The organism is Streptomyces sp. NPDC093225, from assembly GCF_044753805.1.
Lineage (GTDB): Bacteria > Actinomycetota > Actinomycetes > Streptomycetales > Streptomycetaceae > Streptomyces.
Window position 1 is genome coordinate 55,009 of the sequence record NZ_JBIVNX010000030.1, and the last position, 45,154, is coordinate 100,162.

The following is a 45,154-nucleotide window of genomic DNA, read 5'->3' on the forward strand; positions in this document are numbered from 1 at the left end:
GTTCGACGACGGCCTCGGCGGTCTCGCGCGGGGTCAGCCGGCCGTTGTCGACGGCGTGGGCGTCGGCGCGCAGCCAGCCGTCCAGGGCCTCCCGGTACGCGGGGATGCGGTCGTACGCCCACTGGCGGACCCGTGTCTCGGCATCGGGGACGTCCGGCTCCTCGCGGTGGGCGATGCGCTCCCGCAGGATCGTTTCATCAGGGGTGAGCACGATGTGGCGCACCGGGATCCGGCGGGCGGCCAGGCCGCCGAAGATCTCGTCGCGGTACTCCTGGCGCAGCAGGGTCATCGGCACGACCAGGGTGCCGCCGAGCTCGGCCAGCATCGCTGCGGCCCCGTCGACGACCAGCCGCCGCCAGATCGCCAGGTCCTGGTAGTCCGTCACCTGCGCCACGTACTTGGGCGGGAGGAGGTGCTTGAGGACGCCGCCGACCACCTCGGGGTCGAACAGGGCGCTGTCCGGGATCAGGCCGGTCAGCTCGCGTGCGGTGCTGGTCTTCCCGGCGCTGAACGTGCCGTTGATCCAGACGATCACTTGTCCCCCTCCTGACGGAGGCCTCGGCCGAGGCCCCCTGTGGCTTGCCCGCAACACCCGGAGGCGGAAACCCCGTTACCGGCCATTCGCTCCGCGTCGGGGCACCCGATGCCACCCCCGGGCACACGGTGACCGACGCGCCGGGCCTACCCTGTAGTTCCAGGCCTGTTCCCGGCCCGGTCCCGGCCGGTCCGCGGCTGGGTCCCGGCTCGTCCCCAGCCCGTTCCCGGCTCGTCCCCGGCCCGTCCGTCCCGAAAGGCACCCGACCTTGACCGTCTCCTCCGGTTCCGCCCGCTACGGCCTGCGCCCGACGATGAAGGACGTGGCGGCCCGGGCCGGGGTGGGGCTGAAGACGGTCTCGCGCGTGGTCAACGGCGAGCCGGGCGTCACCCCCGAGACCGAGCGGCGGGTCCAGGAGGCCATCACCGACCTCGGATTCCGCCGCAACGACAGCGCACGCGTGCTGCGCAAGGGGCGTACGGCCACTGTCGGGCTGATCCTGGAGGACCTGGCGGACCCCTTCTACGGGCCGTTGAACCGGGCCGTGGAAGAAGTCGCGCGAGCACACGGCGCGCTCCTCATCAACGGGTCGAGCGCCGAGGATCCGGGCCGGGAGCGCGAGCTGGCCCTGGCCCTGTGCGCGCGGCGGGTGGACGGGCTCGTCGTGATCCCGGCCGGGGACGACCACCGCTACCTGGAGCCGGAGATGCGGGCCGGCGTGGCGACGGTGTTCGTGGACCGCCCGGCGGGCCGGATCGCGGCGGACGTGGTGCTCTCCGACAGCTTCGGCGGGGCCCGGGAGGGCGTCGCGCACCTGGTCGCCCACGGTCACCGGCGGATCGGCTTCATCGGCGACCAGCCGCGCATCCACACCGCCCAGGAGCGGGTACGGGGCTACCGCGCGGCGATGTCGGACGCGGGCCTGCCGGTGGTGCCGGAGTGGGTGGCACTGGGGGCCACCGACCCGGCCACCGTGACCCGGGCGGCGCGGCGGATGCTCACCGGCGACGCGCCCGTCACCGCGCTGTTCGCGGGGAACAACCGCGTGACCGTGACCCTCGTCCGGGTGCTCGCGGAGCTCGGCCGGCCGGTGGCGCTGGTCGGCTTCGACGACTTCGAACTGGCGGACCTCCTCAGGCCTGGCGTCACGGTCGTGGCCCAGGACCCCGCCGCCCTGGGCCGGGTCGCGACGGAGCGCCTGTTCGCGCGGCTGTCGGGGGCGCGGCTCGCGCCGGAGCGGGTCGAGCTGCCCACGCGGCTCATCGCACGGGGGTCGGGCGAGCTGCCGCCGGTCTGAGGGGGTGCTCGGGGTGGGGTCGCCCGGGCCGGTGTCGGGGTGGGCTCGCTTCGCGGGGTCACCCCGTGGTGTGTGGGTCCCCTCGGCGCTTGACGGGGTGTGGCCTGCAGGCCCTGCGGCAGGCCCACCCCTGGGGCTTCGGGGCCTTCGGCCACCCCAGGCCCGGGCCTGCCTCCGGACCAGCCTGCCACACCCCGTCAGGCGCCTCCCCCACACACCACGGGGTGACCTGACGGGGCTTCGTGGTGGTTCCCCGCACCACACGACCTGGCGCTGTCGGTCAGCGGAGTCGCGCGTGGCTTGCGGGGCCCCGGTCGTGAACGTGCGGGGTACGGCCCGCGATCCGGCCGGCCGGGCCACGGTCGGGGCTGCGGCGTACGACCACGTACCAGGCTGCGGCCGCGAGCAGGAACACCGCCTCGGAGGCGACGGACAGGACGCCGTGCGGCGGTTCCCAGCCGGTCTCGTGGTAGTCCGGCAGCCCGACGGTGCGGGAGAGCGCGAAGCCGAGCAGCATGCCGGCGTTCAGCAGCGCTCCGCCCACCCACGCCGGGCGGGGGTCGGTGAGTGCGAGGCCCGCGGCGACCACCAGCAGGCCGGTGCCGCCGATGAGGAAGAGGATGCCCATGTAGGGCATCTCCTCCAGGTGTTCGGGGGCGAGGTAGAGGTGGTCCACCGCGCTCAGGAGCGCGCAGGCCGCTGCGACCGCGCGCAGCGAGAGGTCGGCCGTTCGGGGGTGCATGAGGCCCTCCTGGTGTCGCAGGATCGGGCGTGCACGGCTCAGTAGCCGTTGCCCGACATGTCGTTCGTGCTGTTCGGGGTGCCGGTGCCGTTTCCGGTCGAGCCGGAGCCGGCGGCTCCGACGTGCAGGTCCGTCTCCATGCCCAGGGCGCGGTGGCCGTCGACCGGGCAGTACATCTCGTACGAGCCGGCCTTCAGCGTCACCGTGAGGTCCGCGGACTGCCCGGGTTGGAGCGTCGGGGTGCGGTGCTCGCCGCCCGGGCCCTCGATCTCCAGGGCGTGCGGGTGGTGGCCGTCGTTGGCGGCGCGGAACGTGTACCGGCCTGCGGTGAGGTCCGTCTTCGAGAGCTTGAGGTGGAAGTCGGTCATCGAGACGTCCACCACGGTCACGGCCTTCGCGGGACTGCCCGGAGTCTGCTCCTGGGTGCTCGACGTGCCGGCGGCCGGGCTCTGGGCCCCTGCGCCGGACCCGCCGCCCCCGCAGGCGACGAGGGCGCCGGCCAGCGCGCCGGCGGCCAGGCCCCGTAGCAGGATGCGGTGCAGGGGTGTGGGGTGCGGTCTCATGTCGGGCCTCCTTCGGCGGGTGCCCTTCCGTGCCGGGTGGGCGTCCGTCCGCGCTGGGCGGGTGCCTCTCCGTGCCGGGCGGGTGCCCTTCCGTGGCGGGCAGGTGCCCCGCCGTGCCGGGCGGGTGCCTTTCCGTGTTGGGCGGGTGCCCTGCCGTGCCGGTCGCAGTCGGGATACGGACGTGGCGTCGGGAGGGATTGCGCCCCGGCGGCGGACGGTCGCGACGCGCGGCGCGCGACGCGGCGGAGAATGGGAGCGTGAGGTTCCGCCATCGCCGGGCAATCCCCTGGGCGCGCCGGAACGTACCTACCGGCATGCAGGGGCTGCAGCTCCCGGTCGGCCGCCTCCCGGACGAGGCGCTGCTGGCCGGGCTGGCCACCGGTGACCCGGAGCTCGCCATGACGTTCGTACGGCGGTTCCAGCACCGGGTCTTCGGCGTGGCCGTCGCCGTCACGCGGGACGCCGCGCTGGCCGAGGACGTCGCGCAGCAGACCTTCGAGCGGGCCTGGCGGCACGCGCAGGTCTACGACGCGCGCCGTGGTTCGGTCAGCGCCTGGCTGACCACGATCGCGCACAACCTGGCCGTGGACGCCGTCCGGGCCCGGCGGCCCGAGCCGGTGGCCCCCGAGGACCTCGACGCGCTGCTCGGCGCGGTGACGGAGACCCCCGAGCGGCGGGCCCTGGCCGACGAGGCGGCGGCCGGGCTGCGCACGGCGCTGGCCGGACTGCCCCGGGAGCAGGCCCGGGCGCTGGCGATGGCCGGGGTCTACGGGATGACCGCGCGGCAGGTGGCCGAGCTGGAGGGCATCCCCCTGGGTACGGCCAAGACGCGGATCAGGACGGCCATGGCCCGGCTGCGGGCGGCACTGGTGGCCGGGACGCCGGATCCGCCGCGTGCGGAGGGAGGCGGCGATGACTGAGGACACCGGCTGCGCGCGGCTGCGGGAGCGGGCCGGGGAGCTGGCGCTGGGCGTGCTCTCGGGGCGGGAGCGGGCCGAGGCCCTGGCGCACCTGGACCGGTGCGCCGACTGCCGGGAGTACGTCGACCAGCTCGCGCTCGTCGGGGACGGCCTGCTCGCCCTGCTGCCGGAGCGCGAGCCGCCCAGGGGCTTCGAGGAGCGGGTGGCGCGGCGGCTGAGCCTGCGGCCCGTGGCCGCGCCGGCGGGCGCGGCGGGGCGCCGGGAGGCCGCCCGCGGCCGGGCGGTCCGGATCCGGGTGGCGGCGGTGGCCGGGGCCTGCGCGGTGGCGCTGGGCTTCGGGGGCTGGGCGCTGGGCACGTACGTGACCGAGGGCCCGGCCCCGGCCACGCGCTCCGGCACGACGGCGGCGGGCCTGCTGCGGGCCGATCTGGTGCTCGCGCCGGGGGCGGCCCGGGTGGCGGCCGGGGCCGGACCCGCGGACCACGCGTCGACCGGGCCGGCCGTCGGCCGGTCGGTCGGCGAGATCAACGCGCACCCGGCCGTGCCGGGCCCCGCCGACGCGGACGGCTGGGTGTACATGTCCGTGGACATGGACGACGCCGGGGTCCCGTACGACGGGCCGGTGTCCTGCCTGCTGGTGCGGTCGGACGGCAGCACCGTGCGGCTCGGCTCGTTCAGGCTGCACGAGGGGTACGGCTACTGGGGATCGCCGGCCGCGGTGAACGCGGGGTCGCTGGCCGGTGCGCGGCTGACGACGCCGGACGGCACGGTGCTGGCCACGGCCCGGTTCTGACGGTGCCCGTGCTCGTGGGTCCGTACGCGTGCGATGCGAGCATGTGCGTCAGCGAGCTGGCGCCGCGCGCTCGGGTCCGTACCGGCGCGGCGGGCCGGTACCCCGCTCGGGGGTACCGGCCCCGGGTCGCGGGGAGGCCGTTACGCCGTCGCCGTCAGGGTGGCGGAGCGGCGCGGGATCGCGAAGGCGTCCAGCTCGGCGCGGGTCAGGCCGGTGCGGGCGGTGACCTCGTCGGTGCCGACGGCGCCGCAGTCGAGGCCGCGGACCAGGTAGCCGGCGAGGGCCTTGGCGGTGGCGGGCTCGTCCATGACGTCGCCCTCGATCTTCGCGACGTACGCCTTCAGGCGGGCGGCCGCGGCGTCCAGGCCCTCGCGGTAGAAGGAGAAGACGGCGGCGTAGCGGGTCGGGAGGTGGCCCGGGTGCATGTCCCAGCCCTGGTAGTAGGCGCGGGCCAGGGCGCGGCGGGTGAGGCCGTAGTGGAGCTTCCAGGCCTCGTGGACCTGCTCGGTGGTGCCGACGGGCTTGACGTTGGTCGAGCCGTCGGAGACGCGTACGCCGGTGCCGGCGGCCGCGACCTGCATGATCGCCTTGGCGTGGTCGGCGGCCGGGTGGTCGCTGGACTGGTAGGCGGCGGACACGCCGACGCAGGCGCTGTAGTCGAAGGTGCCGTAGTGCAGGCCGGTGGCGCGGCCCTTGGCGGCGTCGATCATGCGGGCGACCGTGGCGGTGCCGTCGGAGGCCAGGATGGACTGGCTGGTCTCGATCTGGATCTCGAAGCCGATGCGGCCGGGGCGCAGGCCGCGGGCCGACTCGAAGGCCTCCAGCAGCTCCACGAACGCGCTGACCTGCTCGGCGTAGGTGACCTTGGGGAGGGTCAGGACGAGGCCCTCGGGCAGGCCGCCGTGCTCGAGCAGTCCGGAGAGGAAGACGTCCGTGGTGCGCAGGCCCCGGTCGCGGACGTTGGACTCCATGCACTTCATGCGGATGCCCATGTACGGGGCGTTCGTGCCGTTGGCGAAGGCCTCCGAGACGAGGCGGGCGGCGCGGGCGGCGGCCTGGTCCTCCTCCTCGTCGGAGCGGACGCCGAAGCCGTCCTCGAAGTCGACGCGGAGGTCCTCGACCGGCTCGGTGGCGAGCTTCGCGCGGACGCGCTCGTACACGGGTCCGGCCAGTTCGTCCGCGATGCCGAGGACGCGGGCGAAGGTCCCGGCGTCGGGGGCGTGCTCGTCGAGGGCGGCGAGGGCCTGGTCGCCCCAGGAGCGGATGGTGCCGGCGTCGAAGACGTCACCGGGCACGTACACGGTGTGGATCGGCTGCCGGGTGCCAGGGTCTCCGGGGTAGCGGCGCGCGAGCTCCGCGTCCACCGGCGCGAGCGAGGCGCTGATGCGCTCGCTGACCGCGCCCTGGAGGCTCGTTGCCACCTTCTCCTGCTGACCCATCGTGCACTCTCCTATTTTCCGCTGCACGGAATCTCAAATCCGTATAGCAAAATCTAGTGACACCGGAACCCCCTCGTCAATGTTCTCCGGATGCTCCGGACGATTCACCCGGGGCGCGACGGAAAACGGCCCGGGGCCGCGCGGTGAGTCTCACCACGCGGCCCCGGGCCGTGCGTCTGCGCAGGTCAGACGGCGAGGGCGGATCAGCCCTTGCGCGCCTTGATCTCGTCGGTCAGCTGCGGGACGACCTGGAACAGGTCGCCGACCACGCCGTAGTCGACCAGGTCGAAGATCGGGGCCTCGGAGTCCTTGTTGATGGCCACGATGGTCTTCGAGGTCTGCATACCGGCACGGTGCTGGATCGCACCGGAGATGCCGGAGGCGATGTACAGCTGCGGCGAGACCGACTTGCCGGTCTGGCCGACCTGGTTGGAGTGCGGGTACCAGCCGGCGTCGACGGCGGCGCGGGAGGCGCCGACGGCGGCACCGAGGGAGTCGGCCAGCGCCTCGATGATCGAGAAGTTCTCGGCGCCGTTGACGCCGCGGCCGCCGGAGACCACGATCGCGGCCTCGGTCAGCTCCGGGCGGCCGGTCGACTCGCGCGGGGTGCGCGAGGTGACCTTGGTGCCGGTGGCCAGGGCCGAGAAGGTGACGGCCAGCGCCTCGACGGCGCCGGCGGCCGGGGCGGCCTCGACCGGAGCCGAGTTCGGCTTGACGGTGATGACCGGGGTGCCCTTGGAGACACGGGACTTGGTGGTGAAGGAGGCGGCGAACGCGGACTGCGTCGCGACCGGGCCCTCGTCGCCGGCCTCGAGGTCGACGGCGTCGGTGATGATGCCCGAGCCGATGCGGACGGCGAGGCGGGCGGCGATCTCCTTGCCCTCGGCGGAGGACGGGACGAGCACGGCGGCCGGGGAGACGGCCTCGTACGCGGCCTGCAGGGCGTCCACCTTCGGGACGACCAGGTAGTCGGCGAACTCGGCGGCGTCGGCGGTCAGGACCTTGACGGCACCGTGCTCGGCCAGGACCGCGGCGGTGGCCTCGGCGCCGGCGCCGAGGGCGACGGCGACGGGCTCGCCGACGCGGCGGGCCAGGGTCAGCAGCTCCAGGGTGGGCTTGCGGACGGCACCGTCCACGTGGTCGACGTAGACGAGAACTTCAGCCATGGGGCTTCTCCAGCTTTTGCGAAGTAGAGGGGGCGATCGAAGGGATGACCGAAGCTCAGATGAACTTCTGGCCGGCCAGGAACTCGGCCAGCTGCTTGCCGCCCTCGCCCTCGTCCTTGACGATCGTGCCGGCGGTGCGGGCCGGACGCGGGGACGCGGAGTCGACCGCGGTCCAGGCGTTCTCGAGGCCGACCTCGTCGGAGTCGACGTCCAGGTCGGACAGGTCCCAGGACTCCACCGGCTTCTTCTTCGCGGCCATGATGCCCTTGAAGGACGGGTAACGGGCCTCGCCCGACTGGTCCGTGACGGACACGACGGCCGGCAGGGACGCCTCGAGCTGCTCGCTGGCGGCGTCGCCGTCGCGGCGGCCGGTCACCTTGCCGTCCTCGACGTTCACCTCGGAGAGCAGGGTGACCTGCGGGACGCCCAGGCGCTCGGCCAGGATCGCCGGGAGGACGCCCATGGTGCCGTCGGTGGAGGCCATACCGGTGATGACCAGGTCGTAGCCGGCCTTCTCGATCGCCTTGGCGAGCACCAGCGAGGTGCCCATGACGTCGGTGCCGTGCAGGTCGTCGTCCTCGACGTGGACGGCCTTGTCGGCGCCCATCGAGAGCGCCTTGCGCAGCGCGTCCTTCGCGTCCTCCGGGCCCACCGTCAGGACGGTGATCTCCACGTCGTCGTCCGACTCCTCGGAGATCTGCAGCGCCTGCTCGACGGCGTACTCGTCGAGCTCCGACAGCAGGCCGTCGACGTCGTCGCGGTCGACGGTCAGGTCATCGGCGAAGTGCCGGTCGCCGGTGGCGTCGGGCACGTACTTCACACAGACAACGATCCTCAGGCTCACGCCGGCTCTCCTACTGCATCGTCTTTTCTGGTGCTGCCTCGTGCAGGCAGCATAGGCGCCTTTTGGGGCGGATCCCGGTCGGGGCGGGTTGCGCTCCGAACCAAATGTTACTCGCCAGTACAGCGTGCGTTCCACCAGGAAGCAAGCTCACCGAACTGTGACCTTGCCAACGCTCGGAGGCCCGGGAAAGTGCCCCCCAGCAGGCACTACTCAGTCACGCAGGGCGTTGAAGCGCCCCTGGTGGTAGAGCAGCGGCCGCCCCCCGCCCGCCGGGTCCCCCTCGGGGTCTCCCGCGAGCACCTCGGCGATCACGACCACATGGGCGCCGGCCGGCACCCGGGCCACGACCCGGCACACCATCCAGGCCAGTACGCCGTCCAGCAGCGGCACGCCCTCGGGACCGGCGCGCCAGGCGGTGTCCGGCCCGAACCGGTCGGCGCCGCTGCGCGCGAACAGGCCCGCCAGCCCGCTCTGGTGCTCGCCGAGTATGTGCACGCCCAGATGGCCGGTCTCCTCGATCACGGGCCAGCTGGACGAGCCCGTACCGACGGAGAAGGACAGCAGGGGCGGCTCCGCCGCGACCGAGCTCAGCGACGTGGCGGTGAAGCCGACCGGGGAACCCTCGCGGGCCGCGGTGATCACCGCGACGCCGGCGGCGTGCCGACGGAACACCGAACGCAACAGCTCGGGCGAGCCCGGCAGGGCCGGGATGAGGGCGGGCGGGGCCGGCGGGGCCGTCATGGGCGTGTCCTTCACATGGGGGCTGGCCGAAGCCTGTCGATCGTTGCCATGTGCAGTCAAGCGGCTTCCCTCAGATGCGAGGCGTCTCACGGAGCGCGAGGTCCCGGCGGCGGCGTGAAAGGGGCTCAGAGGACGGCGCCCAGCGCGGCGATGACGTCCGCCTTGCGCGGCATGCCGGCCGCCCGGCGCACCTCGGCGCCGGCCGCGTCCAGGACGAGGACGGTGGGGGTCTTCGCGATCCCGAGGGCGCGGACCAGCTCCAGGCGGGCCTCCGCGTCGATCTCGACGTGGGCCACGCCCGGCACCAGGTCCGCGACCTCGCCGAGGATGCGGCGGGTGGCCCGGCAGGGCTGGCAGAAGGCGCTGGAGAACTGGACGAGGGTGGCCCGCTCGCCGCGCCGGGCGCCGAGTTCGGCCTCGCCGAGGCGCACGCGCCCCTCCCCCTCGGGGTGCACCTTTCCCGCCCCGCGCTCGCCCACGCTTAGCCTCTCCCTACGAATGGATCCGTACCTTCGGGGGCAGCACACCCGTAGCGCCGGGTATTCCCGGCGTGACGAGGATCTCCCCGGCCGGAGCCCCGCGGACTGGCCCTCGACGCGCGCATCGGGCACCATCCCCTTGCCGGTACCTACGCTGGCGTAACTTACGTGCTTTCCGCGGGAGAACCTCTTCAGACCTCCCCAGCAGAGAAACGAGGAGTCTCCCCACGATGGCAGAGCTGGTCTACCCCCCTGTGATCGGTGTCGCGCACGGGCTGTTCAAGGCGCTCGACATCCGCATCGACCTGAAGGGCACGGAGAACATCCCGCGCAAGGGCGGCGCCGTGCTGGTGTCGAACCACATCGGGTACCTGGACTTCATCTTCACGGGTCTGACCGCACGTCCGTCTAAGCGCCTGGTGCGGTTCATGGCGAAGGACTCGGTGTTCCGGCACAAGGTCTCCGGGCCGCTGATGCGGGCGATGAAGCACATCCCGGTCGACCGCGAGCAGGGTGAGGCGGCGTACCAGCAGGCGCTGGCCGCGCTGCGCTCGGGCGAGATCATCGGGGTCTTCCCCGAGGCGACGATCTCGCAGTCCTTCACGCTCAAGAGCTTCAAGTCCGGCGCGGTGCGGATGGCCCAGGAGGCCGGCGTGCCGCTGATCCCGGTGGCCCTGTGGGGCACGCAGCGGCTGTGGACCAAGGGCAGGCCGAAGGACCTGCGGCGCAGCCACATCCCGGTGACGATGCGGGTGGGCGAGCCGATGGAGGCGCCGGCCGACCAGTTCGCGGGCGCGCTGACCCGACGGCTGCGGGAGCGCGTGCAGGAGCTGCTGGACGCGGCCCAGCGGGCGTACCCGGCGAAGCCGAAGGGCACCGAGGACTCCTGGTGGTTGCCGGCGCACCTGGGCGGTACGGCGCCCACGGCGGCCGAGGTCCGCGAGGCGGAGCTCCGCAAGGCCTGAGGTCCCCCGGACACGGTCCGAACAGTGGTGTGAGCGCGGCTCACCGCCCGGCGCGCCGCCGGCTGCGGTGGGCCGCGACGCGTTCCCGGGACGCACAGGCGGCCGAGCAGTAGCGGCGGGCGCTGCCGGGACCGGTGCCCAGGAAGTAGGCGCCGCAGCGGGCGGCCGCGCAGGCGCCCCAGGTGACGCGCCCGTACTCGGTCAGGACGGCGGCGAGCGCGAGGGCCCCGGAGGCCAGGAACCACTCGCCCCAGCCGGCGCCCTCGCGGTCGACGTGCAGGTGCCAGGCGTGGCCGTCGTGCCGGGTCAGGCGGGGGCGGGCGCCGCAGGCGTCGAACAGCGCGTTGAGGGCCTCGGCCGCGCGGTCGGCGTCGGGCTCGGCCAGGACGCCGCCCATCCGGCGGGCGGCGGCGCGCAGTTCGGCCGCATCGGCCTCGGAGAAGGCCTCGGGGGCCAGGTCGCGCTCGCTCTCGCCGTGCCGGGCGAGCAGGGCGGCGAGGGCCTCGCGGGAGGCGTCGGGTGCCGTACGTACCTCGTTGGCGAGGTCGATCAGCCGTTGGGCGGGGTCGAATCCCTTCACGCCGCCAAGTGTAATGTCTTGCCCGGGTAAGCCGTTACGGAGTGGGGGGCTCGGATGCGCGCGGCGGGAACGGCCCCGGGGAGTCGGGGACAGCGGGGACTCAGGGGGTACTTGGCGACGGCCGTGGCGGCCCGGTTCGCCGGCGAGGGGGTGGGGCTGGCCCTGGTGCTGGTCGCGGTGGAGCGTACGGGCGGGGCGGCGCACGGCGCCTTCGTGCTGACCGCGTGGACCGCGCCGCACGCCCTCGCCGCTCCGCTGGCCGGGGCCGTGGCCGCCCGGGCGCGCCGGCCCCGGTTCCTCTACGCGGGGGCGCTGGCCGGCTTCGGCGCGGCCCTGGCGGCGCTGGCGCTGCTCGTCGGGCGGGTGCCGGCCTGGGCGGTGGCTGCGGTGGCGGTGGCGGGCGGGACGTGCGGGCCGGTGGTCACGGGCGGCCTTTCGAGCCTGGTGGCCCGGCTGGTGCCGGCCGGTCCGGGGCGTGACCGGGCGTACGCCTGGGACGCGGCGACGTACAACGCGGCCTCGGTGTCCGCGCCGGCCGTCGTCGGCACGCTGGCCGCCACCTGGTCCGGGGGCGCCGCCCTCGGCGCGCTCGCCGGCGCCGCCGCCCTGGCCGCCACGTGCGCAGCCCTCCTGCCGTACGGCGGCCCCGCCGGCCCTGCGGTCCCGGCGGGGGCGGACGGGGCGGACGGGGCGGGCGGGGCGGACGGGGCGGACGGTCCTGCCGACGCGACCGGGCCCGGGACGGCGGCCGGACGGGCCGGCGGGGGCGTCTCGGGAGGCGCGGGGATGTCGAGCGGGCTGGTGGCGCTGTGGCGGGTGCGGGAGCTGCGGGCCATCACGTCGGCCACCAGCCTGGCGTTCCTCGGGCTGGGGGCGCTGACCACCACGGCCGTGCTGCTGGCGGGGCTGCTGGGCGGCAACGGGCGCGGCGGTGTTCTGATGACCGCGTTCGCGGTCGGGGCGCTGGCCGGTTCGCTGGGGCTCTCGCGCCTGTCGCTGCCGTCGGGCCGGCTGGCCGAGGGCGCCATGGCGGGCACGGGTCTGACGCTGCTCGGGGCTGCCTGGGCGCCGTCGATGCCGGTGGCCGCGGGCCTCTTCGCGGTGGCGGGGCTGTGCGACGGGCCGCTGCTGGCGGCGACGCTGCGGATCAGGGCGGACCACGCGCCCGAGGGGACGCGGGAGCAGGTGTTCACGCTGGGGGCGGGCCTGAAGATGACGGCCGCCTCGGCGGGGGCGGCGGCCGCGGGCTTCGGCATCGGGGCGGGCGTGCCCGCACGGTGGCTGCTGGTCGGGATCGGGGTGGTGCAGGTGGCGGCGGCCCTGCTGCACCGGGCCGTGCAGCGGGGCGGCACTCCCCCGCCCGGCCCCGTCCCGGCGTCGGTGGCCGTGGCCCCGGACGCCGCCGCCGGACCGGAGCCGCGCGGCACCGCACCCGCGGCGCCGCCCCGGCGCCCGCGTCCCGGTCGCCGGCGGGGCTGAACGGCCTCGCCGGGTCGCCCGGGCCGTCCGGGGGACGGTCCCGGACACCCGGACGCGCGAGGAAGGACGGGTCTCACAACGGCGGGCCGCTCTGGGAGGGCGGGGGAGCCACCCCGCGCCGCGCCGGGCGCACCCTGGCTAGGGCAGCGACGTGGGGAGGGTGCGCCAGAGGGCGGCGCGGTCCTCGGCCTGCTGGAGGGCGGCGAGGACCGGGGCGGGGACCGTGGCGTGCAGGTCGGGGTAGTCGATCTCGCCGAGGTGCGGGCGGACGGGGAAGGCCAGCCGCTCGCGGTCGAGGGAGAAGCGGGCGTCGACGCCCGGCTTGTTGCCGCGCGGGTCCTGGCGGCGCCAGGTGTCGTCGCCGGGGAGGCGGACGGCGACCAGGCCGTGGACGACCTGGTCCGAGCCGTCGTCCTCCCCCAGGAGTTGGTAGCACAGGGCGGTGGGGATGCCGCGGTGGCGCAGCAGGGCGGCCAGGGCGATGGACTTGGCGTAGCAGATGCCGGTCCGCGTGGCGAGGACGTCGGAGGCGCGCCAGGTGACCCGCGGGTCCCCCGAGTCGGCGGAGTGCGGGATGGCGTCCCGGACGTACTCGAAGGCGGCTCGGGCGTATGAGTATGCGTCGCCGGTGTCCGCCCAGAGGGCGGCGGAGGTGTCCCGCACCCGTGGGTGGGTGTGGTTGATGGCCTCGCTGGCGGCCAGGTAGGCGTCGAGCCCGGGTTCCTTCTGGATCAGCTCCATGATCGAGAGCATAAATATACCCCCGACCGCAATGCAATGCATTTGCGGTCGGGGGTACGAGCATTCAGCCGCCGGCGTTACCGGGACATCTCTTCCTTGAGGGCCTGGAGGAAGCCGTCGACGTCGTCCTCCGTGGTGTCGAAGCCGCACATCCACCGGACGTGTCCGGCCGCCTCGTCCCAGAAGTAGAAGCGGTAACGCTGCTGCAGGCGCACCGTCACCTCGTGCGGCAGCTTCGCGAACACCGCGTTGGCCTGCACCGGGTAGAGGATCTCCACCCCGTCGACGTGCCGGACGCCGGCCTCGAGCCGCCGCGCCATCGCGTTGGCGTGCCGCGCGTTGCGCAGCCACAGGTCCTTGGCGAGCAAGGCCTCCAGCTGCACCGACACGAACCGCATCTTCGACGCGAGCTGCATCGACATCTTGCGCACGTGCTTCATCTGCCGGACGGCGTCCGGGTTGACGACCACGACGGCCTCGCCGAAGAGCATGCCGTTCTTCGTGCCGCCGTACGACAGCACGTCGACGCCCGCCGCGTTCGTGAACGTGCGCATCGGCACGTCCAGCGAAGCCGCGGCGTTGGCTATCCGGGCCCCGTCGAGGTGGACCTTCATGCCGAGCCCGTGGGCGTGCTCGCAGATGGCCCGGATCTCGTCCGGGGTGTAGACCGTGCCCAGCTCGGTGTTCTGGGTGATCGAGACCACCTGCGGCATCGCCCGGTGCTCGTCCTCGAAGCCCCAGGCCTCCTGGTCGATCAGCTCGGGCGTCAGCTTGCCGTCCGGGGTGGGGACGGCGAGCAGCTTGATGCCCGCCATCCGCTCCGGAGCACCGCCCTCGTCGACGTTGATGTGGGCGGTCTTCGCGCAGATCACCGCGCCCCAGCGGTCGGTCATCGCCTGGAGGGCGGTGACGTTCGCGCCGGTGCCGTTGAAGACCGGGAAGGCTTCCGCGTACGGGCCGAAGTGGCTGCGGATGACCTTCTGGAGGTGCTCGGTGTACTCGTCCTCGCCGTAGGCGACCTGGTGGCCGCCGTTGGCGAGGGCGATCGCCTCCAGGATCTCCGGGTGTGCTCCCGCGTAGTTGTCGGAGGCGAAGCCGCGTACCGCCGGGTCGTGGTGCCGGCGGGCGTCGGTCCTCAGGGTTGCGGGGTGAGCCACAGACGCTGTCCGTTCACTTCAGAGGCGGGCTGCTCCCAGACGCCGATGATGGCCTCGGCCAGCTCCTTGACGTCGGTGAAGCCCGCGAACTTCGCATTGGGACGCTCGGCGCGCATCGCGTCGTGCACCAGTGCCTTGATGACCAAGATCGTAGCCGCGGCGGCGGGACCCTCGTCGCCGCCGGCCTTGCGGAACGAGTCGGCCATGGCCAGCGTCCAGGCCTCGGCCGCCGCCTTGCCCGCGTTGTACGCGGCGTTGTTCGCCACCGGCTTGTGCGCGCCGACCTGGCTGACCAGGACGTAGCGGCCGTTGCCGGAGCGCTGCAGGGCGTCGTGGAAGGCCATCGAGGTGTTCTGGACCGTACGGATCAGGAGCTTCTCGAGCAGCTCCCAGTCCTCCGGCCGGGACTCGGTGAACGAGTCCGCGCCGCGCCAGCCGCCCACCAGGTGGACCAGCCCGTCGACCCGGCCGAACTCCTTCTCGGTCCGGGCGACCCACTCCTTGGTGGCGGCCAGGTCGAGCAGGTCGACGGTGTCACCGATCACGGTGGCGCCGCCGTGCGCGTAGCGGGCGGCGTCCACGGCCTCCGCGAGGCGGGCCGGGTCGGCGTCGCAGGCGACGACCGTGGCACCCGCCTCGGCCAGTCGCAGTACGGCCGCGCTGCCGGCGGGGCCGCCGGCCCCGGCGACGGCGACCACCGCGCCGCTGAGCGGACCGTTGTTGCCGTTCGTGCTTGCGTTCACGTTCGCGTTCCCGTCCCCGTTGTCGTTGGCGCTCGTGGGGGCCTCCGCGGCGTCTGCCGCCCCGGAGGCCTCGTCCGCGTGGTCCGTCACGCGGCCACTCGCTCGGCGTCCTCCGCCGTGATGCCCTTGGTCGAGGCGATCACGCCCTTGAGCTTCTTGGCGAGGGCCTCAAAGAACATGCTGAGCGGAAACTCGTCGGGAAGCACGTCGTCGACGAGCTTGCGCGGCGGCTGCGTCAGGTCGAGGGCGTCTGCGCCCTTGGCCCACTTGGAGCCCGGGTGCGGGGCCAGGTAGGTGGAGACCAGCTCGTACGCCTTGAACCAGTGGACCAGCTTCGGACGGTCGATGCCGTCGCGGTAGAGCTTCTCGATCTCGCCGCAGAGCTGGTTGGTGACCTCCGGGGCGCGGTCCCAGTCGATCTTCAGCTTGTTGTCGGTCCAGCGGATCACGTCGTGCTTGTGCAGGTACGCGAAGAGCAGCTGGCCGCCGAGACCGTCGTAGTTCCGGTTGCGGTCACCGGTCAGCGGGAAGCGGAACATGCGGTCGAAGAGGACGGCGTACTGCACGTCACGGCCGTGCTCGTTGCCCTCGGCGTCGAGCTTCACGGCCTCCTTGAAGGCGGTGAGGTCGCAGCGCAGCTCCTCCAGGCCGTACATCCAGAACGGCTGGCGCTGCTTGATCATGAAGGGGTCGAACGGCAGGTCGCCGTGGCTGTGGGTGCGGTCGTGGACCATGTCCCACAGGACGAACGCCTTCTCGCAGCGGTCCTGGTCGCCGAGCATCTCGCGGATGTCCTCCGGCAGCTCCAGGCCCAGGGTCTCGACGGCGGCCTCGGTCACCACGCGGAAGCGGGCGGCCTCGCGGTCGCAGAAAATGCCGCCCCAGCTGAAGCGCTCGGGGGCCTCGCGGACGGCGATGGTCTCCGGGAAGAGCACGGCGGAGTTGGTGTCGTAGCCCGCGGTGAAGTCCTGGAAGGTGATGCCCAGGAAGAGCGGGTTGTCGTAGCGGGTGCGCTCCAGCTCGGCGAGCCACTCGGGCCACACCATCTTCAGCGCGACGGCCTCGAAGTTGCGGTCGAGGTTTCCGTTCTGCGTGTACATCGGGAAGACCACGAGGTGCTGCAGACCGTCGGCGCGCTCGGCGGCCGGCTGGAAGGCCAGCAGCGAGTCGAGGAAGTCCGGCACCTGGAAGCCGTCCGTGACCCACTTGCGCAGGTCGGAGACGAGGGCCTCGTGGTAGGCCTTGGCGTGCGGCAGCAGGGGGGAGAGCTCCTGCACCGCGCCGACCATGCGCTCGACGACGGCGGCGACCGTCGCCGGCTCGGGAGCGCCCTCGGCGTCGAAGTCGATCGAGCCGTCCTTGGACTGCCAAGGCCGGATCTCTTCCACGGCGGCCTTGAGCACGGGCCATGCCGGGTGGTCCACCACCCGCTGACCGGCGGTTATCACGCCACCGTCGGCGCCCGGCACAAGAGTTTCCGTCATGTCACTTCCTCCACAGGAGAACCTCACGTCAACACAGCGTATGCATGTGAGGCTCTCCCGCTCAAGAGGGGGATCAATAAATTATTCTGCGGCACCCCCCGCCAGACCGTAAGTCTTCCCGTCACTCACCGTCGCGGCGACGGCTTCGCCGATCCCGGCGAGGGCCTGGTCCGCCTGCCCGAGCAGGCCCGCGAGGGCGAGGAAGCCGTGGAACATCCCGGGGTACGCGTCCTCCCGCGCCGGGACGCCGGCCGCGCGCAGGGCCCGGACGTAGGCCGCCCCGTCGTCGCGCAGCGGATCACACTCCGCAGTCACCACGTGGGCGGGCGGCAGGCGGTGCATTTCGGCCAGCAGGGGGGAGGCGAGTGGGTCGGCGGGGGTGGCGGTGCCGGCGCTGGTGGGGGTGGGGGTGGGGGCGCCGGTGCCGAGGTACTGCTCCCAGAACCAGCGCACGTGCGCGGTGGTCAGGAAGCAGCCCTCGGCGTTCTCCTCGTGCGACGCGCCCGCGCGGGTCGCGTCGAGCGCCGGATACACGAGCACCTGGAGGGCCACCCGGGGGCCGCCCCGGGCACGGGCGAGCAGCAGGGCGGCGGCCGCGAGGTTGCCGCCGGCGCTGTCCCCGGCCGCGACGAGCGCGTCCGGCGCGCCGCCGAGTACGTCCAGGTGGGCGCCGGCCCAGGTCAGGGCCGCGTACGCGTCGAGCACGGCCGCGGGGAAGGGGTGCTCGGGGGCGCGCCGGTAGTCCACGGAGACCACGACGGCTCCGGAGCGTCGGCACAGGTGGCGGGCGGTGGTGTCGTGGGTGTCGAGGTCGCACAGCACCCAGCCGCCGCCGTGGCAGAAGACGACGGTGGGGCGCGGGCCCGGCCACCGCTCCGGGTCGGGCCGGTAGATCCGTACGGGCACCGGCGGCGCGCCCGCCGGGCCGGGGACCGTGCGGTCCTCGACGGAGCCGACGGGTGGCGGGGGGTGGGGGGAGGTGGGGACGGCGGCGAGGATCCGGCGGGCTTCGGCGGCGTCGGTGACCGCCCCGCCGAGGTCGGGGAAGGCGGCGGCCATGGCGTCGACGAACGGGCGGGCGCGGGGGTCGAGCCGCTCGGCGCCCGTCACGCGGCGCTCCGGAAGTGCGGGATGACCTTCTCGCCCCACTGGCGCAGCGTCTCCAGGCAGGCCTCCTGCGGGACCGTGCCCATCTGGATCAGGCACATGATCTCGTCGGCGCCGGCCTCCTTGAGCCGTTCGACGTACGCGATGGCGTCGTCGGCGCTCCCGTAGGCGTGGTCCGCGTTGAAGGTGGCCGTGGACGTCGGGCGCACCGGTATGTCCTGCTCGCTGAGCCGGGCCACCACCTGTTCGGCCGCCCGGCGCATCTCGGCGGCCTCGTCGGCCCCGTCGACCACGGCCTCGTCGGGGATGCCCGCACCCCCGTACCAGTGGCCGATGGACTGGGCGAAGAAGCGCTGGCCGCGGATGCCCACGCGGCGGGCCCGTTCGGGGTCGTCGAGGACGACGGTCGGGCACAGCACGGAGAAGTGGTCGTTGACGGCGGTGGAGACGAAGCGGCTGCCGTCGCGGGCGGCGACGGCGCCGTCGTACGCGGCCCGCATCGCGGCGATCGACGCGGGGCCCGCGAAGCCCATCACCAGGGCTCCGATGCCGAGTTCGGCGGCCTGCACCAGAGTCTCGGTCCGGCTGCAGGCCAGGAAGAGCGGAGGGTGCGGGAGTTGGGAGGGGCGCGGCAGGATCGGGTGCGGCGGGATGTCGATGAGCTCGCCGTGGTACTCGAGTTCGTCCCGCTGCCAGGCCCGGCCGATGATCCGCAGCGCCTCCTCCACCTCCTGCGCGGTGCGGTCGCGGTCCACCCCGCACAGCGAGGTCTCCTGCTCGGTGCCGCCGCGTCCGGCGCCGAGGTCGAGCCGGCCGCCGGACAGCAGGTCGAGCATGGCGGCCCGCTCGGCCACCCGGACCGGGTGGTTGAAGGCGAACGGCATGCAGACCACGCCGTGCCCGATGCGGATGGTGCTGGTCCTGGCCGCCACCCAGGTCAGGAACACCTCGGGGGCGGACATGTGGGCGTACCACTTGAGGGAGTGGTGCTCGACGGCCCAGATCCGGTCGAAGCCCATCTCCTCGGCGAGGACGGCCTGTTCGACGCAGTCGCGGATGACCTGGTGCTCGCGCTCGACGGTGGGGTCGGCCAGCTGCGCCTCGAAGATCACGGAAAACTTCACGGTGCCTCCAGGGGGTTGCGTCCCGTGTCCGGTGTTACTTCAATTCGTCATATGACTAGTAGTCAGATGCGAAAGAAACAAGTGGCACCGACGCAGGAACTCCCGCAGACCGCCTGGGCCGTGCTGGGCCTGCTGTCCTTCCCGGGCGAGCGCACCGGCTACGAACTGAAGAAGTGGGCGGACGCGTCGCTGCGCTTCTTCTACTGGTCCCCCGCGATCAGCCAGATCTACGCCGAACTGCGCCGCCTGGAGGCCCTGGGGTACGCCCGCTCCGAGCGCTCGGGCCCCGAGGAGCCCCGGACCAAGCGCCGGTACGCCATCACCGACGGGGGCCGGGCCGCACTGGCGCAGTGGGCCGCCGCCGAGGCCGTGGAGAGCGGTCCGCCGGTGCTGAAGCACGGCGTGCTGCTGCGGGTCTGGCTCGGGCACCTGGCCGCGCCCGACCGGCTGCGCGCCCTGGTGGCGGAGCACATCGAGGGCACCCGGGACCGGTTGCGCGAGGTCCGCGAGGCGCGCGGCCAGGCCTCGGGCGTGGGCGAGTGGGTGTTCCCCGAGCTCGCGCTGCGGTGGAGCGAGCGCCAGCATCTGGCCGAACTGGAGCTCGCCGAGGCACTGCTGGCGGACCTCGACGAGCTGACCGTACGGGCGCCCGGCGACGGCAGCTGAGGCGCGGCCGGGCGCGAGCCCGGGGTGCCCGGACGGCCGCGGGCCGGACCGGTGGGCGGCGGTCCGGCGGGGTCACCTGCGGCGCACCGCGGCGGGCGCCGGTGGACGCCGGCGGGACCGGCGCGCGCGCCGCGTCAAGACCCGGAGGACGCGCCCACGCCCGGGTGACGCGCAACGGGCCCGGGTGGCCCTGCCCGGCGCCGGAGGCCAGTCCCCTCCTGGCCAAGGACGCCGCGACAGTGCGTGCACGGACGGTCTCAATCCGCGCACGGCCCACTACGCTGCCTGCTTACCGCGCGGCCGGTCAGGGCCGCCGCGCGGTGAGCCGCCGTCGACGGAAGCGAGAGAACCTTGACTTTCCTCACCATCGGTCATCGCGGGGTCATGGGCGTCGAACCCGAGAACACCCTCCGCTCGTTCGTCCGCGCGGAACGCTCCGGCATGGACGTCATCGCGCTGGACCTCCAGCTGAGCAAGGACGGCGTCCTCGTCGCCGTGCACGACGCCGAGGTGGACCGCACCACCGACGGCGCCGGTGCCGTCGCCGATCTGACCCTCGCCGAACTGCGCGAGCTCGACGCCGGGCAGGGCGAGCGGATCCCGGTGTTCGAGGAGGTGCTCGACGCGGTCCGGGCCCCGCTGCTGGCGGAGGTCCGGGACCTCGCCGCCGCCACCGCCCTGGCCGAGGTCATGCTCAGCCGCGACCTGACCGCGCGCGTGGACGTCTCCTCCTTCCACGACGCGGCCCTCGCCGAGATCGCCCGCCTCGTGCCGGGCGTGCGCACCACCCTGACCGCGAGCCGGTACGGCGAGGACGTCGTCGACCGGGCACTGGCGGCGGGCGCCGAGACGCTGGCCCTCAACCTGCGCCGGCTCACGCTGGAGACCGTGGAGTCCGCGCACGCGGCCGGGCTGCGGGTGACCGGCTGGACGGTCAACACGCTGGAGCAGCTGCGGCTGGCGCGGGCCCTCGAACTCGACGGGGCGGCGACCGACTTCCCCGAGATCCGGCGGACCGGTCGGTTCACCGCCTGAGGGGGCGGCGGCGGGGCGTGCGGGTCGGTTGAGGGGTGAGGGCCGGGTCGGTTGAGCGCCGAGGGTCGGCTGCGGTCGGTTCAGAGGGCCTTGACGAGGAGCTCGAACTCCAGGTCCGGACGGCGCGGGAGGCCGAACCGCTCGTCCCCGTACGGGAAGGGGCTGGTCTTGCCGGTGCGCCGGTAGCCGCGGCGCTCGTACCAGGCGATCAGTTCCTCGCGCACGGAGATGACGGTCATCTGCATCTCGCGCGCGCCCCAGTCCGCCCGGACCCGACGCTCGGCCTCGGCGATGATCACCTTGCCGAGGCCCGCGCCCTGGAGCGCGGGACGTACGGCGAACATGCCGAAGTACGCGCACGCGCCCCGGTGTTCGAGCTGGCAGCAGGCCACGAGCGCGCCGTCCTGCTCGACCACGAGCAGGGTGCTCGCCGGATCCTCGATCACGGCGCGCACCCCGTCGGGGTCGGTGCGCTGGCCGTCGAGGATGTCCGCCTCGGTGGTCCAGCCGCCCCGGCTGGAGTCGCCGCGGTAGGCCGACTCCACCAGTGCCACGAGTGCCGGCACGTCCTCGAGGACGGCGGGCCGGAAGGACGGCGCTGCCTCGGTACGGACGGTGCTCGGTTCCATGGACGGTCTCCGTTTCTCGGTACGGGCGGTGCCGGGCGTGGTGCGCGCCCGGGGCCGCGCGGGCGGGCCGGAGCACGCGGCGCGGGGTCCGACGAGCCTATCCCGGGCGCGCTCAGCGGCGCGTAAAGGGGGCGGGGTGCGTGCGGCCCCGCCCCACTGCACCTCTGCGCCCGCGTGCGCCCCCGCCGGGGCGGGCATCCCTCCCCCGAGGGAGGGGAGGTCCTCGTGCACGAGGCGACGGCTGCGCCGGGCTGGCTGCTCGTGGCGCTGTGCGTGCTGAGCGGCGCGTACTGCCTGCGGCGGCTGCGCGCGGAGTCCGCGCAGGACCGGGTCGGGGCGGGGGGCGAGGCGCTGATGGGCTTCGGCATGGCCGCGATGGCGGCACTGCCGGCCGCCGGGCGGTGGGCGGACAGCGGGGGCCGGCTGCTGGGCACGGTGTTCGTGGGCGCGGCGGTGCACGCGCTGTGGGCGGCGCGGCGGGGCGGACAGCACCACGTGCACCACCTGGTGGGCTCCCTGGCGATGGTCTACATGGCGGCGGGGATGGTGCCGGGCGGCGGACACCGCGGGCACGACGGGGCGGGCGGAGTGCCGGTGGTGACCGGGCTGCTGCTCCTCTATTACACGGTGTACGTCCTGCACGGCGGCACGCGTCTGGTCCCGGCGGCGCTCTCCCCCGAGGCCGGCCTCCCGGCGACCCCCGGACGGGCCGCGGTCGGCGGGGCCTGGGCCGCGCGGCGCGAGGTGACCGAGGCGTGCCGGCTGGCCATGGGGTTCGGGATGCTGGCGATGCTGCTCGGGATGTGATGCGGGGGCGGGGGCGGGGACGGGTCGCTCCGTGCGCGTTGTCTGGTCGGTCCCGTGGGGGGCCGGTGTCAGTCCCGTGGGTGGACGCTGGTCAATCCCGTGGGTAGATGGTGGGTGGACGGCTCTGCGGGTGTGGGGCTTTGAGTGTGAGGTCCGGGGGGCTGCCGTGGGCGGCTGCTGCGGCGCCTGCTGTGGGTGGCTGCCGCGGGTCTCTTCTGCAGGTGGGTGGCGGGGAGTTCCGGTCGAGGTGTGGGACGTGGTCTCCGTCACTTGGGGTGCGGGGGCATACCCGGGGGTAGGGGCGCGCTCGTAGGGTGACGCCATGATGGTCCCCGCCGTACTCCTCGTGCTCGGCGTCCTGACCGCTCTCGTCGCTCCGAGCCTGCTGGCCCGTGCCGACTGGACCGACCGCGAACCCGTGGTGGCGCTGTGGGTGTGGCAGTGCGTGGTCGCCGCCGTCCTGCTCTGCTTCGGCCTGTCCATGGTGCTGAGCGCCTCGGCCGCCTGGTCGGCGGTGCGGGGACGGGTGTTCGCCGGAGCGCCGCACGGGGTGGCCGACGCGTACGCGCTGGGCGAGGGCGGCACGTGGGCGGCCGGTACGGCCCTGGTGCTGGCCCTCGGTGGGCTGTGGACCGCGGCGATGTTGACCGGCGAGGTGCTGCGGGCGCGGGCCGGACGCAGGCACCGGCGGGCCGAACTCCGTGAACGGGCACCGCTGCTGCCGGGTGAGCGGCCCGCCGCGGGGGACCTGGTGATCCTGGAGGCCCCGCGGCCCGACGCGTGGTGGCTGGCGGGCACGGACCCGCGGCTGGTGGTCTCGACGGGCGCGCTGCGCCGGCTCAAGGGCCGTCAGTTGGATGCCGTGCTCGCGCACGAGCAGGGACACGCCACGGCCCGACACGACTGGCTGCTGCACTGCGCGGGGGCGCTGGCGGGCGGGTTCCCGCAGGTGCCGGTGTTCGCTGCGTTCCGGGCGGAGATGCACCGGCTGGTGGAGCTGGCCGCCGACGACGTGGCCTCGCGCCGCTTCGGTCGACTGACGGTGGCCCTGGCGCTCGTCGAACTCAACGAGGACAAGGGCGTGTTCGGGCCCGGCGCGGCCCCGCAGTCCCATGTCCCGGAGCGGGTGCGGAGGTTGCTGGCGGCCCAGCCCCGCCTGACCGCGTTCCGGCGGCTGCGGCTGACGGCGGCGGCGGCGCTGGTGCCGGCCGTGCCGCTGCTGGTGGCGTTCGCGCCGGGGCTCAGCGCGTTGGGGTGAGGGGGCGGGGGTAGGCGGGTGTGGGGCGGGGCGGGGTCGGGGCGGGGTCGCTTCGGGAGGCCGCCCTGGGGTGTGTGGGCCGGTGGTGGGGTGGGGTGGTGCGGGCCGCCCCGTGGTGCGTGGGTCCCCTCGGCGCTTGACCCGGCAGGGCCTGCAGGCCCTGCGGCAGGCCCACCCCTGGGGCTTCGGGGCTTCGCCCTGGCCTTCGGCCACCCCAGGCCCGGGCCTGCCTCCGGACCAGCCTGCCCTACCGGCTCAAGCGCCTCCCCCACACACCACGGGGCGGCACTCTCGTGAAGGGGTGGGCCCGGGGCTTCGCCGACGGGTGGGCGGCACTCTCGTGAAGGGTGGACCCGGGGGCTTCGCCAACGGGTGGGCGGCACTCTCGTGAAGGGTGGACCCGGGGGCTTCGCCAACGGGTGGGCGGCACTCTCGTGAAGGGTGGACCCGGGGGCTTCGCCGACGGGTGGGGCCGGGGTGCGAGGAGGTGCCGGCGACGCAAGGCCATTGGGTTGCGCGGGGCGGCCGAGCGGAGATGACGGTGCCGGAGCTGGGACGATCCCCCGCGTCGCCCCAGCGCCGGCAGCCGGACCGTCGCCGGAACACGATCGCGAGCACGTCGGAACGGCCCCGGGACGGAGTGCGCTGAGTATATTGGCTGGGAGCCAGTCAACGCAGGAGTTAAGCATGTCCCCGCGCAGCCCGTCGGTCAATGAAGAGTTGCGCAGACGTTCTCGGGAGCGCCTGCTGCAGGCGACGGTCGAGCTCGTGGCCGAACGGGGCTACGAGGCGACGACCCTCGCGGACATCGCGGACCGGGCCGGAGCGGCCCGTGGTCTGGTGTCGTACTACTTTCCCGGCAAGCGGCAGCTGCTGCAGTCCGCCGTGCACCGGCTGATGCACCGGACCCTCGCCGCGGCCCTCGAACGCGAACCGCGCACCGACGACGGTCGGGAGCTGCTGGCCCGGGCGATCGACGCGATCCTGGGCCTGGCTCGGGAGCAGCCCCTGCTGATGCGCACCCACATGGCGGGGATCCTCTCGGCGGAGGGGTTCGTGCAGTGCCCCGAGCAGCAGCGGCTGGCCGAGCTGTTGCGGGGCGCGGTGGCGGCGTACGGGTCGGAGTCGGTGGACACGGACTACCCGATGCTGCGGGCGCTGCTGATGGGAGCGGTGTTCGCGGCGCTGCTGCCGGGGGCGCCGATGCCGGCGGCACGGCTGCGGGCGGAGCTGTTCCAGCGGTACGGGCTGGACTGGGAGCTGGGGGTTCCGCCGGACGGGGAGCCGCCCGGCGGAACCCTGCCGCACGGTACGCGCGCGGCCTGACGGCGTCCGTCAGTACCGGTAGTCGGGCTGGGACTGGACGTTGAGCCGGTCCATCCAGACGTCCTCGGCCGGGTCGGTGAGCGGGTCGCGGACCGTCAGGACGTCGAAGCCCTTGGCGATGTCGCTCGAGTAGATGTGGCCGTTGTAGTAGTACGCGGACCACGAGCCGCCGATGAGCGCCTCGGTCGTGGACAGCGGGCCGCGCTCGAAGTAGCCGATCTCGCGCGGGTGGGCGGAGTCGGTGAAGTCCCAGACGGAGACCCCGCCCTGGTACCAGGCCTGCACCATGATGTCGCGGCCGGCGACCGGGATGAGCGAGCCGTTGTGGGCCACGCAGTTCTCCGTGTCGGCCTGGTGGCGGTCGATCTTGTAGTAGCTGCGGAAGACCAGCTTGCGCTGGTCACCGGTGCCGGTGATGTCGTAGATGCCGTCGGCGCCGCGGTTCGGGCCGGTGGCCGCGTTGCAGGTGGCTCCCCCGCCGCCGCCGAGCTCGTCGGTGAAGACGACCTTGTCGCCGCGCTCGTTGAAGGTGGCCGAGTGCCAGAACGCGAAGTTGACGTTGTCCTGCACCCGGTCGATGACCCGGGGGCGCTCCGGCTTGCTGATGTCGAGGAGCACGCCGTCACCCATGCAGGCGCCGGCGGCGAGCTTCTTCGCGGGGTAGACGGTGATGTCGTGGCAGCCGGTGGTCTTGGAGACGCCGGGGTTGGTGGGGGCGCCGGGGTTGCCGCCGTCCGGGAAGAGGACGGGGAAGTCGATGACCTTGGCCTGCTCCGGCGCGTTCTTGGGGACCTTCACGATCGAGATGCCGTCGTGCGGCGGCTTGCAGTCCGGGAAGGCGTCGTTGGGCGAGTACGACTGGACGTACAGGTAGACGCTGTTCCCGCCGGGGACGAGCGTGTGGGTGTGGGAGCCGCAGTTGGTCTCGACGGAGGCGATGTACTTCGGGTTCTTCTTGTCCTTGACGTCGAAGATCTTGATGCCCTCCCACGAGGACTTCTCCGAGGCCGGCTGCGGGACGCTGCTGCAGGAGTTGTCGCTGCGCGAGGAGTCGGTCGACAGGAAGAGCAGGTTGTTCCAGATCGAGACGTCGTTCTGGCTGCCGGGGCAGAGCACCTGGGTGACGACCTTGGGGGCGGCCGGGCGGCTGATGTCGTAGATGACGAAGCCGTCGTAGTTGCCGCCGTAGGCGTACTTCCCCTGGAAGGCGAGGTCGGTGTTGAAGTTCTGCAGCGCGTCCTTGGGGATGTTCGCCACGTGCTCGACGTTCGCGCTGTGGACGACCTCGTCCTGGCCGGGGAGGTCACCGGCGGCGATGGCTCCGCGGACCCGCTCGGCGGTGCGCGGGGAGACGTCGTGACCCGCCGGGGCCGTGCCGGGGTCGGGGGTGGCGGCCGCGGGGGCGGCTGCGAGGAACGCCGCCAGCAGGCCGGCCACCGTGGCAGCGGCTCCCCAACGGCCGCTGCGTCGGCGGGTGGTGCGTAACTCGATCACTGCATCCTCCTGGGATCCACTGATGCACGACGGGCGCGAAAGACGGCCCCCGGCAGTATGTTCCTTATCATGCGCATGGCAACAGATGGCACATGTCGGCGATTAGGTCTGGGACTTGCCGCCGTGGCGCTCGTCCTGGCGTCGACCGGCTGCGACGACGACGCCTCGGACCGGACGGAGAAGGCGGCCCCGGTGGTGGTGGCACCGGGGAAGCCGGGGGAGCCGAACCGCCGGCTGACCGCGGAGGAGGCCGCCAAGGAGCGTCCGGACGACAGTCCGAACTCCGCGGACTTCGGCTACGTCGATTCCATGATCACCCACCACCGGCAGGCCCTGACGATGAGCGCGCTGGCGCCCGACCGAGCCGCGTCCACCCCGGTCAAGCGCCTCGCGGAACGGATCACCGCCGCCCAGGGCCCGGAGATCGGCGCCATGGAGCGCTGGCTGTCCTTCCACGCGGCGGGCCGCCCGGCCGGCGGCCACGAGCACGACCACGCCACGATGCCCGGCATGGCCACCCCGGAGCAGCTGGCCGCGCTCGGGGCGGCGCGCGGCGCGGCGTTCGACCGGCTCTTCCTCCAGCTCATGACCGCCCACCACCGCGGGGCGCTCACCATGGCCGGCGAGGCCCTCAAGAGCGGGAACAACGGGGCGGTGGAGGAGATGGCGACGGAAGTGATCGCCCAACAGAGTGCCGAGATCGAGCGGATGCGGTCCATGGGCTGACTCCCCGGGTGCCCGGTGGCATGCTGAAGACACCCTGCGGAAGGAGCTCCGCCGTGCTTCGTGTCGCGGTCGTCGGTTCGGGTCCGAGCGGGGTCTACACGGCGCAGTCGCTCGTCCAGCAGCACGACGTGCCGGACGTGCGGGTCGACGTGCTGGACCGGCTGCCCTGCCCGTACGGGCTGGTCAGGTACGGCGTGGCGCCCGACCACGAGAAGATCAAGTCCCTGCAGGGCAACCTGCGCACGGTGCTGGAGGAGGACCGCGTCCGGTTCCTCGGCAACGTCGAGGTCGGCGGCCCGGGGCTGGGCCCGGAGCGGCTGCTGGAGCTCTACCACGCGGTCGTCTACTGCGTGGGGGCCGCCCGGGACCGCCGGCTGGACGTCCCGGGCGAGGACCTGCCGGGGGTCAGCGCGGCCACCGACTTCGTCTCCTGGTACAGCGCCCATCCCGACGCGGCGGACGACGGCTTCGCGCTCGACGGGGTCCGGTCCGCCGTGGTGATCGGGGCGGGCAACGTGGCGGTGGACGTCACCCGCATGCTGGCCCGCGGCGAGGACGAGCTGCGGCCGACCGACATGCCCGAGCCGGCCCTCGGGGTGCTGGCGGGCAGCGGGGTGCACGACGTGCGGATGGTGGCCCGGCGCGGCCCCGCCCAGGGCAAGTTCACCACCAAGGAGCTGCGCGAGCTGGGCACCCTGCCGGGGGTGGCGACCGCGGTGGACCCGGCCGAGCTGGCCCTGGACCCGGCGTTCGCCGATCCGGCAGCGCTGCCCGCGGTGAACCGCCGCAACGTCGAGGTGCTGCGGGCCTGGGCCGGGACCGGTCCGGACACCGCCCTGCCGCGCCGGATCACGCTGCGGTTCTTCCTGCGGCCGGTGGAACTGCTGGCGGGGCCGGACGGGCGGGTCGGCGCGGTGCGCTTCGAGCGGACCCTGGCCGAGCCGGACGGCCGGGTGCGCGGCACCGGCGCGTACGAGGAGATCGAGGCCCAGCTGGTGCTGCGGGCGGTCGGCTACAAGGGGGTGCCGCTGCCCGGTCTGCCCTTCGACCCGGCGAGCGGCACGGTGCCGCACGCGGCAGGGCGGGTCCTGCGGGACGGGTCCCCGGCGCCGGGCGAGTACGTGGCCGGCTGGATCAAGCGGGGCCCGACCGGGGTGATCGGCACCAACCGGCCCTGCGCGAAGGAGACGGCGGGCTCCCTACTGGCGGACGCGGCGCTGCTGGCCGCCCGGCCGGTGGCACCGGACCCGCTCGCCGCGTTGCGCGCGGCGGGGCTGCGGCCCGTGGAATGGGGCGGGTGGCAGTCCATCGAGTCGGCGGAGCGGTCGCTGGGGCGGTCGCTGGGGCGCGGTTCGGTGAAGATCCCGGACTGGCAGGGGCTGCTGGCGGCCGCGGAGCAACCGGCGTAGCCCGGGTCGACCGAACCCTCGCCGCCCGGCTCACCGCGCCAGGCGGCCGGCTCACCGCGCCAGGCGGCCGGCCTCCGCGTCGGCGGCCGCGAGGACGCTGTCCAGGAGTCCCGGGAAGAGCGCGTCCAGGTCGTCCGTCCGCAGCCGGTTGAGCTTGGCCGTGCCCCGGTAGCACTGGCGGATCACCCCGCTCTCGCGCAGGACGCGGATCGAGCCGACGGAGCCGGACACGTATCGGGACGAGGTCGGCTGTGCGCCCAACCTCGCCCCGATAGGTTACCGATCTGTTATTCAGTTCAGCTCTTGCTCCGCGATGTCGGCGAGCATGTCCTCCACCGGATCCACGTGAGTCCCCACGAGGAACTCACAGCGTTCATCCACGGGCGCCCTCCAGCGGGGCGGCGGGTTCACCTTGACGCGTGCGCCGGCAGAGATGAGCATGTGCCGTCGCGCCGTCCAGTCCTGCGCCGCACGCCAATCGTCGCCCCATGTGACGTCAAGCTGAACGACTTCCTCCCGAGCCGGAACGACGGGCGTCTTCTCCAACTCTTCGAGGCGGTCGCTGCGCGCCTGGAGCTGCTGCATAACGACGTCGGCGGCACGCCCACGAAGCTGCGCGAGACGCGTTGACAGCTCGTCGATATCCGCGATCAGGTCGGCGATTTCGGCCCGGTGATCCGATCCCGGGACGCGGATGAGCTGCGTTCGGCGCATGGGACCGAGGTGAGCTAGGAACTGCTCGGTGACCCACTCCATGACGGGCTCTGCGTGGATCGTCATCGCAGGATCGCCCGGCGCATGATACTTGCCGTTGCAGCGGAATACTTGCTTTTTGACGCCCGTCAGCTTCGCCTTTTCCCCGCGGCCGCCCTTTCGCTCCGTGTACCAATTCAGGTACATGTTCCGGTCGCACGTGCCGCACACGACGACGTTGAGAAGCGGGTGGGCATCCTTTCGGCGTACGACGTTGTCCGACGAAAGCGCCTTCAGGGCGTCCTGTAGGCCGTGCCATGTGGAGTCGTCGATGAGCGCCTCCCCCTGCATGATGGGGGCGCCCCCGTCGTCACGGACGAGGGTCCCGTCTTTCTTCATGATGTGACCGCGCATCGTCGGTGACAGCAACAGTTCACGGACTACCGTGATCTGCCATCGGCTTTCCCCGTCGAGATCCCGCGGGGGCGTTGCCATCAGCGCTCGGTGGTTCAACGGGGTGATCGCACCGAATTCTTCGAGCCATCGCGTAATCTCGCTGTAGTTCCGTCCCGCGGAGGCCATTCCGACCATGCGGCGCCGAATGTCGGCCGTCGAGCGGCGCGGATCCTCGTCGGTGTGCTCGTAGAGCCACCAACCCTCGTTGCCGTCGCCGAACACGCGCCGGCCGGGCTTGTAGCCGTAGGGCAGCGTGCCGCCGGTCCAGCGTCCGAGGGACTGAAGGTGTGCAGCGGCACCCTGGTTCCGCTCCATGATCGTCTGACCTTCGAGCTGTGCGGCGAAGGCCAGAATCAACATGATCAACTCGGAGATGGGTGAGCTGAAGTCCAACTCCAGACGATCACCTCCCGGGCCGGAGGCGAAGACGAGACGCTTACCGTTCTTCTTCGCGTAGCGCCCCAGATCTGCCATGTCCGCCATGGATCGGACAGCGCGGTCCATACGCTGCCAGATCATGACGTCCCACTCTTCGGGGCGCTCGAGCCAGTAGGCAAGCTCGGGACGCTCCCACGGTGTGGTTTTCAGGGCGCTTACGTCGGTGTCCTCCGCCCACCCGACGAACTCACCGCCGACGCGGGCACCGGCCCGCTCTACGGTCTCTTTCTGCACTTCGGGCGACGTGGAGGCGTCCGTGTAGCGGCTGAGACGCACCGCGCCGACGAGCCTCAGTCTGCCCTCTTGTACGGGGGCCCTCCCCCTTGGAACGGCTGCCATGCGTCGCATGCTAGTCAGTGCATCAAGCGCATGCGGGCCGCAAGGCGTCCACCGAGCGCCCCTGGAAGGGCGGGGCGCCGGTCGGCGCCGAGGCGCACGGCTGGCAGCCGGTGGGCCCCAGCCCGGTGCCGTTCCACGAGGGCCACCCGGTCCCGACCGAACTGACGGCCGAGCAGATCGGGGAGGTCGTGGACCAGTTCGCGGCCGCCGCCCGCCGGGCCCTGGACGCCGGGTTCGAGGTCGCCGAGATCCACGGCGCGCACGGCTACCTGATCGGCGAGTTCCTCTCCCCGCACAGCAACGGGCGCACCGACGCGTACGGCGGCTCGTTCGAGAACCGCACCCGCTTCGCCCTCGAGGTCGTCGACGCCGTGCGCGCCGTCTGGCCCGAGGAGCTGCCGCTCTTCTTCCGCATCTCGGCGACCGACTGGCTGGACGAGGGCGGCTGGACCGCCGACGACACGGTCCGCTTCGCCGCGCTGCTCAGGGAGCACGGCGTGGACCTCCTGCACGTGTCGACCGGCGGCAACGCCGCGGGCGTCGCCATCCCGGTCGGTCCCGGCTACCAGGTCCCCTTCGCCGCCCGGGTGCGCGCCGAGGCGGGCCTCCCGGTCGCGGCCGTGGGCATGATCACCGAGCCCGGGCAGGCCGACAAGATCGTGGCCAACGGCGAGGCCGACGCCGTGGCCCTGGGCCGCGAGCTGCTCCGCAACCCGTACTGGGCCCGGCACGCCGCCCGTGAGCTGGGCGCCGAGGCCCCCGCCCCCGTCCAGTACCACCGCTCCTGACCCACCCGGCCCACGGGAGAGGCCCCCACCCGAGCGACACCCCGCCCGGATGGGGGCCTCTCCCGTGAGGTCCGCGTGCGGACGGGCGGACCCCGGCCTAGCGTGTTGGCCGAACAGAAGTGACGCGCAGCCCGGCGTGCCGGGGGTCCGTTCGGACCCCCGGCCGCGCGGGCGCCGGCTCGGGCACTGCCCCAGAGGACCAGGCCGCCCCGGTGCGCGACTTCCCCCACACCCGCACCCCGGGAGTTCGGCATGTCCCGAATCACGATCAACGGCGTCACCGTCGACCCGCTGGCCCAGGCAGACGAGCTGGCCACCCACGCACTGACGAACGAGGACGCCGCCACGTCCGACTACCTCCTCGTCCAGACCACCCACCCGCCCACGGCCGAGGAGAAGGAACGGCTCGCCGCACTCGGCGTCGTGGTCCACGAGTACGTCCCCGACGACACGTACCTGTGCGGCTACCAGGCCACGGACCTGGACGCCGTACGCGCCCTGCCCTTCGTGGCCTGGGCGGACGTGTACTTCAAGGGCTTCAAGATCGGCGCGTCGCTCCGGTCCCCGCAGCTGCGGAGCAGCGTCGCCGAGTTGGCGAAGCCGCTGGACGACGCGGGTCCCGCGCCCCGTATCGTCGACGTCGTCCTGCACGACGACGTCGACGTGAGCACGGACGGGCTGCGCGACCGGATCGTGGCGGCCGCCGGTGGCGGCGACGGCCTACGGCCCGCACGGGGCAAGGTCCGCATGACGGTCCGCGAGGAGGACCTGGCCGCCCTCGCCGCGCTCGACGAGGTGAAGGAGATCGAGGAGGTTCCGGAGCAGGTGCTGTACAACACCGTCTCGGGCAACCTCATGCAGGCGCACGTGTCGCTCAACGGCACGAAGTTCCGGGGCGAGGGCCAGATCGTGTGCGTCGCCGACACCGGCCTCGACAAGGGGTCCACCACCAATGTGCACCCCGCCTTCACCAACCGCGTGAAGCGCCTGGTCGCCTTCGGCCGGACGAGCCCCGCGCGCACCGACGATCCGCACGGCCACGGCACCCACGTGGCCGGCTCGGTCCTCGGGGACGGGACGTCGGCGTCGATGGGCGGCCCCGTCACCGGTACGGCACCCGAGGCGAGACTGGTCCTCCAGTCCTTGATGGACGAGAACTTCAAGCTCACCGGCATCCCCGACAACCTCCTCGACCTGTTCGAGCCGCCCTTCAACGACGACGGGGCGCGCATCCACACCAACTCGTGGGGCCCGACCGTGCCGGGGCTGCCGTACAACCCGGCCGCCCGCGAGGCCGACCAGATGGTCTGGGACAACAAGGACTTCGTCATCCTCTTCGCCGCGGGCAACAGCGGCGAAGACCGGGACGGGGACGGCCGCGTCAACATGCGGTCCGTCAGCGCTCAGGCCGGGGCCAAGAACGTCATCACCGTGGGCGCGAGCGAGGGCAACCGTCCCGAGATCTCCAAGACGTACAGCCAGCTGACCGGCGGAGCGGAGCGGTGGCCGGTCCCGCCGATCCACGACGACAGGATGGCGGACAACCCCGCGGGCATGGCCGCGTTCAGCAGCCGCGGGCCCAGCCGGGAGGGCCGGATCAAGCCCGATCTCGTCGCCCCCGGGACCGCGATCCTCTCGGCCCGCTCCCGCCTGGCCGGCGACAGCGGGAACTTCGGCACCTCCACGGACCCCGCCTACATGTTCGACAGCGGCACCAGCATGGCCACCCCGTTGGTCGCCGGGTGCGTGGCGGTACTGCGCGAGACGCTGGTGAAGAACGGCACGCCCAAGCCCACCGCCGCGCTCATCAAGGCCATGCTGATCAACGGGGCCGACGAACTGACCGGCCAGTACATCCCGACCGAGGCGGGCGCCTCCCCCAACAACAACTCCGGCTTCGGTCGCGTCAACCTCCAGCGCGCCGTCGTCCTGCCGACCGAAGCCGGCCTGGCGGGCTTCGTCGAGGCCAACGCACTGGAACAGGGGGAGGAACGGGCGTTCACCCTCACGGTCCCGCAGGGGGTGGCGGCCCACACCCTGAAGGTCACGCTCGTCTGGACGGACCCCCCGGGCGCCGCGCTGCAGAACGACCTCGACCTGATCGTCCGGGCCAGTGGCCAGGAGCGGCACGGCAACATGGGGACGGGTCCGGGCTTCGACCGCGTCAACAACGTCGAGCAGGTGAACTGGCAGGCCGTCCCGTCCGGCGAGGTGGAGGTCGTCGTCAGGGCCCACCGGATCACGCTGTTCGCCCAGCCGTACGCCGTCGCCTGGCGCATCCTCTGACCCGTACCCGGTGTTCCCGGCCCGGCCGTACGGCCGGGCCGGTCCCGTCTCCCGGGGTCCCCCTCGCAGCCTCCTCCGGCCCAACCCGGCGGCCCGTTCCCCCGAGTCGGGCCCCCGACCCACGAGAGTGCCGGCCCGTGGTGTGTGGGGGAGGCGCTTGACGGGGGTGGCAGGCTGGTCCGGAGGCAGGCCCGGGTCTGGGGTGGCCGAAGGCCAGGGCGAAGCCCCGAAGGCCCAGAGGTGGGCCTGCCGCAGGGCCTGCAGGCCGCCCCCGTCAAGCGCCGAGGGGACCCACACACTCCACGGGCCGGCCCGTCAGGCCCCACCCACCCACATCAGGACAGCTCCACCAACCGATCCTCCTGAAGCACCTCAAGCACCAGAACCGTCCAGCATCAGAACCGTCCAGCACCAGCGCCTTCAGAGCACAAAGGCAGCCACCTCAAACCCGCCCCCCGACCCCCACTCCGTCCGCCGCCCGCAGCAGCCCGTCGAGCTCCTCGCGCAGCGCGCGGGCCAGGTCGTCGAGGTCGGGGACCGCCGCGGTGTCGGCGACCAGACCGTAGTGGACGGTGCCCTTGTACGTGGAGACGGCCACGGCCAGGGCCTGGCCGTGGGCGAGCGGGGCGAGCGGGTGGACCTCGCGCAGGGTGGCGCCGCCGAGCGTGAAGGTCAGGCCGGGCAGCGGGACGCTGGTGACGAGGACGTCGTAGAGCAGCCGGGCCGCCTGGGCGACCAGCGGGCCGCCGAGGCGGTGGCCGAGCGGGGGGACGTGGTCGGCGAGCAGGGCGACGGCGCCCGCGCCGCGGTGCGGACCGGCCTCCTTGTTGCGGTCCATGTCGGCGCGTACCGCATCGAGCCGGCCCAGCGGGTCGGGTTCGGCCAGGGGCAGCCGGACGAGGTAGCCCGAGAGCCGGTTCCCGGCGCCGCCGGCACCCTTCGGGCGGCGCCGCGAGACGGGGACCAGGGCGCGCGGGCCGGGGCCGGTGACCCGGTCGCCGCGCTCGGCCAGCCAGCGGCGCAGCGCACCCGCGACGAGGGCGATGAGCACGTCGTTGACGGTGCCGCCGGCAGCCTTGCGGACCCGGTGGACGTCGTCGAGGCAGAGGGTGACGCCCGCGGTACTGCGCTCGCCAGCGGTGCCGGGCGGGGTGGTCAGACCGTCGGGGACGCCGATCGGGAGGCCGGAACGCGCGACGGCCGCGCCGATCTCCAGGGCCTGGCCGAGGTCCTGGACGCGGTCCTGGACGCGGGAGAGCAACGTGCCCGAGAGCCGCCGTAGATCAGGTACGGGCCATCCGACCGCACCCGCACCTGAACCCGAGCCCACACCCACACCCGCACCCGAGCTCGAACCCGCACCCGAACCCGCACCCGAACCCGACCGAGCACGCCCCGAGGCGACAGCCGACGGGCCACCCTCCGACGAACCGGGCTCACCCCCGTCGAACAGCCGGGCGGCGAGGGCGAGGGCGCCGAGACCGTCGGTGAGGGCGTGGTGGAACTTGAAGAGGACCGCGAACGAGCCCTCGTCGGCGCCCTCCATCACGTGGGCCTCCCACGGCGGCCGACCGCGGTCGAGCGGGCGGGCCATGAGCGGTCCGGCCGTGCGGTGCGGGTCGGGGTGGCTGCCGGGCAGCAACCGGACGTGGTCGGCCGGGTCGAACCCGGGGTCGGCCGTCCAGGCGGCGGCGCCCACGGGGAGGAGGACCTCCTGGATGCGGCGGCGCAGGCCGGGGACGTGGGCACTGCGTTCGGCCAGCAGCCGGGCGGCGCGGGCGGCGGCGCCGGGCCCGTCGGCGGTGAAGAGCGCGAGGGCGCCGAGGTGCATGGGGTGACGGGCGGACTCGATGCGCCAGAACGCGAGGTCCAGCGGGGAGAGGCGTTCCATCGGCCCGGCGGGGCCGACGGGGCCGACGGGGCCGGCAGGCGGCCCGGCAGGGCCGGCGAGATCGACGGGTTCCGGCGGGTGCGCGGGGTCTGCGAGCACGCTGTGCCTCTCGTGTCAAGAAGTAAGACCAGAAGTGAAGCCTGCTTCGTCAGGTCCGATCAAGCAACTCAACGCGATCGTCATCCGACGTTCAGTTACGAGAATCTTGCGCGGGCGGCGGTCGCGCCGGGGAGCCACGCTCGGCGGACGGGTGCACAGTGGTCCGGAGGGCCGCGTCCGGCACGGGTCCGGACCGGGACGGCCGCGACGTCGGAGGTGCCGGCCATGACCGAGGTACTGCTCACCGTGGGCACGAGGAAGGGCCTGTTCATCGGCCGACGGCGAGCCGGGACGTGGGGGTTCGACGGCCCCCACTTCGCCGCCGAGTCCGTGTACGCGGTGGCCGTGGACCGGCGCGGGCCCGTGCCGCGGCTGCTGGTGGGCGCGGTCAGCTCGCACTGGGGGCCCTCGGTGTTCCGCTCGGACGACCTGGGCGCCACCTGGACCGAACCGCCCCGGCCCGCGGTGGCCTTCCCCAAGGACACCGGCGCCTCGTTGGAGCGGGTCTGGCAGCTGCACCCGGCCGGGTCGGCCGCGCCGGAGGTCGTGTATGCCGGCACGGAGCCGGCGGCGCTCTTCCGCTCGGAGGACCGCGGTGAAACGTTCGAGCTGGTCAGAGCCCTGTGGGAGCATCCGACCCGGGACAAGTGGGTGCCGGGCGGCGGCGGTGAGGGCCTGCACACGATCATCACGGACCCGCGCGACGCGAACGCCCTGACGGTGGCGGTCTCCACGGCGGGCGTGTTCCGCTCCACGGACGGCGGGGCCCACTGGGAGCCGTCCAACAAGGGGGTCTCGGCGGTGTTCCTGCCGGACCCGAACCCCGAGTTCGGGCAGTGCGTGCACAAGATCGCCCAGGACGCCGTGGACCTCGACAGGCTCTACCTGCAGAACCACTGGGGCGTCTTCCGCAGCGACGACGGGGGCGGCAGCTGGACCGCGATCGGCGCGGGGCTGCCCTCGGACTTCGGCTTCCCGGTCGCCGCCCACCCGCACCGCGCCGACACGGCGTACGTGTTCCCGCTCAACGCGGACTCCGACCGGGTGCCGGCGGAGCGCCGCTGCCGGGTCTTCCGCACCGGGGACGCCGGGGCGAGCTGGGAGCCGCTGACGGCGGGCCTGCCGGACTCGGCGCACTACGGCACGGTGCTGCGGGACGCACTGTGCACCGACGACGCGGACCCGGCGGGCATCTATTTCGGGAACCGCAACGGGGAGGTGTACGCCTCCGCCGACGACGGGGACAGCTGGCGCCTGCTGCTGTCCCACCTGCCGGACGTGCTCTGCGTGCGGGCGGCCGTCCTGACCTGACCCGGACGCGCTACGGCAGCCGCCAGTCGACCGGCTCGGCCCCCTGGCGGGCGAGCAGGTCGTTGACGCGGCTGAAGGGGCGCGAACCGAAGAAGCCGCGGTCGGCGGACATGGGCGACGGGTGCGCGGACTCGATGGCCGGGTAGTCCCCGAGGAACGGGCGGAGGTTGCGGGCGTCGCGCCCCCACAGCACCGACACGAGCGGCGTGCCCCGGGCCGCGAGGGCGCGGATGGCCTGCTCGGTGACCTCCTCCCAGCCCTGGCCGCGGTGCGCGCCGGGCTTGCGCGGGGCGGTGGTCAGCGCCCTGTTGAGCAGCAGCACGCCCTGCCGGGTCCAGGGGGTCAGATCACCGTTGGCCGGGCGGGGCAGGCCGAGGTCCTGGCCCAGCTCGCGGAAGATGTTCTCCAGGCTCCCGGGCAGCTGCCGCACGTCGGGCGACACGGCGAAGCTGTGCCCGATGGCCATGCCGGGGGTGGGGTACGGGTCCTGGCCGACGATGAGGACGCGCACGTCGGCGAAGGGCTGCTGGAAGGCCCGCAGGATGTGCGGCCCGGCCGGCAGGTAGCTGCGGCCGGCGGCGATCTCCGTACGGAGGAAGTCGCCCATCGCCGCGATGCGCCCGGCCACCGGGGCGAGCGCCTGCGCCCAGCCGGGCTCGACCAGTTCGTTCAGAGGTTGAGCTGCCACGACGGTCACTCTACTGGCGCGATGACCTTGCTTCCGAACCCGCACCGGCCGGCCCGACGGGTCTCGGCCACCGGCGGACCGGAACCCGCCGGGCGGACACGCACCGTGGAGTCGCGTGCGCCGAGCGTGAGTTGAAGGTATCGAATCTTCATCGGATAAATGCGGACAGATGCCGCCCGTCCGGGACCTGCCCGAACAGCCGGTCCCGGAAAGCCAGTAGCATGCGGCGCCATGAGCTCCCCCACTGGGCCCGCTGGCCTGCCTGTACGAATGCCGCGTCCCCGCCAGACCGGGCGGCACCGCCGCCCCGAGCCGGCGGTGGCCCCCGAGGGTGCACCCGCGCTGGTGCTCGCCGTGCCCGGCACCCCTTCGGTCGCCACGCGCCAGCTGGCGGAGGAGACCCTGAGCATCGCCCGCTCCGAGCTGCCGGGCCTCGACGCCCGGATCGGCTACCTGGACGGCGAGGACACCGAGGGCACCGAGTTCCCGACGCTGACGGCGCTGCTGACCGCCGTCGCGGCCGAGCGTGCGGCCCGTGCCGAGTTCGCCCGCGCGGCCGGCCAGGAGGTGGCGCCGTCCGAGGGTCCGGCCGCCGTGGTCGTGCCGCTGCTGGCGGGCCCCGACGGCGCGCTGCTGCGCCGGATCAAGCAGGCGCTGATGGACAGCTCCGCCGCCGTGGAGCTGGCCGACGTGCTCGGCCCGCACCCGCTGCTCGCCGAGGGCCTGCACGTGCGGCTGTCCGAGGCGGGCCTGGCCCGCGCGGACCGTGCGCGGCTGTTCACCGTCGCGACCGCCGCCGACGGCATCATCCTCGGCACGGTGGGCGGCGAGGAGGCCGTGCAGGCCGCCGGCATCACCGGCATGCTGCTGGCCGCGCGCCTCGCGGTGCCCGTCATCGCCGCCGCACTCGACCAGGAGGGATCGGTGGCAGCGGTCGCCGACCAGCTGCGCGGCTCGGGCTCGCTCAACCTGGCGCTGGCGCCGTACCTGATCGGGCCGGAGGCCGCCGAGGGGCTGCTGGACACGGCCTGCAAGGAGGCCGACTGCGCCACCGCCGAGCCGCTGGGCGCGTACCCGGCGCTGGGCAAGCTGGCCGTGGCCCAGTACGCGGCGGCGCTGGGCATCCCGCAGCCGGCGCAGGGCGCCCCGGTGCGCTGACCTTCCCGTTCGTCCGCAGCAGGGCCCGCCCCCCGATCCGGGGACGGCGGGCCCTCGCGCGTCCCGGGCCGCGGCGACCCCCGTGCGCCGCGCCGCGGAACGTCGCTCCGGAACGGCCACCCGGGATCGGTGCGCCGGTGCCGGCCAGCCGGTCGGCCGGCGGCGCCCGGCGGTCGGTGACGTCGACCGGCACGCCGGCAGGGCGCTCGGCGTCAGCCGAAGACCACGCAGGAGGCCGCCGGAACCGCGATGCCGCCGGCCTCCACGGGCACGCCGGTGTCCGGGTCCAGGTCGAACCAAGTGACGTCCCCCGAGCGCTCGTTGGCCGCGTACAGCCGGCGCCCCGCCGGATCCAGGGCCAGGTCGCGGGGCCACACGCCGCCGCAGTCGACGCTCGCGGTGAGCACCGCCGCCGCGCCTCCGTCGGCCAGTGCGAGGACGCCGATCGCGTCGTGCCCGCGGACGGCCGTCCAGACGAACCGCCCGTCGGGCGAGGCGACCACCGCGGAGGGGTAGCCGCGCACGTACTCCGACGCCTCCTCGGGGGCCACCGGCACCTCGTCGAGGAGGGTCAGCGCGCCGGCGTCCGCGTCCCAGCGGCACACGGTGAGGGTGGGCGCGAGCTCGTTGACCACGTACGCGTACCGGCCGTCGGGATGGAAGGCCAGGTGGCGGGGCCCGCTGCCGGGCCGCAGCCGGGTCTCCGCGTGCAGCCGCGGTGCGCCGGTCCGCGGGTCGAGGGCGCACACGCGCACCGAGTCGGTGCCGAGGTCCACGCTCAGCAGCCACCGCCCGTCGGGGGCGGGGACGACCTGGTGGGCGTGCGGGGCGCGTTGCCGCTCCGGGTCGGGACCCGAGCCCTCGTGCGCGAGGACGGTCGCCGGTCCGGTGAGCCGGCCGTCGGCGGCCCGGCGCAGCGTACTGACGCCGCCCGACGTGTAGTGGGCCGTGGCCAGCCACTCCCCCGTCACGCACAGGTGCGTGGGGCCCGAGCCGCCCACCGGGCACGGAGCGCCCAGCGGGCTCGGCCCGTCGGGGCCGAGCCCGAGGGCCGCGACGGCACCCGCCCCGGTCTCGCTCACCGCGTACAGCACCGCGCCGCCCGGGTCGAGCGCGAGGAAGGACGGGTCGGGGACCGGGTCCGTGGTCGCCAGCGGGGTGAGCTTCCCGGTCGCGGGGTCGACGGCCGCGGTGGTGATGCCGCGGCCGCCGGCCGAGGTGAACGATCCGATGTATGCGCGCACCCGCCGACCGTAGCAGGTCTAGACCAAGGAGGTGGGCTATACCGGACTGCGGCCGCGGCCGTGGCCGTGGCCCTGGACGGGGCAGCGGGCCCGGAGCAGGTCGTCGGCCCGCGCGACGACGTCGTCCGGCACGACACCGTCGTGGACCACGTCGTCCGGCACGGCACCGTCGTGCACCACGTCGTCCGGCACCACGTCGTCCTGCACCAGCCCGATGCCCTGGGCACGGTCGCGGGCCGCCGGGTCGTGCACGTACGCCGGGCTGCGCTCCGTGTCCTCGTACGTGCGGTGGAAGACGGGCGTGGCCGAGCCGGACAGCGGCGGCACGATCCACGACCAGTCGGCGCCCACCTCGCGGCCGTGCCGCTCCTCGCGGTCGATGTGCGCCAGGAACCGCTGGGACTCGGTGTGGTGGTCGGTGATGGTGGCCCCGGCGCGGTCGAACGAGTGCAGCACGGCCCGGTTGAGCTCCACCAGCGCGCGGTCCTTCCACAGCGAGCGGTCGCTGGAGGTGTCGAGGCCGAGCCTGCGGGCCACGGCGGGCAGCAGGTGGTAGCGGTCGGTGTCGCCGAGGTTGCGGGCGCCGATCTCGGTACCCATGTACCAGCCGTTGAAGGGCGCCGCGGGATAGCGGACGCCGCCGATCTCCAGCGTCATGTTGGAGATGGCGGGAACGGCGTGCCAGCGCAGTCCCCAGTCGGCCCAGCTCTCGTCCTCCGGGTGCTCGATGGGCACTTCGAGGACCGCGTCCGCGGGGAGTTCGAACCAGCGGGGTTTGTCGTCGCAGCCCTGCACCACCAGCGGCAGGACGTCGAAGGGGGTGCCGGGGCCGCCCGGCCAGCCGAGCCGGCCCACGGCCTGCGTGAAGGCCGCGTTGCGCGGGTCCCCCTGGGGCATCCCGCCCTCGGAGCCGTAGCCCGCGTACCGGATCAGCTGCTCGTTCCAGATGACCGGTCCGGGCCTGTCGGGCGTGTCCGGGGCGAAGACGGTGATGGTGGGCCGGATGCGGCCGCCGTTGCCGGCCTCGCGCAGGTGCTCGACGCACTCGGCGGCTATGTCGTCCGCGCCGGTGAGGTCCCGGCGGTCACGGACGCGCAGCGAGTTCCAGTAGAGGCGCCCTATGCAGCGGTTGGCGTTGCGCCAGGCGACGCGGGCTCCGTGCTCCAGCTCCCGCGCCGTGTGCCGGTAGGTGCCGGTGGTCTCGATCTCGTCGCGGACGACGGCGAGACGCTTGAAAGGGCTCCCCTCCTCCGGGTTCTCCCGGTGGTGGAGCCGGATGAACTCCTCGGCCGCTGCCCACATCTGAGCGACCGTCGAGTGCGGCTGCACTGTTTCCATTCCGGGCGGTTACCCCCTGTCCGGCCAGATCCACCCTGTACGTGCCGGATGAATGTGCTGTGAACAAGCACCCGTTGTACATGCCGCAGGTCAAGGCCGGGCCGTAGGTCACGCGGATTCACGCGCACAGGTGGCGTCCACGCCCACGGGCCCCCTCGGAGTCCTGCAGCGCGTACCCTGGCGGGTTCCCCACCGGACGCCGGGCGGACGCGAGCGCGGACGGCCGGCTCCGGTACGGACGCCATGGCGGGTCCGTGGCGGCAGGCCGGGACGCGCGGCCCGGCGAGGCCCGAGAATAGCGGGGTGACGGATACCGCTGATGACGCTGACGCCTGGCTGTGGCTGGAAGACGTACGGGGCGAGACCGCCCTGGAATGGGTACGGGACCGCAACACCGAGACGGTCGCGGCCCTGACCGGCGATCCTGTGTTCGGGGCGCTGCGGGAGGAGGTGCGGGAGGTCCTCGACGACACCGGCCGGATTCCGTACGTCACCCGGCGCGGCGGCCACCTGTACAACTTCTGGCAGGACGCCGACCACCTCCGCGGGGTGTGGCGGCGCACCGGCCTGGACGAGTACCGCAAGGACGAACCCGAGTGGGAGGTGCTCCTCGACGTCGACGCGCTGGCCGCGGCGGAGGGCGAGAAGTGGGTGTGGGCCGGCGCCCGGGTGCTGTACCCGGAGTACCGGCAGGCGCTCGTGCTGCTCTCCCGGGACGGGGCGGACGCCTGCGTGGTGCGCGAGTTCGACCTGGCGACGAAGCGGTTCGTGGCCGACGGGTTCGAGGTGCCCGAGGCCAAGACCCGGATCGACTGGATCGACGCGGACACGGTGTACGTGGGCACCGACCTCGGCCCCGGCACCCTGACGGAGTCCGGCTACCCGCGCCAGGTGCGCCGCTGGCGGCGCGGCACCCCGCTCGCGGCGGCGGAGCTCGTCCACGAGGTGGCGCCCGCGGACCTGTCGGCGACCGGCTGGCGGGACGACACGCCCGGCTTCGAGCGGGACTTCGTGGTGCGCTCGATCGACTTCTGGCGCAGTGAGCTGTTCCTGCTCACCGCGGACGGCCCGCGCCTGATCGAGGTGCCCGAGGACGCGGCGGCCTACGCCCACCGCGAGTGGCTCGTCGTGGTGCCGAAGTCGCCCTGGCTGGGCCACCCGGCGGGCAGCCTGCTCGCCTTCGGCTTCGAGGACTTCCTGGCCGGCGGACGGGCGGCGGAGGTGCTGTTCACCCCCGACGCGACCACGGCGCTGGCCGGGCACAGCTGGACCCGGAACCACGTGATCGTGCGGTCCCTGGCCGACGTCTCCAGCCGGCTGGAGGTGCTCACCCCGGGCCCGGACGGCTGGTCCCGCCGGCCCATGGCACAGCTGCCGGCGCTGGTCACCGCCTCCGTCACGGACACCGACCCGTACGACGGCGACGAGTACTTCCTGACCGTGACGGGCTTCCTGCAGCCGGCGACCCTGGTGCGGGGCGAGCTCGGGCCGGACGGCGGGGCGGTCGTCGAGGAGCTCAAGCGGGCACCCGAGCTCTTCGCCACCTCCGGGCTGTCCGTACGGCAGCACTTCGCGGTCTCGGCCGACGGCACGCGGGTGCCGTACTTCGTGGTCGGGCCCGAGGGCGGCGGCCCCGCGCCCACCCTGCTGTACGGGTACGGCGGCTTCGAGGTCTCCCAGCTGCCCTACTACAGCGCGGTGACCGGGCGGGCCTGGCTGGCCCGCGGCGGCACGTACGTCGTGGCCAACATCCGGGGCGGCCGCGAGTACGGTCCGGCCTGGCACCGGGCGGCGCTCGGCGCGAACCGGCCGCGGGCCTTCGAGGACTTCGCGGCCGTGGCCCGGGACCTGGTGGAGCGGGGCATCACGACGCCGGACCGGCTCGGCATCGAGGGCGGCAGCAACGGCGGGCTGCTGATGGGCGCGATGCTGGTGCGGCACCCGGAGCTGTTCGGGGCCGTGGTGGCCTCCGTACCGCTGCTGGACATGCTGCGCTTCCACAAGCTGCTGGCCGGGGCCTCGTGGACGGCCGAGTACGGGGACCCCGACGATCCGGCGGACCGGCCGCACCTGGCGGAGCTGTCGCCCTACCACAACGCGGTGGCCGAGGCGGCGTACCCGCCGCTGCTGCTGCTCACCTCGACGCGGGACGACCGGGTGCACCCGGGGCACGCGCGGAAGATGGCCGCCCGACTGCGCGAGCTGGGCCACCGGGTGCTGTTCCACGAGCACCTGGGCGGCGGGCACGGCGGGGCGACCGACCACGAGCAGACGGCGTGGAACGAGGCCCTGACCCACACGTTCCTGTGGCGCCACCTCGCCGGAGCGGACGGCGCGCCGGGCTGAGGGTCCACGGCCCGTTACGGCACCGGGCCGCCGTACGTCGTGTACGGGGGCCCGGGTCGGGTGCGGATCGGCGCGTCAGCGCGGGGTCAGCAACTGGGCGGGAGTGACCCGCAGCGGTGCGTCGAGCTCGGTGAGCAGGCGCTCCAGGCCGTGCAGGTGGGCGAGGGCGGGGACGCCGGGCGGGGTGGCGGCGACTGCGGCCCGGGGGGCCGGGACGGCTGCCGGAACGGCGTCGGGGGCGGTGCGGGCGGCCGGGACGGTCGCGGTGGCCTGGGCCGGCTGCGCGGCGGCGGCCTTGACGGCGCGGCCGCGGGCCTGGTGGGCGGCGTTCTCGCGGGCGGTCAGGGCCTCGACCGCGCCCTCGACCCGCCAGCACGCGGCGGCCAGCCGCTCGTCGTGCCCGGCCTCGGGGTCGGCGGCCACCGCCGCCAGCCCGCGCACCTCCCGGGCGCACTCGTCGAGCAGGGCGATGACCTGCCGGGCCCGGGCCTTGCGGCCCCGGAACGGGCTCAGCGGGTGGACCAGCGGGGCCAGGGCCATCCGCACCCGGCCCAGCAGCAGCTCCAGCTCGGCGGCGTGCGGGGCGGGGTCGGCCGTCTCGTCGCCGGCGAGCCGTGCGATCGCCTCGGCGGTGGCCGCGTGCACGCTGCGCAGGGCGCGCTCGATCCAGAGCTGGTTGGTGGTGTGGGTGGTCACGGGCAGGAGCAGCACCACGGCGAGGCAGGCGGCGCCCGCGCCGACGGCGGTCTGCTCCAGGCGCAGCACCAGCAGGCCCGGATGGAGGACGCCGAGCAGGCCGTAGAGCAGGCCGGCCATCACCGTCACCGCGAGCATCATCCACGAGTACGAGACGGGTGCGGTGTAGAAGATCCCGAAGACGCACAGGGCGACCAGGACGGCGGTCGGGGCGGGGGCGCCGTGCAGCGGGATGGCCACCAGCAGGCCGATCGCGATGCCGATGACGGTGCCGAGGACCCGGCGGAAGCCGCGCACCAGGGTCTCGCCGCGCGAGGTGGTGTTGACGAAGACCCACCAGGCCGTGCCGACGGCCCAGTACCAGCGGTCCTGGGAGAGCACCTGGCCCACGCCGAGGGCGAGCGCGCAGGCGACGGTGGCCTGCACCGCCTGCCGGGTGGTGGGGCGGGCCAGGCCCCGACCGGGCAGCGGGGCCGGGACCGGGGCGGGCGGCGTACGGCGTTCGAGGGGCCACAGCACGAAGCGGACCAGGGCGGCCGAGGCCAGGGCGAGGCCGACGGCCGCGTAGAGCTCGGGCAGCTGGCCGGGCAGGGCGTGCAGGAACTGGGTGACGAAGAAGTTCATGAACGCGAAGATCCCGAGCGCGTGTCCGCGCGGGCCCCAGCGGCGGGCGTACACCCCGCAGAAGACGACGGCGACGAAGGCCGCGTCGCGGGCGAGCGGCACCCCATGCAGCGCGGTGGCCAGGGCCAGCACCGGGAATCCGGCGACCGGGAGCAGTGCGGTGGTGCGCGCCTGGGCGCGGACGGACGCGTCGGCGACGGTGAAGAGGGCGAGCAGGGCCGCCAGGCCTCCGGTGATGGAGGCGGTGAGGGAGAGGCCGGCCAGTTCGGCGACGGCCACGGCGAGGCCGACGCCGGTCACGGCGCGGGCCGCGGTGCGCAGTCTCAGGTGTCCCGGATCGGGTGCCACGAACATCCTCTTCACGGCGGTCGGCCGCCCCCTCGTCGTGCTGGTCGTCGGGGGGGCGGCCGCCCCGGGGGGGGGGGGGCGGGGGGGGGCCCCCCCACCCCCGCGGCGGGGGGGGGGCGGTGGCGTCCGGCGGGGGGGCGCCGCCGGATGCATGGATAGGGC

39 protein-coding genes and 2 pseudogenes (1 of these 41 cut by a window edge) are annotated in these 45,154 nt (G+C 73.9%); 17 read left to right on the forward strand and 24 right to left on the reverse strand.

Features of this window, described 5'->3' with window-relative positions; genetic code table 11:
• Window positions 1-535 carry the 5' portion of an NUDIX domain-containing protein gene (locus tag ACIQCH_RS25015; protein WP_402584343.1) on the reverse strand. 503 nt of this gene lie to the left of the window's left edge, so only the first 535 of its 1,038 coding nucleotides appear in the window; the start codon lies at window positions 533-535; its stop codon lies beyond the left edge, outside the window.
• Window positions 536-848: 313 nt separating this feature from the next.
• Here ACIQCH_RS25015 and ACIQCH_RS25020 point away from each other — a divergent pair, with 313 nt between their 5' ends.
• Entirely contained in the window at window positions 849-1,832 is a 984-nt protein-coding gene (locus ACIQCH_RS25020; protein ID WP_402584413.1) for a LacI family DNA-binding transcriptional regulator, read from the forward strand.
• Window positions 1,833-2,112: 280 nt separating this feature from the next.
• Here ACIQCH_RS25020 and ACIQCH_RS25025 read toward each other — a convergent pair whose 3' ends face one another.
• Window positions 2,113-2,574, reverse strand: a complete 462-nt coding sequence (locus tag ACIQCH_RS25025; RefSeq protein ID WP_402584345.1) for a hypothetical protein — start codon at window positions 2,572-2,574, stop codon at window positions 2,113-2,115.
• A 38-nt stretch (window positions 2,575-2,612) separates the two neighbouring features.
• Window positions 2,613-3,137 (reverse strand): cupredoxin domain-containing protein, encoded by a 525-nt coding sequence (locus tag ACIQCH_RS25030; RefSeq protein ID WP_402584347.1) that lies wholly within the window; start codon window positions 3,135-3,137, stop codon window positions 2,613-2,615.
• 314 nt (window positions 3,138-3,451) lie between these two features.
• Here ACIQCH_RS25030 and ACIQCH_RS25035 point away from each other — a divergent pair, with 314 nt between their 5' ends.
• Together ACIQCH_RS25035 and ACIQCH_RS25040 are read left to right on the forward strand one after the other, a co-directional pair.
• Window positions 3,452-4,057, forward strand: coding sequence for an RNA polymerase sigma factor (locus tag ACIQCH_RS25035; protein WP_402584349.1), 606 nt, complete (start codon window positions 3,452-3,454; stop codon window positions 4,055-4,057).
• The gene (locus ACIQCH_RS25040; RefSeq protein ID WP_402584351.1) at window positions 4,050-4,850 is read left to right on the forward strand and encodes a hypothetical protein; all 801 of its coding nucleotides are present in this window, start codon (window positions 4,050-4,052) and stop codon (window positions 4,848-4,850) included. Before ACIQCH_RS25035 ends, ACIQCH_RS25040 begins: the two co-directional genes overlap by 8 nt.
• 140 nt (window positions 4,851-4,990) lie before the next feature.
• On the opposite strand, the gene ACIQCH_RS25045 is transcribed toward ACIQCH_RS25040, so the two are convergent.
• From ACIQCH_RS25045 to ACIQCH_RS25065, 5 genes are all read right to left on the reverse strand, one after another.
• A complete protein-coding gene (locus ACIQCH_RS25045) occupies window positions 4,991-6,289 on the reverse strand; it encodes a DUF6986 family protein (RefSeq protein WP_402584353.1) in 1,299 nt (432 codons plus the stop codon).
• Window positions 6,290-6,492: 203 nt separating this feature from the next.
• Window positions 6,493-7,455 carry an electron transfer flavoprotein subunit alpha/FixB family protein gene (locus tag ACIQCH_RS25050; RefSeq protein WP_402584355.1) on the reverse strand — a complete coding sequence of 321 codons (963 nt, stop codon included), beginning with the start codon at window positions 7,453-7,455 and terminating at the stop codon, window positions 6,493-6,495.
• Window positions 7,456-7,510: 55 nt separating this feature from the next.
• Window positions 7,511-8,299, reverse strand: a complete 789-nt coding sequence (locus ACIQCH_RS25055; protein ID WP_402584357.1) for an electron transfer flavoprotein subunit beta/FixA family protein — start codon at window positions 8,297-8,299, stop codon at window positions 7,511-7,513.
• Window positions 8,300-8,509: 210 nt separating this feature from the next.
• A complete protein-coding gene (locus tag ACIQCH_RS25060) occupies window positions 8,510-9,040 on the reverse strand; it encodes a flavin reductase family protein (protein WP_402584359.1) in 531 nt (176 codons plus the stop codon).
• 125 nt (window positions 9,041-9,165) lie between these two features.
• Window positions 9,166-9,651 (reverse strand): thioredoxin family protein, encoded by a 486-nt coding sequence (locus tag ACIQCH_RS25065; protein ID WP_402584361.1) that lies wholly within the window; start codon window positions 9,649-9,651, stop codon window positions 9,166-9,168.
• A 98-nt stretch (window positions 9,652-9,749) separates the two neighbouring features.
• Here ACIQCH_RS25065 and ACIQCH_RS25070 point away from each other — a divergent pair, with 98 nt between their 5' ends.
• Complete coding sequence (locus ACIQCH_RS25070; protein ID WP_402584362.1) at window positions 9,750-10,484, forward strand: lysophospholipid acyltransferase family protein; 735 nt, start codon at window positions 9,750-9,752, stop codon at window positions 10,482-10,484.
• A 40-nt stretch (window positions 10,485-10,524) separates the two neighbouring features.
• On the opposite strand, the gene ACIQCH_RS25075 is transcribed toward ACIQCH_RS25070, so the two are convergent.
• Complete coding sequence (locus ACIQCH_RS25075) at window positions 10,525-11,064, reverse strand: CGNR zinc finger domain-containing protein (protein ID WP_402584364.1); 540 nt, start codon at window positions 11,062-11,064, stop codon at window positions 10,525-10,527.
• Window positions 11,065-11,175: 111 nt separating this feature from the next.
• Between ACIQCH_RS25075 and ACIQCH_RS25080 the strand changes: the two genes are divergently transcribed.
• The gene (locus ACIQCH_RS25080; protein WP_402584366.1) at window positions 11,176-12,543 is read left to right on the forward strand and encodes an MFS transporter; all 1,368 of its coding nucleotides are present in this window, start codon (window positions 11,176-11,178) and stop codon (window positions 12,541-12,543) included.
• Window positions 12,544-12,681: 138 nt separating this feature from the next.
• On the opposite strand, the gene ACIQCH_RS25085 is transcribed toward ACIQCH_RS25080, so the two are convergent.
• The 6 genes from ACIQCH_RS25085 to ACIQCH_RS25110 form a co-directional block, all read right to left on the reverse strand.
• Window positions 12,682-13,284, reverse strand: a complete 603-nt coding sequence (locus ACIQCH_RS25085; RefSeq protein WP_402584368.1) for a transglutaminase family protein — start codon at window positions 13,282-13,284, stop codon at window positions 12,682-12,684.
• Between the two features lie 77 nt (window positions 13,285-13,361).
• A complete protein-coding gene (locus tag ACIQCH_RS25090) occupies window positions 13,362-14,423 on the reverse strand; it encodes a threonine aldolase family protein (RefSeq protein WP_402584415.1) in 1,062 nt (353 codons plus the stop codon).
• Window positions 14,420-15,184 carry an SDR family NAD(P)-dependent oxidoreductase gene (locus ACIQCH_RS25095; RefSeq protein ID WP_402584417.1) on the reverse strand — a complete coding sequence of 255 codons (765 nt, stop codon included), beginning with the start codon at window positions 15,182-15,184 and terminating at the stop codon, window positions 14,420-14,422. The genes ACIQCH_RS25090 and ACIQCH_RS25095 overlap by 4 nt, the downstream gene beginning before the upstream one ends.
• A gap of 86 nt (window positions 15,185-15,270) precedes the next feature.
• Complete coding sequence (locus ACIQCH_RS25100; RefSeq protein WP_402584370.1) at window positions 15,271-16,668, reverse strand: DUF6421 family protein; 1,398 nt, start codon at window positions 16,666-16,668, stop codon at window positions 15,271-15,273.
• Window positions 16,669-16,749: 81 nt separating this feature from the next.
• On the reverse strand, window positions 16,750-17,778 hold the full coding sequence (locus ACIQCH_RS25105; protein ID WP_402584372.1) for an alpha/beta hydrolase: 1,029 nt from the start codon (window positions 17,776-17,778) through the stop codon (window positions 16,750-16,752).
• Window positions 17,775-18,899 carry an LLM class flavin-dependent oxidoreductase gene (locus ACIQCH_RS25110; RefSeq protein ID WP_402584374.1) on the reverse strand — a complete coding sequence of 375 codons (1,125 nt, stop codon included), beginning with the start codon at window positions 18,897-18,899 and terminating at the stop codon, window positions 17,775-17,777. Before ACIQCH_RS25110 ends, ACIQCH_RS25105 begins: the two co-directional genes overlap by 4 nt.
• Window positions 18,900-18,965: 66 nt before the next feature.
• On the opposite strand from ACIQCH_RS25110, the gene ACIQCH_RS25115 reads away from it, so the two are divergent.
• On the forward strand, window positions 18,966-19,565 hold the full coding sequence (locus ACIQCH_RS25115; RefSeq protein WP_402584376.1) for a PadR family transcriptional regulator: 600 nt from the start codon (window positions 18,966-18,968) through the stop codon (window positions 19,563-19,565).
• A 351-nt stretch (window positions 19,566-19,916) separates the two neighbouring features.
• On the forward strand, window positions 19,917-20,600 hold the full coding sequence (locus ACIQCH_RS25120; protein WP_402584378.1) for a glycerophosphodiester phosphodiesterase: 684 nt from the start codon (window positions 19,917-19,919) through the stop codon (window positions 20,598-20,600).
• A gap of 80 nt (window positions 20,601-20,680) precedes the next feature.
• Here the strand turns inward: ACIQCH_RS25120 and ACIQCH_RS25125 are convergent, their stop codons facing one another.
• Window positions 20,681-21,229, reverse strand: coding sequence for a GNAT family N-acetyltransferase (locus ACIQCH_RS25125; RefSeq protein ID WP_402584379.1), 549 nt, complete (start codon window positions 21,227-21,229; stop codon window positions 20,681-20,683).
• A 225-nt stretch (window positions 21,230-21,454) separates the two neighbouring features.
• On the opposite strand from ACIQCH_RS25125, the gene ACIQCH_RS25130 reads away from it, so the two are divergent.
• From ACIQCH_RS25130 to ACIQCH_RS25140, 3 genes are all read left to right on the forward strand, one after another.
• Entirely contained in the window at window positions 21,455-22,036 is a 582-nt protein-coding gene (locus ACIQCH_RS25130; protein ID WP_402584381.1) for a DUF5134 domain-containing protein, read from the forward strand.
• 322 nt (window positions 22,037-22,358) lie between these two features.
• The gene (locus ACIQCH_RS25135) at window positions 22,359-23,294 is read left to right on the forward strand and encodes a M56 family metallopeptidase (RefSeq protein WP_402584383.1); all 936 of its coding nucleotides are present in this window, start codon (window positions 22,359-22,361) and stop codon (window positions 23,292-23,294) included.
• 687 nt (window positions 23,295-23,981) lie between these two features.
• Window positions 23,982-24,620, forward strand: a complete 639-nt coding sequence (locus tag ACIQCH_RS25140; RefSeq protein ID WP_402584385.1) for a TetR/AcrR family transcriptional regulator — start codon at window positions 23,982-23,984, stop codon at window positions 24,618-24,620.
• A 9-nt stretch (window positions 24,621-24,629) separates the two neighbouring features.
• Here ACIQCH_RS25140 and ACIQCH_RS25145 read toward each other — a convergent pair whose 3' ends face one another.
• Entirely contained in the window at window positions 24,630-26,114 is a 1,485-nt protein-coding gene (locus tag ACIQCH_RS25145) for an LVIVD repeat-containing protein (protein ID WP_402584387.1), read from the reverse strand.
• 69 nt (window positions 26,115-26,183) lie between these two features.
• On the opposite strand from ACIQCH_RS25145, the gene ACIQCH_RS25150 reads away from it, so the two are divergent.
• Complete coding sequence (locus tag ACIQCH_RS25150; protein WP_402584389.1) at window positions 26,184-26,840, forward strand: DUF305 domain-containing protein; 657 nt, start codon at window positions 26,184-26,186, stop codon at window positions 26,838-26,840.
• Window positions 26,841-26,893: 53 nt separating this feature from the next.
• Window positions 26,894-28,249, forward strand: a complete 1,356-nt coding sequence (locus tag ACIQCH_RS25155; RefSeq protein ID WP_402584390.1) for an FAD-dependent oxidoreductase — start codon at window positions 26,894-26,896, stop codon at window positions 28,247-28,249.
• Between the two features lie 51 nt (window positions 28,250-28,300).
• Here ACIQCH_RS25155 and ACIQCH_RS25160 read toward each other — a convergent pair.
• Together ACIQCH_RS25160 and ACIQCH_RS25165 are read right to left on the reverse strand one after the other, a co-directional pair.
• Window positions 28,301-28,462 (reverse strand): annotated as a pseudogene (locus tag ACIQCH_RS25160) (transcriptional regulator); the annotation flags it as partial.
• 78 nt (window positions 28,463-28,540) lie between these two features.
• On the reverse strand, window positions 28,541-30,175 hold the full coding sequence (locus ACIQCH_RS25165) for a recombinase family protein (protein WP_402584392.1): 1,635 nt from the start codon (window positions 30,173-30,175) through the stop codon (window positions 28,541-28,543).
• A 26-nt stretch (window positions 30,176-30,201) separates the two neighbouring features.
• On the opposite strand from ACIQCH_RS25165, the pseudogene ACIQCH_RS25170 reads away from it, so the two are divergent.
• Window positions 30,202-30,963 (forward strand): annotated as a pseudogene (locus ACIQCH_RS25170) (NADH:flavin oxidoreductase/NADH oxidase); the annotation flags it as partial.
• A 252-nt stretch (window positions 30,964-31,215) separates the two neighbouring features.
• Window positions 31,216-33,249 carry a S8 family serine peptidase gene (locus ACIQCH_RS25175; protein WP_402584393.1) on the forward strand — a complete coding sequence of 678 codons (2,034 nt, stop codon included), beginning with the start codon at window positions 31,216-31,218 and terminating at the stop codon, window positions 33,247-33,249.
• Between the two features lie 442 nt (window positions 33,250-33,691).
• Here the strand turns inward: ACIQCH_RS25175 and ACIQCH_RS25180 are convergent, their stop codons facing one another.
• Complete coding sequence (locus ACIQCH_RS25180) at window positions 33,692-35,140, reverse strand: wax ester/triacylglycerol synthase family O-acyltransferase (protein WP_402584395.1); 1,449 nt, start codon at window positions 35,138-35,140, stop codon at window positions 33,692-33,694.
• 324 nt (window positions 35,141-35,464) lie between these two features.
• Here ACIQCH_RS25180 and ACIQCH_RS25185 point away from each other — a divergent pair, with 324 nt between their 5' ends.
• Complete coding sequence (locus ACIQCH_RS25185) at window positions 35,465-36,550, forward strand: WD40/YVTN/BNR-like repeat-containing protein (RefSeq protein ID WP_402584396.1); 1,086 nt, start codon at window positions 35,465-35,467, stop codon at window positions 36,548-36,550.
• Window positions 36,551-36,560: 10 nt separating this feature from the next.
• Here ACIQCH_RS25185 and ACIQCH_RS25190 read toward each other — a convergent pair whose 3' ends face one another.
• Entirely contained in the window at window positions 36,561-37,238 is a 678-nt protein-coding gene (locus ACIQCH_RS25190; RefSeq protein ID WP_402584398.1) for a uracil-DNA glycosylase, read from the reverse strand.
• A 231-nt stretch (window positions 37,239-37,469) separates the two neighbouring features.
• Here ACIQCH_RS25190 and ACIQCH_RS25195 point away from each other — a divergent pair, with 231 nt between their 5' ends.
• A complete protein-coding gene (locus tag ACIQCH_RS25195) occupies window positions 37,470-38,396 on the forward strand; it encodes a sirohydrochlorin chelatase (RefSeq protein WP_402584400.1) in 927 nt (308 codons plus the stop codon).
• A gap of 212 nt (window positions 38,397-38,608) precedes the next feature.
• On the opposite strand, the gene ACIQCH_RS25200 is transcribed toward ACIQCH_RS25195, so the two are convergent.
• Window positions 38,609-39,640 (reverse strand): lactonase family protein, encoded by a 1,032-nt coding sequence (locus ACIQCH_RS25200; protein ID WP_402584402.1) that lies wholly within the window; start codon window positions 39,638-39,640, stop codon window positions 38,609-38,611.
• A 36-nt stretch (window positions 39,641-39,676) separates the two neighbouring features.
• The gene (locus ACIQCH_RS25205) at window positions 39,677-40,978 is read right to left on the reverse strand and encodes a nitric oxide synthase oxygenase (protein WP_402584404.1); all 1,302 of its coding nucleotides are present in this window, start codon (window positions 40,976-40,978) and stop codon (window positions 39,677-39,679) included.
• A gap of 303 nt (window positions 40,979-41,281) precedes the next feature.
• Here ACIQCH_RS25205 and ACIQCH_RS25210 point away from each other — a divergent pair, with 303 nt between their 5' ends.
• Complete coding sequence (locus tag ACIQCH_RS25210) at window positions 41,282-43,324, forward strand: prolyl oligopeptidase family protein (protein ID WP_402584406.1); 2,043 nt, start codon at window positions 41,282-41,284, stop codon at window positions 43,322-43,324.
• A 75-nt stretch (window positions 43,325-43,399) separates the two neighbouring features.
• Here the strand turns inward: ACIQCH_RS25210 and ACIQCH_RS25215 are convergent, their stop codons facing one another.
• Window positions 43,400-44,998, reverse strand: coding sequence for an FUSC family protein (locus tag ACIQCH_RS25215; protein ID WP_402584419.1), 1,599 nt, complete (start codon window positions 44,996-44,998; stop codon window positions 43,400-43,402).
• Window positions 44,999-45,154 lie beyond the last annotated feature (156 nt).

Coding starts and splice junctions, on each gene's coding strand:
- ACIQCH_RS25025 (WP_402584345.1), bottom strand. CDS start 2,574: ATGCACCCCCGAACGGCCGACCTCTCGCTGCGCGCGGTCGCAGCGGCC.
- ACIQCH_RS25135 (WP_402584383.1), top strand. CDS start 22,359: ATGATGGTCCCCGCCGTACTCCTCGTGCTCGGCGTCCTGACCGCTCTC.
- ACIQCH_RS25195 (WP_402584400.1), top strand. CDS start 37,470: ATGAGCTCCCCCACTGGGCCCGCTGGCCTGCCTGTACGAATGCCGCGT.
- ACIQCH_RS25175 (WP_402584393.1), top strand. CDS start 31,216: ATGTCCCGAATCACGATCAACGGCGTCACCGTCGACCCGCTGGCCCAG.
- ACIQCH_RS25045 (WP_402584353.1), bottom strand. CDS start 6,289: ATGGGTCAGCAGGAGAAGGTGGCAACGAGCCTCCAGGGCGCGGTCAGC.
- ACIQCH_RS25020 (WP_402584413.1), top strand. CDS start 849: ATGAAGGACGTGGCGGCCCGGGCCGGGGTGGGGCTGAAGACGGTCTCG.
- ACIQCH_RS25205 (WP_402584404.1), bottom strand. CDS start 40,978: ATGGAAACAGTGCAGCCGCACTCGACGGTCGCTCAGATGTGGGCAGCG.
- ACIQCH_RS25125 (WP_402584379.1), bottom strand. CDS start 21,229: ATGGAACCGAGCACCGTCCGTACCGAGGCAGCGCCGTCCTTCCGGCCC.
- ACIQCH_RS25060 (WP_402584359.1), bottom strand. CDS start 9,040: ATGACGGCCCCGCCGGCCCCGCCCGCCCTCATCCCGGCCCTGCCGGGC.
- ACIQCH_RS25150 (WP_402584389.1), top strand. CDS start 26,184: ATGCGCATGGCAACAGATGGCACATGTCGGCGATTAGGTCTGGGACTT.
- ACIQCH_RS25030 (WP_402584347.1), bottom strand. CDS start 3,137: ATGAGACCGCACCCCACACCCCTGCACCGCATCCTGCTACGGGGCCTG.
- ACIQCH_RS25085 (WP_402584368.1), bottom strand. CDS start 13,284: ATGGAGCTGATCCAGAAGGAACCCGGGCTCGACGCCTACCTGGCCGCC.
- ACIQCH_RS25215 (WP_402584419.1), bottom strand. CDS start 44,998: ATGTTCGTGGCACCCGATCCGGGACACCTGAGACTGCGCACCGCGGCC.
- ACIQCH_RS25165 (WP_402584392.1), bottom strand. CDS start 30,175: ATGGCAGCCGTTCCAAGGGGGAGGGCCCCCGTACAAGAGGGCAGACTG.
- ACIQCH_RS25140 (WP_402584385.1), top strand. CDS start 23,982: ATGTCCCCGCGCAGCCCGTCGGTCAATGAAGAGTTGCGCAGACGTTCT.
- ACIQCH_RS25050 (WP_402584355.1), bottom strand. CDS start 7,455: ATGGCTGAAGTTCTCGTCTACGTCGACCACGTGGACGGTGCCGTCCGC.
- ACIQCH_RS25180 (WP_402584395.1), bottom strand. CDS start 35,140: ATGGAACGCCTCTCCCCGCTGGACCTCGCGTTCTGGCGCATCGAGTCC.
- ACIQCH_RS25040 (WP_402584351.1), top strand. CDS start 4,050: ATGACTGAGGACACCGGCTGCGCGCGGCTGCGGGAGCGGGCCGGGGAG.
- ACIQCH_RS25035 (WP_402584349.1), top strand. CDS start 3,452: ATGCAGGGGCTGCAGCTCCCGGTCGGCCGCCTCCCGGACGAGGCGCTG.
- ACIQCH_RS25115 (WP_402584376.1), top strand. CDS start 18,966: ATGCGAAAGAAACAAGTGGCACCGACGCAGGAACTCCCGCAGACCGCC.
- ACIQCH_RS25070 (WP_402584362.1), top strand. CDS start 9,750: ATGGCAGAGCTGGTCTACCCCCCTGTGATCGGTGTCGCGCACGGGCTG.
- ACIQCH_RS25185 (WP_402584396.1), top strand. CDS start 35,465: ATGACCGAGGTACTGCTCACCGTGGGCACGAGGAAGGGCCTGTTCATC.
- ACIQCH_RS25100 (WP_402584370.1), bottom strand. CDS start 16,668: ATGACGGAAACTCTTGTGCCGGGCGCCGACGGTGGCGTGATAACCGCC.